43 protein-coding genes (1 of these 43 running past the window's edge) are annotated in these 57671 nt (G+C 41.5%); 28 read left to right on the forward strand and 15 right to left on the reverse strand.

Features of this window, described 5'->3' with window-relative positions:
- Positions 1 to 452 precede the first annotated feature (452 nt).
- Positions 453 to 2639 carry a carboxy terminal-processing peptidase gene (locus tag AC2SLT_RS03360; protein WP_486546137.1) on the reverse strand — a complete coding sequence of 729 codons (2187 nt, stop codon included), beginning with the start codon at positions 2637 to 2639 and terminating at the stop codon, positions 453 to 455.
- A gap of 591 nt (positions 2640 to 3230) precedes the next feature.
- On the opposite strand from AC2SLT_RS03360, the gene nagZ reads away from it, so the two are divergent.
- Complete coding sequence (gene nagZ / locus AC2SLT_RS03365; protein WP_486546138.1) at positions 3231 to 4301, forward strand: beta-N-acetylhexosaminidase; 1071 nt, start codon at positions 3231 to 3233, stop codon at positions 4299 to 4301.
- Positions 4302 to 4532: 231 nt separating this feature from the next.
- On the opposite strand, the gene AC2SLT_RS03370 is transcribed toward nagZ, so the two are convergent.
- Positions 4533 to 6335 (reverse strand): OmpA family protein, encoded by a 1803-nt coding sequence (locus AC2SLT_RS03370; protein WP_486546139.1) that lies wholly within the window; start codon positions 6333 to 6335, stop codon positions 4533 to 4535.
- An 888-nt stretch (positions 6336 to 7223) separates the two neighbouring features.
- Here AC2SLT_RS03370 and AC2SLT_RS03375 point away from each other — a divergent pair.
- Complete coding sequence (locus AC2SLT_RS03375) at positions 7224 to 7844, forward strand: rhomboid family intramembrane serine protease (RefSeq protein ID WP_486546140.1); 621 nt, start codon at positions 7224 to 7226, stop codon at positions 7842 to 7844.
- 103 nt (positions 7845 to 7947) lie between these two features.
- On the opposite strand, the gene hemA is transcribed toward AC2SLT_RS03375, so the two are convergent.
- A complete protein-coding gene (gene hemA / locus AC2SLT_RS03380) occupies positions 7948 to 9342 on the reverse strand; it encodes a glutamyl-tRNA reductase (protein WP_486546141.1) in 1395 nt (464 codons plus the stop codon).
- A 413-nt stretch (positions 9343 to 9755) separates the two neighbouring features.
- Between hemA and AC2SLT_RS03385 the strand changes: the two genes are divergently transcribed.
- On the forward strand, positions 9756 to 10604 hold the full coding sequence (locus AC2SLT_RS03385) for a DUF72 domain-containing protein (RefSeq protein WP_486546142.1): 849 nt from the start codon (positions 9756 to 9758) through the stop codon (positions 10602 to 10604).
- A gap of 156 nt (positions 10605 to 10760) precedes the next feature.
- Here the strand turns inward: AC2SLT_RS03385 and AC2SLT_RS03390 are convergent, their stop codons facing one another.
- Positions 10761 to 11390, reverse strand: coding sequence for a superoxide dismutase (locus AC2SLT_RS03390; RefSeq protein WP_486541609.1), 630 nt, complete (start codon positions 11388 to 11390; stop codon positions 10761 to 10763).
- 748 nt (positions 11391 to 12138) lie between these two features.
- Here AC2SLT_RS03390 and rdgB point away from each other — a divergent pair.
- From rdgB to mmsB, 14 genes are all read left to right on the forward strand, one after another.
- Positions 12139 to 12858 carry an RdgB/HAM1 family non-canonical purine NTP pyrophosphatase gene (rdgB, locus tag AC2SLT_RS03395; protein WP_486546143.1) on the forward strand — a complete coding sequence of 240 codons (720 nt, stop codon included), beginning with the start codon at positions 12139 to 12141 and terminating at the stop codon, positions 12856 to 12858.
- Positions 12859 to 13280: 422 nt separating this feature from the next.
- The gene (gene tig / locus AC2SLT_RS03400) at positions 13281 to 14618 is read left to right on the forward strand and encodes a trigger factor (RefSeq protein WP_486546144.1); all 1338 of its coding nucleotides are present in this window, start codon (positions 13281 to 13283) and stop codon (positions 14616 to 14618) included.
- A 783-nt stretch (positions 14619 to 15401) separates the two neighbouring features.
- Positions 15402 to 16028, forward strand: coding sequence for an ATP-dependent Clp endopeptidase proteolytic subunit ClpP (clpP, locus tag AC2SLT_RS03405; protein ID WP_486546331.1), 627 nt, complete (start codon positions 15402 to 15404; stop codon positions 16026 to 16028).
- A gap of 399 nt (positions 16029 to 16427) precedes the next feature.
- Positions 16428 to 17705: an ATP-dependent protease ATP-binding subunit ClpX gene (gene clpX, locus AC2SLT_RS03410; protein WP_486546145.1), complete on the forward strand. Its 1278-nt coding sequence runs from the start codon at positions 16428 to 16430 to the stop codon at positions 17703 to 17705.
- 318 nt (positions 17706 to 18023) lie between these two features.
- Positions 18024 to 18953 (forward strand): SDR family NAD(P)-dependent oxidoreductase, encoded by a 930-nt coding sequence (locus AC2SLT_RS03415; RefSeq protein ID WP_486546332.1) that lies wholly within the window; start codon positions 18024 to 18026, stop codon positions 18951 to 18953.
- Positions 18954 to 19279: 326 nt separating this feature from the next.
- Positions 19280 to 20494 (forward strand): MFS transporter, encoded by a 1215-nt coding sequence (locus AC2SLT_RS03420; protein ID WP_486546333.1) that lies wholly within the window; start codon positions 19280 to 19282, stop codon positions 20492 to 20494.
- Positions 20495 to 21079: 585 nt separating this feature from the next.
- Entirely contained in the window at positions 21080 to 23110 is a 2031-nt protein-coding gene (locus tag AC2SLT_RS03425; RefSeq protein WP_486546146.1) for a propionate--CoA ligase, read from the forward strand.
- Between the two features lie 215 nt (positions 23111 to 23325).
- The gene (locus AC2SLT_RS03430; RefSeq protein WP_486546147.1) at positions 23326 to 24714 is read left to right on the forward strand and encodes a GntP family permease; all 1389 of its coding nucleotides are present in this window, start codon (positions 23326 to 23328) and stop codon (positions 24712 to 24714) included.
- Between the two features lie 216 nt (positions 24715 to 24930).
- Positions 24931 to 26418, forward strand: coding sequence for a CoA-acylating methylmalonate-semialdehyde dehydrogenase (locus AC2SLT_RS03435; protein ID WP_486546148.1), 1488 nt, complete (start codon positions 24931 to 24933; stop codon positions 26416 to 26418).
- Between the two features lie 54 nt (positions 26419 to 26472).
- Positions 26473 to 27351: a DMT family transporter gene (locus AC2SLT_RS03440; protein WP_486546149.1), complete on the forward strand. Its 879-nt coding sequence runs from the start codon at positions 26473 to 26475 to the stop codon at positions 27349 to 27351.
- Between the two features lie 155 nt (positions 27352 to 27506).
- Positions 27507 to 28685: an acyl-CoA dehydrogenase family protein gene (locus AC2SLT_RS03445; RefSeq protein WP_486546150.1), complete on the forward strand. Its 1179-nt coding sequence runs from the start codon at positions 27507 to 27509 to the stop codon at positions 28683 to 28685.
- Between the two features lie 122 nt (positions 28686 to 28807).
- Positions 28808 to 29590, forward strand: coding sequence for an enoyl-CoA hydratase (locus AC2SLT_RS03450; RefSeq protein ID WP_486546152.1), 783 nt, complete (start codon positions 28808 to 28810; stop codon positions 29588 to 29590).
- Positions 29591 to 29677: 87 nt separating this feature from the next.
- Positions 29678 to 30922 (forward strand): enoyl-CoA hydratase/isomerase family protein, encoded by a 1245-nt coding sequence (locus AC2SLT_RS03455; RefSeq protein WP_486546154.1) that lies wholly within the window; start codon positions 29678 to 29680, stop codon positions 30920 to 30922.
- Between the two features lie 107 nt (positions 30923 to 31029).
- Complete coding sequence (gene mmsB, locus AC2SLT_RS03460; protein ID WP_486546156.1) at positions 31030 to 32010, forward strand: 3-hydroxyisobutyrate dehydrogenase; 981 nt, start codon at positions 31030 to 31032, stop codon at positions 32008 to 32010.
- Positions 32011 to 32387: 377 nt separating this feature from the next.
- Here mmsB and AC2SLT_RS03465 read toward each other — a convergent pair whose 3' ends face one another.
- The 3 genes from AC2SLT_RS03465 to argS form a co-directional block, all read right to left on the reverse strand.
- A complete protein-coding gene (locus AC2SLT_RS03465; protein ID WP_486546158.1) occupies positions 32388 to 33146 on the reverse strand; it encodes an IclR family transcriptional regulator in 759 nt (252 codons plus the stop codon).
- Between the two features lie 34 nt (positions 33147 to 33180).
- The gene (locus AC2SLT_RS03470) at positions 33181 to 34014 is read right to left on the reverse strand and encodes an SPOR domain-containing protein (RefSeq protein ID WP_486546159.1); all 834 of its coding nucleotides are present in this window, start codon (positions 34012 to 34014) and stop codon (positions 33181 to 33183) included.
- A 213-nt stretch (positions 34015 to 34227) separates the two neighbouring features.
- Positions 34228 to 36057, reverse strand: coding sequence for an arginine--tRNA ligase (argS, locus tag AC2SLT_RS03475; protein ID WP_486546161.1), 1830 nt, complete (start codon positions 36055 to 36057; stop codon positions 34228 to 34230).
- Between the two features lie 653 nt (positions 36058 to 36710).
- Between argS and AC2SLT_RS03480 the strand changes: the two genes are divergently transcribed.
- Positions 36711 to 36941: a DUF2788 domain-containing protein gene (locus tag AC2SLT_RS03480; RefSeq protein ID WP_486546163.1), complete on the forward strand. Its 231-nt coding sequence runs from the start codon at positions 36711 to 36713 to the stop codon at positions 36939 to 36941.
- 133 nt (positions 36942 to 37074) lie between these two features.
- Here AC2SLT_RS03480 and cmoB read toward each other — a convergent pair whose 3' ends face one another.
- The 3 genes from cmoB to cmoA form a co-directional block, all read right to left on the reverse strand.
- Positions 37075 to 38136, reverse strand: a complete 1062-nt coding sequence (gene cmoB, locus AC2SLT_RS03485) for a tRNA 5-methoxyuridine(34)/uridine 5-oxyacetic acid(34) synthase CmoB (protein ID WP_486546165.1) — start codon at positions 38134 to 38136, stop codon at positions 37075 to 37077.
- Positions 38137 to 38309: 173 nt separating this feature from the next.
- Positions 38310 to 40037 carry a DUF262 domain-containing protein gene (locus AC2SLT_RS03490; protein WP_486546167.1) on the reverse strand — a complete coding sequence of 576 codons (1728 nt, stop codon included), beginning with the start codon at positions 40035 to 40037 and terminating at the stop codon, positions 38310 to 38312.
- A gap of 110 nt (positions 40038 to 40147) precedes the next feature.
- Positions 40148 to 40978, reverse strand: a complete 831-nt coding sequence (gene cmoA, locus AC2SLT_RS03495; RefSeq protein ID WP_486546169.1) for a carboxy-S-adenosyl-L-methionine synthase CmoA — start codon at positions 40976 to 40978, stop codon at positions 40148 to 40150.
- A gap of 117 nt (positions 40979 to 41095) precedes the next feature.
- Between cmoA and msrA the strand changes: the two genes are divergently transcribed.
- From msrA to AC2SLT_RS03515, 4 genes are all read left to right on the forward strand, one after another.
- Positions 41096 to 41623 (forward strand): peptide-methionine (S)-S-oxide reductase MsrA, encoded by a 528-nt coding sequence (msrA, locus tag AC2SLT_RS03500; protein WP_486546170.1) that lies wholly within the window; start codon positions 41096 to 41098, stop codon positions 41621 to 41623.
- A gap of 189 nt (positions 41624 to 41812) precedes the next feature.
- A complete protein-coding gene (locus AC2SLT_RS03505; RefSeq protein WP_486546172.1) occupies positions 41813 to 42550 on the forward strand; it encodes a class I SAM-dependent methyltransferase in 738 nt (245 codons plus the stop codon).
- A 132-nt stretch (positions 42551 to 42682) separates the two neighbouring features.
- The gene (locus tag AC2SLT_RS03510; RefSeq protein WP_486546174.1) at positions 42683 to 43711 is read left to right on the forward strand and encodes a D-hexose-6-phosphate mutarotase; all 1029 of its coding nucleotides are present in this window, start codon (positions 42683 to 42685) and stop codon (positions 43709 to 43711) included.
- Between the two features lie 246 nt (positions 43712 to 43957).
- The gene (locus AC2SLT_RS03515; RefSeq protein ID WP_486546175.1) at positions 43958 to 45412 is read left to right on the forward strand and encodes a lytic murein transglycosylase; all 1455 of its coding nucleotides are present in this window, start codon (positions 43958 to 43960) and stop codon (positions 45410 to 45412) included.
- Between the two features lie 301 nt (positions 45413 to 45713).
- Here AC2SLT_RS03515 and AC2SLT_RS03520 read toward each other — a convergent pair whose 3' ends face one another.
- The 3 genes from AC2SLT_RS03520 to AC2SLT_RS03530 all read right to left on the reverse strand — a co-directional run bounded on the left by AC2SLT_RS03520 (position 45714) and on the right by AC2SLT_RS03530 (position 48036).
- Positions 45714 to 46013, reverse strand: coding sequence for a hypothetical protein (locus tag AC2SLT_RS03520; RefSeq protein WP_486546177.1), 300 nt, complete (start codon positions 46011 to 46013; stop codon positions 45714 to 45716).
- A gap of 214 nt (positions 46014 to 46227) precedes the next feature.
- Positions 46228 to 47295, reverse strand: coding sequence for a glutamate racemase (gene murI, locus AC2SLT_RS03525; protein ID WP_486546179.1), 1068 nt, complete (start codon positions 47293 to 47295; stop codon positions 46228 to 46230).
- A 114-nt stretch (positions 47296 to 47409) separates the two neighbouring features.
- On the reverse strand, positions 47410 to 48036 hold the full coding sequence (locus AC2SLT_RS03530; RefSeq protein ID WP_486546181.1) for a DUF1285 domain-containing protein: 627 nt from the start codon (positions 48034 to 48036) through the stop codon (positions 47410 to 47412).
- 492 nt (positions 48037 to 48528) lie between these two features.
- Here AC2SLT_RS03530 and AC2SLT_RS03535 point away from each other — a divergent pair, with 492 nt between their 5' ends.
- The 4 genes from AC2SLT_RS03535 (at position 48529) to AC2SLT_RS03550 (ending at position 53575) form a co-directional block, all read left to right on the forward strand.
- Positions 48529 to 50196 (forward strand): electron transfer flavoprotein-ubiquinone oxidoreductase, encoded by a 1668-nt coding sequence (locus AC2SLT_RS03535; protein ID WP_486546183.1) that lies wholly within the window; start codon positions 48529 to 48531, stop codon positions 50194 to 50196.
- Between the two features lie 500 nt (positions 50197 to 50696).
- Positions 50697 to 50957: a DUF4212 domain-containing protein gene (locus AC2SLT_RS03540; RefSeq protein WP_486546185.1), complete on the forward strand. Its 261-nt coding sequence runs from the start codon at positions 50697 to 50699 to the stop codon at positions 50955 to 50957.
- A 5-nt stretch (positions 50958 to 50962) separates the two neighbouring features.
- The gene (locus AC2SLT_RS03545; RefSeq protein WP_486546187.1) at positions 50963 to 52831 is read left to right on the forward strand and encodes a sodium:solute symporter family protein; all 1869 of its coding nucleotides are present in this window, start codon (positions 50963 to 50965) and stop codon (positions 52829 to 52831) included.
- A 174-nt stretch (positions 52832 to 53005) separates the two neighbouring features.
- Complete coding sequence (locus tag AC2SLT_RS03550) at positions 53006 to 53575, forward strand: hypothetical protein (RefSeq protein ID WP_486546189.1); 570 nt, start codon at positions 53006 to 53008, stop codon at positions 53573 to 53575.
- A 93-nt stretch (positions 53576 to 53668) separates the two neighbouring features.
- On the opposite strand, the gene AC2SLT_RS03555 is transcribed toward AC2SLT_RS03550, so the two are convergent.
- On the reverse strand, positions 53669 to 54046 hold the full coding sequence (locus AC2SLT_RS03555; protein ID WP_486546191.1) for a ComEA family DNA-binding protein: 378 nt from the start codon (positions 54044 to 54046) through the stop codon (positions 53669 to 53671).
- Positions 54047 to 54140: 94 nt separating this feature from the next.
- Positions 54141 to 54986: a nucleoside triphosphate pyrophosphohydrolase gene (gene mazG / locus AC2SLT_RS03560; RefSeq protein ID WP_486546193.1), complete on the reverse strand. Its 846-nt coding sequence runs from the start codon at positions 54984 to 54986 to the stop codon at positions 54141 to 54143.
- Positions 54987 to 55601: 615 nt separating this feature from the next.
- Here mazG and AC2SLT_RS03565 point away from each other — a divergent pair.
- Both AC2SLT_RS03565 and AC2SLT_RS03570 read left to right on the forward strand, forming a co-directional pair.
- Positions 55602 to 56849 (forward strand): nucleotide sugar dehydrogenase, encoded by a 1248-nt coding sequence (locus tag AC2SLT_RS03565; RefSeq protein ID WP_486546334.1) that lies wholly within the window; start codon positions 55602 to 55604, stop codon positions 56847 to 56849.
- Between the two features lie 112 nt (positions 56850 to 56961).
- Positions 56962 to 57671: the beginning of a phosphohexomutase domain-containing protein gene (locus AC2SLT_RS03570; protein ID WP_486546194.1), read on the forward strand. 754 nt of this gene lie beyond the right edge of the window; 710 of the gene's 1464 nt are visible here — the first part of the coding sequence; its start codon is at positions 56962 to 56964; the stop codon falls past the right edge of the window.

A 57671-nucleotide genomic window follows, 5' to 3' on the forward strand; every position in this document is an offset into this window, starting at 1 on the left:
GGCTACTGCGTACTACCCCATCCAAGAATAGTTAACAATAGTGAGCATCCCGCTCATTTAAAGCACCTGAAGAACCATTAATCCGATGCTAAATAATATTCCCTTTATCCTGACTTGATGACTTATGTTCTCATATCAGGCTAGATATTAGACGCATAATGACTATCTAAAGAACTTCAAATCCATTTAAAGCTCAGAAGTAGCTATCCCATCCTTGAACAACTCTTTATTATCGAACAAATGAATGTTGTCAACTAAAGCACTCAATCCTTTGAGTTATCATCCTTGATGTCGTAGTACTATAATCGCAAATTAATAAGGTGAATGAAAGTCGCTAAAGCGTCTAGTGACGTAAGCATATGCTTACATTTTTGGAAGTCATTAGCAGCTTTACATAAATAAACCTTCAATTTCATATACATATAGCTTACAGAACTACACTAGCTTAAGGTTTAAGGACTTTGTAATTTGTTAGCCTCTAACATAATTTTAGCTGCTTCGATCACATAAGCTTCATCTTCTGGTAGCTTAGGACGTGCATCATTTTTCATTCGACTACGTACCTCAAACTGAGCCTCTACCGCAGCTTGATACTCAGTCCAAGTAGCATAGGGCTTTTTACCAGACGCTACTCGTCGCGCATTTTCAGCTTCAAGCGTTCTTAGCTCAACTTGCTTTTGATGGTCACGGCGCTCCTCTATATTAAGCTTAACAGGCTTTTTATCATCTTCCATATTTCGAACTTTATTCAACGTATCTAAATAAATAAATTGCGGATTGGTATTTTGACGAATTTTAGACTGCTGATTTAAAGTCGCTAAGGTATTGCTAGTGAACTTACCTTCTGGCTTAAACGGAGAGGTCTTTATAGTATCCCATGCCATGGCATTTTTTTGATCACGTTCACTAAACTCAGCACCATCATAAATATTAACCATCTCAACATCAGGTACTACCCCTTTATTTTGGGTACTGCCGCCAGTCACGCGATAAAATTTGCGTTGGGTTAAGGTCGCTGAGCCTAGAGCTAAGTTATCCAGCTGAATTTGCGCAGACCCCTTACCCGTTGTGGTACTACCCACGACCAATCCACGACCATAATCTTGGATAGCGGCGGCAAAAATCTCAGAGGCAGAGGCTGATGCCTTGTTCACAACCACGACCATATCGCCAGAATACAGCTGTTTACCACCATCTTCATCTTGATAAATCTGTACGTTGCCTCGATTGTCCCGTATCTGAACCAATGGACCTTGTTTTATAAATAGACCTAACATCTTGGCGACTTCATCTAAAGATCCACCTGGATTGTTGCGAAGATCGACCACTAGCCCATCAATATTTTGTTCATTTAATTTTTTTAGCTCATTTTGGGTATCTATACTGACGCTACGGTAATTTTCTCCACTACGACGCGCGCGATAGTTTAAATAAAAACTCGGAATCTCTAATACCCCGATACGCTTCTCTTCATTGGTGCTTTCTGGATTGACCGTAATAACACGACTTCTAACTCCGGCATCTTCTTGCTCGATGACATCCCGAGTCAGTACGATAGTACGTGCCGCAGCATCTGGCGAATTAGGCTGCTTCACTTTGACAGTGACATCCGTACCTCGTTTACCACGGATTAACGCCACTACCTCTCGTGTAGACCAACCCACGACGTCCTGCAAGTTCTCACCATCTTTAGCGACTGCCATAATTAAGTCATTAGGCTGAATTTTACCCGATTTTGAGGCAGGGCCCCCATCAACCAGCGTGACAATCTGAGTGTAATCAGGATTTTTTCTATAGGGCCGAATAGATACCCCGATGCCTTCAAGTTGTAGATTTGACTGAACTTGCATTTCAACTGCTTGAACAGGCGCATAGTAGTTACTGTGAGGATCATAGGTCAACGTGGCGCTATTGAGGATTGACTCCATAATCTCATCGCTCTTAATACGATCTAACTGCTCTTGCTGACGCTTTATACGGTTTAAAAGAATCTCTTTAGGGCTTCTATCCTCTGCGAGAATAAGATCATTACCCTTGGTTAACTCAGGGTTTTGTCTATAGAGATCATCACGTGCTTTATCTTCTTCTTGTCCGAGCGTTAAATTAATAATTTGTAAGGTAAGTTGGCGTTCCCAATAAGTACGTTGATCTGCCTTACTCCTAAACCGCGGCTCATCTTCACGATCTAAAACCACATAATCATTACGATTTAAATTAATATCTTTGCTCAACAATTCACTGGCAAAGTTAAAGTATTCATTGGATCGCTGGGTATATCGCTTAAAGATATCTTGTGCCGCGCTTAAGTCCCCTTTTTTCAATCGAGAGGCTAACGAGTAACCATATTTCTTAGTAAATTCATCGATATCAGACTGCAAAAATAACGTATGATTTGGATCTAATCGGTCAAAATACATCTGTAGTATGTTGAGCCCCATTTGTTCATCAAGTCTTTTATTTGAATAATGAGCTCTATCTAATAGGGCAGCAACTTGACGGGTTGTTAATTGTTGCTCAGGGGTGGCGACAAATGCAGAATGATCTGCCGCAACCGCCTCTGTATAACTCTGTGAAAAAACGATTCCTGCAATACCTATGGCAACAGCACTTAAGGCTATTTGTGTTGGTTGAAATCTCATTTAGAATCTCACTTAACCTAATATGTTTACATAATGGATATAATGACCCGATATTAGCATAACAATCAATAATAAACAGTCTAAAACTGTATAAGCATTCTTACCTAATCATATTCATAACCAATGGCTAATAATTTAAATAGATAATTAAAATAAAGCTATCAAAATTTAAGAAAAACTTAAAGTACAGTCATAAGTAATTAAATGATATATAAGTCAAGCTAGCGGAAGTACTATCCTAGTAGGGCTAATGAGACTAACGCTGTAGCTCTTTAGTTTGCCTACGACTATATAACCAAGAAACTAAATCTAAAAGGTCACAATTATAAATAATACTAAATCTAGAAAATTTACCTCTTGAGGAAGGCCATTCAACGAATCAAATCAAATGTTTGCAATAGTAGGTTCTGGCATACTGACAAAGATAGGTTATTTTATAAAAGGTTTAACGTTTTCTCATATCCATATCTCATATCCATATCTCATACCCTTATATAATATCCTACTTACCTACAATGCAGAGTTGGTATTAAATAAGAATACTGTAATAATAACCAGCGAATGTTATTAATTTTTATAAGGAATCACCTTATGTATGGCCCATTAATGATAGATGTGGCAGGCACCGAACTGACTGAAGCGGATCGTTTAGTACTCAATAGAGAAGAAGTTGGCGGCATTATATTATTTGGACGTAATGTCGACACCCCTCTGCAAGTCCGGGAATTATGCGATAACATCCATAAGCTAAAACCTGAGCTTATTATTGGTGTTGATCAAGAAGGCGGTCGTGTTGCTCGATTACGTCAGGGCTTCACGCCATTACCTGCTATGGGAAAGTTGGGTAAGCTGTTCGATCATAACCCTTGCCACGCTCTCGCTTTAGCCTACGACTGCGGATATTTAATGGCAGCAGAGGTGATGGCGGTAGGCATCGATATCAGCTTTGCTCCGGTATTGGATATTGATGGGGTTAGTAAAGTCATTGGCGATCGTAGTTTTCATGCGCATACTGAGGCCATTGTTGCACTGTCTATGCAGTTTATGCGGGGTATGAAAACTGCCGGTATGGCCACCACAGGCAAACACTTCCCCGGTCACGGCTCAATAGCTCCAGACTCTCATGTGGCAGAAGCGATAGATGAGCGCAGCTTTGAGGAAATAATGAAGACTGATTTACAGCCCTTTATTCAGTGCCAGCCTTGGCTTGATGCTTTGATGCCAGCTCACGTTATATTTAAACAGATAGATGATAAGCCTGCTGGATTTTCAAAAATATGGCTACAGGAAATAGCCCGTCAACAACTGGGTTTTGAAGGTGTTTTATTTTCAGATGATTTGTCTATGAAAGCGGCTCATATTGCAGGGGACATCAAAGCGAGAGTCACTGCTGCTCTTGACGCAGGATGTGATATGGCACTGATTTGTAATAACCGCACTGCTGCTATACAAGCCATTGAAATGGCAGATCAATTACCTAAGCCTCATCAGCAGCGATTACATGCTATGCGCAGTACCATTCCAGAATGGCAGGGTAGTTTAGAAGCGACTTGTGCACAGTTTGATTACTGGACGCAAGCTAAGCAAAATATCATTGAGGCTTTTTTTAAGGAGTCAATAACGGCAAATTTAGATAAAGATCCGACCAATTATTTGAGTTAGTCGAATCTATACGCATATAAATACTATCACTCTAGGCAAATTAAAGAACGATAGCGATAACGTTAGTCTCATCAATCAAATTAGAATAGTGCTCTCGCTCGCTTACCTATAACTCTATTAATGAAGTGAATTTACACCTAATTTTTCTAAAAAAAATACCGCCCAATATGGACGGTATTTTATTTATTATGATTGCCTTAATCTAAACTGCTTTAGATTAATAAATAAGATTTACTGTGCTACATCAGACTCAGGAGCCAATAAATGATCATCACCATCTGGCAATAAATCATCATTATTATCATCTAATGGATTTAAGTCAGGATCTACTTCTATACCAGTGTTATTAGAAGCTTCAGGGGTAGAAGCCGCTGGAGCAGAAGTACCCTTATTTTTTACTTCAGTCTCACGAATTTCTGAATCTGGCGCTACCACGATACCATTGTCATCGGCTTTACCCATCGACTCATCATATACGACATATTCGATACGACGGTTACGGAAACGACCTTGATCCGTTTCATTGGTGGCAATTGGATCAGATTCACCCATACCTTTAATTTTCAAACGATTAGCATCAGCACCTTTAGAGACCATATAGTCTTTAATAGACTGAGCGCGACGCTGAGATAAAGGAATATTGTAATCATTAGAGCCAATTGCATCGGTATGGCCAACGATCATTAACTCCATATCAGGCGTTTTCTTCATAATTTCTACAGCGCGATCTAGAACAGGTTTATTAACCTCTGGTATAGCAGAGTCATCAAATTCGAAATTAACCACTTGGCGACTTAGCGCACGGGCAACGTCACGAGGATCTGGATTGTCACCTAATGCATCAAGTCCAGCATTCGCTTCGGTGATACTGCGATCAATTTCACCTTGCAAATCAAGTGGACCTTCAGCCATAACATTTAGGCCTGGCGCTGCCTCTTTCAAATCTGCAACTAATTGCTGAAGTTGTGCATCATCTGGTGAATTAACGATGATGTCCTCACCTTTAATGATAACGTTTGCATTAGGTGTATTCTTAATAAGCGGTAATATAGCGCCTAGGTACTGTGCTGCTGGCATATCAGTTGCAAAATTGTCATCAATATCAGCACGACATTTATCAGCTTCATCTGCAAACACTTCATTCATTGAAGACATGATTGTATCATTTAACGCATCATTACCTGCGCTGATACGGCATGCATATAATTGATTACCCTCACCACTCGATAAAGTTAATACAGCTGGCTCTACATCGACATTTCCAGCAACGACTGCATTTTCAGCAGGTTGTTGAACCGTTTCAACAGGTGCTGCTTCTGTCACTGGCTTTTCTTGGCAACCTTTTAACAATGCCCAAGCTAGTGCCGCTAAGATAATCAAGCCAATAATAGGCAATAATGCCTTTAAGAAACCACCACCCTCTTCTTTTTCATGATGATGTAAAGGTTCAGTACTAGTAGTATCTGAAATACGATGACCTACTTCAGGCTCAGTGACGACAGGCTCAGGAGTAACAGGCTCATTTACCACAGATTCAGTAGCAACGGGTGTTGCCGCTGCTGCTGATGTCGTAGCGGCAGTAGTCGGTTTAGCTGCGCTCGCTGCCATAAGACCAGCAGGAACTAATCCGCTGACTGTTGCCCAAGCAGGGATCTGGTCGCGGAATGATGATAGATTTTCACGTAAAAACTGTGGTATTGGCGTACTACCTGCTAAATCTTTAATTTCATTATAGGCTAATGGTGTCGCACTAACGAGCATATCGCGAGCATCAGACTCTTCAACATTATTGGTAACGGCCAATTCACGAGTAATATTGGCTTTCTTATTATCTAATGTCCAAGCGTGATCGAAAAAACCAGCATCATTTCCGCTGAAGTCTTTCCCTGTAATACGATTATATGAATCTTGATCGGCAAGTTGGCCTACGAATAAAGCATAAAACTGCTTTAAAAGACTTTCATTTTTTGGCGTGCGATTATCCCCTAATACGGCGGGAGTCACTGTACGCACCAGGTGAGCAATAATATCCATTGTATAAATCTCCTAAATATTTGAAAAAATTCAAAGGGTTAAATGAAAAAAGCGAAAAGTTAATGTGACTGATAAGTATTATACTTATGCCAATTTTATAACAACTTATAACTTTTATTAAATTATTTTGTTAAATTATTAATCTGATTATATACTATTTGAATAACCAAGAGACTACTTTTAAAGATTAACAAGTTTTATATGACTGAAGTTACTTCTTTAACCTTAGTGATCCAACCTTATATAACCTTTTACAACATAGCTCCATATAATAGAACCAAAACTATCTAACTTCCATTAGAAGTTAAATTATATTACCTTAAGTTATCTTATTTGTCTTTATATCTTACTATTAATAGCCTATACAATATTTATCAGCCTATATCACTGAGTTTATAAAACTTATTTTACAAAAGTCTTATACAAAAACAGGTTATAACAACTGGCTAAAAATGTGTATCGCTTTGACAAAAATCCAGTATTAATTTAAGTACTAATTAAGGTTAACGATATCAATGAGTGATCTATTGATACGTTACTCATTAATAACTTGAGCTAGCCTAATACATTGACTTTAGTGTTTTGGTCAACTTAAGTGTTTTGGTGTATGATATTTTGCTTTTACATTCTTGAATAATACAATACCTTATCTGAGATTAAACTACGTTATATTAAAGTAAAGTATCGGTTAGTCCATGTTACAGAAGTATGATATGGTGACAAACTTATAAAAATTATAACTAGAATGTATTAAGTAATATGATGTAAATAGGGATGTTAATAGGTAATTAGACAAAATTTTTAGCTTAATAGGTCAAAAGTATCCATTAAGTTTGCGAATATTTATTACCCTGTATACTTCTTAAATCATGATAAAAAGGATCTAAATTGAATAGTCTATTAAGCAGTCATACGACGATTATTATCATTATTACGGTTATCGTTAGCCTAATGGCTTGGCAAAATAACAGTTTGATGAATCGACTGATTTTTCACCCACCCTCTGTCAACAAGGGTGAATGGTATCGTTTTATTACCCATGGTTTTGTGCATGCTGATAGCACGCATCTTTTATTCAATATGTTCACCTTGTATTTCTTCGGTCGTGCGGTAGAAAGATTCTTTAATCAGTTTTTAGGCGGATTTGGCTTTGTTGTGGTGTATTTGGTGGCAATTATCGTCGCAATGCTACCCAGTTATTTTAAGCATAAAAATGACCCGAGATATCGAAGCTTAGGTGCTTCAGGTGGTGTTTCTGCTGTATTGTTCTCCTTTATCTTAATGGCACCATGGAGCATGATTTATCTATTTGCTGTGTTGCCGATTCCTGCTATTGTATTTGCGATTGCTTATGTCGCCTATAGCATTTATGCCAATAATAAAGGCGGATCTAATGTCAACCACTTAGCCCATTTATGGGGTGGGGCTTTTGGGGTATTAGCGACTATTTTTCTCTCGCCAAATATGATTCCTCATTTTATCAATGCGCTTATGCATCCCACCTTTTAAGTAAAGGTGAATTAAGGTAAATTAAGAGGCACACGTTATAAATAGCATTTTTTAAAGTCAAAAAGGAGCGCTAAGCGCTCCTCTTTCATACTAAGACTCAAAACTACTTAGAACGATAAGCCTCTTTCAAACCTGAAATCACCAAATCTAATACTTCTGGATTACCATCCCGCGCCGCTCGGCGCATTAAGGAGGAAGGCGCATGTGTCAACGTTTGAGTCAATCTACGGGTAAGCTCAATTAATAGCGCCTCTGGATCTGCCTCTTTATAATTTAACTGATGTAATGCCTGTGACAGTACACCGGCAGCTTTTTGTTCAGCCACTGTTCGATAATCATAGATATCTTGACCCACTTTTCGCACCTGATAACGACGCTCAATCTCAACCACTAAATGACTGACAAACAGCTCAGCTTCGACCGCTGCCTGACGACGTTTTTCAAGGTTTCCTGCAATCACGTGTTGTAAGTCATCCACTGAATATAAGTAGACATCATCAAGTTTACCCACATTAGGCTCAATGTCTCTGGGTACCGCTAGATCCACCATCAGCATTGGTTTAAAACGACGTTTTTTTAACGCGCTACGGGTCATCGTCATATTAATTAAAGTATCCATACTACCACTACAGCTACTGACGATATCTGCTTGCGGCAACAAAGCCCCCAACTTAGTTAATGGATATACGTCGACTTGCAACCCCGGGCGCGCCAACTCTTCGGCTAATAGCTGTGCTCGTTCTGGCGATCGGTTACAGATGAGGATACGTGTCATACCAAGCGCCGCTATATTTTGTGCCACTAGACGATTCATCTCGCCAGCTGCAATCAAAAGAAAAGTGGTTTGCTCCGGCTTATCAAAAATCTGAGTAACTAATTTAGCCGCAGCATACCCTAAAGATATGGCTTGTGTCCCAACATCTGTCTCATTTCGTACTCGTTTTGCGGCGGCAAAAATCTGCTCTACAACCCAATTTAATTGACTGGTCAAAAATCCATCTTCTTTAGAAGCATTGACCGCTCTCTTGATCTGACCAAAGATCTGAGGCTCGCCAAGTATCATAGAGTCCAATCCTGAGGCTACTCTCAGCAAATGGGTCAAGGCTTGTCCATTAATATAGTCGTATAAATAGGGTCGAATCTCTGCAACTGGTAATTGCTTGAATTCCGCTAACCAAGCGATCAGCTGTTCTGTCAATTCGACAGTGCTAACAGACTCAGAGGAAGTAGTATCTCCAGTTAGCGCATCGGCCGCAGAAGAAGATTGTGATAAATGATTCGATGACTGATACGATGATTGATGCGATAACAAAGACTGGGGGGTCGGCGCTAGTGCGTAGATTTCGGTACGGTTACAGGTAGAGATGATCAAGCTGCCCGCAGTCATTCGTTGTAGCTGTGCTTGTGCCTGTTTTGAGTCATCGCCCACAAATGCTAACCGTTCACGCAAGGCAACGGGGGCAGTTTTATGGTTCACACCGATGACAACAAGATTCATTTAAGATCTACCAATTAATAAGAAGTTAACCGTCAATATAAACAGTTTCCAAACAATAAACTCACAGACTCTATCTGCTTATCAGATAGCATTCTTTATGTATCATAAATGAGGCATTTGGCGGTCAATATCAAGAGTGCTCTGTATAACCACTCTTGAGACCAAAAATCTAAAATAGCATTAAAACCGTAGATTATATCATTGAATGCCCTTGCAATCACGGTTACTATATATATGTGACTTTAAGCCGCTTGAGCCTTATCCAATTTTAACGTTTATCGATAACTTAATTAACAGACACTATAGTCAAAGAAGTCTAAAATGGTTACAAGACAACCGAGAGCAAGTACTACTGGAGTAGGCTTAAAGAAGTTAACGCTGTAACCGTTTAGTACTTCGCCGACACTAAAATTATGACACGTCACTCTATAGCACAGCCTACCGTTTATTTGGGTACCGGTGGCTATAGCGATACCGATATGCTCGGTACGCTATATCCAATAGGCACCAAAAAGACAAATTTTTTAGCAGAATACGCCAAACATTATGGCGCGGTTGAAATTAATAGCACTTTTTATGCGCCAATAGGTCATAAAGCGTTTGAGGGGATGCTTAGAAAGTCCGACGGTCAAGTGAAATTTGCAGTAAAGCTGCATCAAGATTTTAGCCATACCCAGACGGCAACTGCGGAGCATGCCTCAGCATTTATAGAGGCTTTGCAGTCTATTATTGAGGCTGATTGTCTGGCACCTTTATTGATTCAGTTCCCACATGGGTTTGATAGAACGGTTTCCAATCGTCTGTATTTGGCTAAATTAACCGATTGGTTCAGTGATTATCCCCTAGCCATTGAATTTCGTCATGCCAGTTGGCATATCCCACAAGTTGAGCATAGCTTCCAAAAACATGGTCTTATTTGGTGTAGTGTCGACTATCCCAAAGTCAGTGGATTACCGCCGTCACGATTATTATTTACCCAAACCTCTCAGTGTAGAGCAGTCCAACAAGGTGCTACGCGCACTGGCTACTTGCGTATGCACGGTAATAATCTGAACTGGTGGGATTCAATGTCGGCCAGTGAGCGCCATGATTACCGTTATTCAGTAGAGGAGATGCAGGCTTGGGCGCAAGCGATCGCCAATCAGCGTCAACACTTTGATGAGCTTTATATCTTTTTTCAAAACTCTACCAATGCCCATGCCTATTACAACATTGCGATGCTAAGAGAAGCTTTAATGGCGCTCAATTTTAAGGTTTTATAAACCAAGAACAAAAAAAAACGATCGGGCCGCAAACATTGAATGCATAGTAATATCGAACGATAAAAAACAAAAAAGGATGCCGAAGCATCCTTTTTTAACGATTAAAAGACTGATATTTAAAAAATAAGTCTTTTAAACCATAAGCTTTATTTTAAATTACTCTTCAACGCCAGCGTCTTGACCTTTATATTTAGCATTGGCATAGTCCCAATTTACTAATTTATCAAGGAAGGTATCCACATAATCTGGACGACGGTTGCGATAATCGATGTAATAAGCATGTTCCCAGACATCACAGGTTAATACTGCTGTTTTGTCATGAGCAAGTGGCGTATCAGCGTTCGCCGTTTTCATAATTGACAGTTTACCACCGACTGAATCAGCTACTAACCATGCCCAGCCTGAACCAAACTGAGACGTTGCTGCATTTTTGAATTCTTCACGGAACTTATCGTAAGAACCAAAATCTTCTTCAATTTTAGCTTTTAGATCACCAGTAGGTTCACCGCCGCCATTGTTTGGAGTCATGCAGTTCCAGTAAAAAGTATGGTTCCAAACTTGAGCCGCTTGGTTAAACATACCTTGTTTGCTGTCATCTTTAGCCGTTGCTTTGATGATTTCATCTAATTCTTTACCTTCTAGGCCTGAACCAGGAAGCAAATCATTTAGTTTGTTAACGTAGGCAGCATGGTGCTTATCATGGTGAAATTCTAAAGTTTCAGCACTGATATGTGGCTCAAGTGCGTCTTTTGCATAAGGTAGTTCTGGTAGAGTGATATTTGACATATTATTGTATCCCTTGGCTGATTTAGCTAAATTCCATTAATGATAGTAAACAGTAAATAGAATAAACGCTACTGAAATAGTGTACGTTGTTAGCTAAAATGGCTTGTTATTATTTAAAATCCCGAACATGGTAATAGAGGAATAAACCAGAGGTATCAAGCCCAATTTTAAACGTTTCAATCTTAAAGCTATAAAACTTAAAGCTATAAAAATTGACTATTGGACTCTTTAATACGTGACTTACTCTCTGTCTATTACATGACTAGAGTACATGCAAACCTAAATTATAAATCAAAATTTATAAAATCAAACTTGCAACCCTGCAATCATATTAAAAACTTTAATAGCTATCGAAATAATGAAAATTTTCATTAAAAAGATAAGATATATGATTGCTAAGTCTTGTGGCTGAGTATAGCAATAAACGTTAATGAACTCAGTTACTGAATGTTATACCACGTAATTTAATTTTATTTAAGGTATAGGATGATAAATTTTAAAGTTATTGCCTTATAGTAAAGTTGTTTAGTGCCATAATAAATCTTAGCAACGTTTTAGTATTGTTAAAGTTATCAGTCTAAAAGACTGTCATAGCTTTAATTTTAATGGCCTGAATTTAAATAATTGGAACTTAGATAGTTTTAAAATTAATAGCTTCAATATTAATAGCTTCAATATTAACGGTTTCGATGTTTATAATGCGTAGAAAATAGTAGTAATAAAGGACAAAGTGTCCATAGAGGGTAATATGACAAACAACTCACGAAATCTTGCTAGTAACAATACCCCATTGCAACAAGGTGATGGCTTCTCTCCTAATTCTAATAGTACTAATAGCCTGACTAGCAGGCATGATAAATGGATATTAGCCAGCAATAATAAAGGCAAGCTGGCAGAATTTAAACGCTTATTCCACCAAGCGAACCTAAAGATTGAAATCGTGCCACAAGGTGAAATGGGCATTGAAGATGCGATTGAAGATGGGTTGAGCTTTGTGGAAAATGCGATCATCAAGGCCCGCCATGCTAGCCGTATCAGCGGGTTACCGGCTATAGCAGATGATTCCGGACTATGTGTGCCGGTTTTAGGCAATGCCCCTGGAATATACTCTGCGCGGTATGCAGGTGACCATGGTGATGATTCTAGTAACAATGCTAAGCTTGTTGCAGATCTAGAGCCTTTTAGACACGACTCCCCTATTTCAGGATACTTCGTGTGCGTGTTGGCATTGGTACAACATGCAGACGACCCACTGCCTACCATAGCTCAAGGATTATGGCATGGCGAGATACTATCTTCACCGCAAGGCGACAATGGCTTTGGTTATGATCCCCTGTTTTGGTTACCTGACTTACAACAGACTGCGGCGCAACTTGACCCTAAGCTAAAAAACCAAATGAGTCATCGGGGTCTAGCGATGAAGCACTTGTTACAACAGCTTTCTGCATCATCCCATGACACTGAGTAATTTTTACTTTATTTTTACTTTGGTAGGCTGATAGACTATACTGTTCTACTTTTATAATTTTATAGCCGTAATATCGGTGCCCTTGCTATTAAGTCAGGTGACTCGATTTTGCACAGCTAGATAATGAGTTAGTACCGCTATGATAGCCCCGCTCTCTTTATTTGATGGGGTTTAGCGGTATGCGCCAATGCCCTAAACCTTAAACTATGAATCGACTTTAGGGATTAGGCTTGACAAGCTGTCATTCAAAACAGACTGTGAATTAGGCGAACTCAGACGTTATATCACGTTTTTATTAAAACCAGTTTTAGCGATATTTTTTAGGGACTGTCTGTCACGATATCATTTCATTAATTTGATATCTGTAGCGTCAGACAGTTGTTTATCATTGACATTAAACGACATATACAGGGTTTATAACCATGGCAAAAGATCTTCAAGTCACGACGAGCAAAGTCAACGACAACCAAACTCAATTGACAGTCAAAGTACCTGTCGAACAAATCCAAAACAAAGTTGAAGGCCGCATCCGTAAGGTAGCTAAAACTGCTAAGATTGACGGTTTCCGTAAAGGTAAAGTGCCTGTTTCTCATATCCGCGCTCAGTATGGCGCTGGCATTCAACAAGAAGTGATCAACGATGTGATTCGTGACACTGTATTTGAAGCAATTAAAGCGGAAGACGTCCGTGCTGTTGGCATGCCAAACATTGATGATGTGAAACTTGAAGACGAGTTTTTGGTATATCAAGCAACCGTGGAAATCTTCCCAGAGATCAAAGTTGAAGGCATGAGCGACATCGAGGTTGAACGTCATAACGCCACTATCAGTGATGAAGATGTTGATACGATGATAGAAAACCTTCGCAAACAGCGTCAAGAGTTTGCTAAAAAAGAAGGGGCTGCTGATGAGGGCGATCAAGTTACCTTCGACTTTGAAGGCTCTATTGATGGTGAGACCTTTGAAGGCGGTTCAGCAGAAGACTTTAAATTGGTCTTAGGTAGCGGCCAAATGATCCCAGGCTTTGAAGACGGTATTAAAGGCTTAAGCGCTGGCGAAGAAAAAACCATCGATGTGACCTTCCCAGAAGACTATCAAGCTGAAAACTTAGCGGGTAAAGAAGCTCAGTTTAAGATCACTGTTAAAACAGTTGAAGAGTCTAAGCTTCCAGAAATCGATGACGAATTCTTAGCGTTATTTGGTGTGACAGAAGGCGGCGTTGAGCAACTTAAGAAAGACGTTCGCAAAAACATGACACGCGAAGTCAAAAATGCGGCCCGTAGCCAAGTCAAACAAGCAGCCTTTGATGCGCTACTTGAGAAAAATGAGTTTGACGTACCAAGTGCTATGGTGGATCAAGAAGTTGACCGTCAGCGCAACTTAATGATGCAGCGTTTCGCGCAGCAATTTGGTGGCAATACCAATGCCATTGATAAAGATATGTTGCCACGTGAGCTGTTTGAAGAGCAAGCTATCCGTGCCGCTCGCTTAGGGGTACTCGTTTCACGCGTTATCGAAGAAAACGAAATCAAGGTTGACCAAGATCGCGTTGAAACCTTCATCAAAGAAACTGCTGAAAACTATGAAGACCCTCAAGAAGTTATCGACTATTACACGAACGATGCTGAACAACGCGCCAATATTGAGTCAGTCGTACTAGAAGATCAAGTGGTTGACTTCCTATTAGAGCAAGGTAAAGTGACTGATAAAGAAGTAGGCTACCAAGAGCTTTTAGCCTCTCAGCAACAAGGTATGATGTAGAGCGCTAGAGAGGTTTATATCTAAGGGCTTCAATAGAAGCACTGATACCTTAGCTCAAAACTTAAGACGGTAAAATCAAATATATTAAAGTTCAAGATGTAAAATCAAAGTGCCCTGACCCAGTGTTGGGGCATTTTTGTCTAGGGCGGGTATGGCACTTATCTCTTATAACCCTTTTAGCGCTTATAACCTTTTAGCGCTTATAACCTTTTAGCCCTCATTACCCTTATAAAAAAAGCTAAACAGAAACTAAAACAAAGCTAAATATCTACAGCTATCGAATGAAATGGCTATGACTTAAACCACTCTAATGGCTATAATTGTGTATTAATGATTGCACATAAAGTAAGATAGTGTCGTTAATCACACTTAGTCGCTTGATTTATTACTTATTACCCCAAAATATAAAGAGATAAAATAGGCAAACTGGTAGCACGTCTCTAGTCGAAGAACTCTAAACTGGTGACAAGGGCACCAGCGTGACGCCTACTCAAAGTAGGCTTAGCGAGGTTAATAACCTAATCGTTTAGAAGTTCTTTTAGTCGTTCTGTGATTATATATAACCTCTAACTATGATTATCACTACTCGTTAATATATTGCTAATCCTGACAATACTGCTAATTAAAAGACTAATTACTAGAAGCTAAGCCCTATTTCACCTTATTACCTACATACAGGGATTATTTATGAACCAACAACACACACAACAAGACACCGATCGTATTATAAGCAACCCGCATTTTAAAACTCTCATCGAGGCTCATGATGCCGTGTTGAGAGGCATGCAGGATGCTACTGTCAATAGCCCACAAGCGGCATTAGTACCGATGGTTGTCGAACAATCTGCACGCGGTGAGCGCTCATTTGACATCTATTCACGACTATTACGCGAGCGTGTTATCTTCTTAACCGGTCAGGTTGAAGACAATATGGCCAACTTAATTGTGGCTCAAATGTTGTTCTTAGAAGCTGAAAACCCAGACAAAGATATTCACTTATATATTAACTCTCCAGGCGGATCAGTCAGTGCAGGCCTTGCCATGTTTGATACCATGAACTTTATCAAACCGGACGTCTCTACCATTTGTATGGGCGGCGCTTATAGCATGGGATCATTCCTACTTGCGGCAGGCGAAAAAGGCAAGCGCTACGCACTGGCAAACTCTCGAGTCATGATCCATCAGCCTTCTGGTGGCGCACAAGGTCAAGCGACCGATATCGAGATTAACGCCCGTGAAATCTTAAAAATCCGTGATCGTCTCAACCGTATCTTAGCGGAGCGTACCGGTCAGCCATTAGAAAAGATCGAAAAAGATGTTGAGCGTGACTATTGGCTTGATGCGTTCGAAGCTAAAGAATATGGATTGGTTGACGAAGTATTAGAGCGTCGTCCTGAAGAGATGAAATAAGCCACTATATATAGAATTTAAAGCTTGGTAGTGACTTATAAAGCTTCGAAGTGATAGAAAGCATGGAAATAAAAGGTTACTCATTAAAATAGGTTGCCACTAATAACTGTATTAATCTTGTTGACTATCAAGTAACTGCCAAGCTTGTTGCGTTATCAATTTTAAAGATATATACGCTGAAGACGACAATAGCACTTAATAATACCCAGATGCTGCAAATTTTAATGGAGCGTCAGTCTTATCATACTAGTAATTAAAAGATGGCTATTAAGAAATAGTTTTTTAGTAGAAGTTCATTTGGTAAAAGACCGTTTAGTGAGAGCTTATTGAATAACACTAGTTTATTAAGATAAATAAAATTGCCCCCGTCAGCATAAGAAATTTTAAGGAGCGCCAATTATGGCAAAGGACAAGACACCACAGTGTTCATTTTGTGGTAAAAAAAAGAACGAAGTCAAACAGCTCATCGCCGCTGATGATGCCAATATCTGTAACGAATGTGTGGCCTTATGCACTGATTTGATAGAAGAAGGTGCGCTCAGTGATGTTGAAGAGGGCGATAACGAAGCCAGTACTTGGCTAACCAAAAAACTGCCAACCCCTAAACAAATTCGCGAACACTTAGATGGCTATGTGATCGGTCAAGAGACGGCTAAAAAGGCCTTATCGGTTGCAGTATATAACCATTACAAACGTTTAAAAGTCGCGGCGCAACTGGCTGAAGATGTTAAACAAGCCAAACTTGGTGCCGATGATGCCATGGTTGAATTGTCTAAAAGTAACATTTTGCTGATCGGTCCTACCGGTTCTGGCAAGACTTTACTAGCGCAAACCTTAGCTCGTATGTTGGATGTTCCTTTTGCCATGGCTGATGCCACTACCCTAACCGAAGCCGGTTATGTGGGTGAAGACGTTGAAAACATTGTACAAAAGCTACTACAAGCGGCTGATTATGATGTTGAGAAAGCTGAGCAAGGTATCATCTATGTCGATGAGATCGATAAAATCAGTAAAAAAGGCGAGAACATGTCAATCACCCGAGACGTATCGGGTGAAGGCGTACAGCAAGCGCTGCTAAAACTGATTGAAGGTACGGTGGCGGCCATTCCACCTCATGGAGGTCGTAAGCATCCAAACCAAGAGCTTATCCAAGTCGATACCAGCAATATCTTAATTATCGTTGGCGGCGCCTTCTCAGGACTGGATAAAGTGATTCAGCAACGTACTGAAAAAACAGGCATTGGATTCAATGCTGAAGTAAAATCAAAAGATGAAGGCAAGCAGATCTCTGAGCTATTTAAGCAAGTAGAGCCAGAGGATTTGATTAAGTTTGGTCTGATACCAGAGCTGATCGGTCGACTACCCGTGATTGCGACACTTGAAGAGCTTGATGAAGATGCATTAATGCAAATCTTGACTGAGCCTAAAAACGCCATTGTTAAACAATATCAGTATCTGTTTGAGATGGAAGACGCTGAACTAACCTTTACCGAAGATGGTTTAAAAGCGATTGCTCATAAAGCGATGGAGCGTAAAACTGGTGCACGTGGCTTACGGTCGATCGTTGAGAACGCATTATTGGACACCATGTATGAATTGCCTTCTATGGAAAATGCGAAATCCGTGGTAGTCGATGAGACGGTCATCAATGATGGTGTCACACCTAAAATTGCTTAAGTAAAATAAGTTGTTTAAGCGTTAAACTGTTCTTACAGGTTTATCGCTATTGTCATTAAATTTTAAGATGCCTATCAGTAATGATGGGCATTTTTTATTGCTTACACGGTCACTGTGTCCTATTATAAAAATGTTTTTTCGCATTTATAGTTTTCAATTATTACCTTGCTAGCTTTTTGACTCCAATTTTAATACCACTCAAGGATGAGCCACCGAATGTCAATTTTATTCTCTGTAAATAATAAGTTAACTAAACAAGTTGCTCAGCAGCTTTCTTCTATTACCCCTTTTATGGCACCTCACATTGATGAGCAATTGATAAAAAACTTTTATCAAAATCATGTAGCTGCAATTACAGGTGCAGGTTCCGGTATTGGCAGAAGTCTGGCGTTAAGTTTGGCTTCTGCCGGATGCCATCTGGCTTTATCCGATATTAATAGCGAGAATTTAGCCGAAACCCAAGCTCTATTATCAGACTATGATGTGATAGTAACGGCGACCCAACTGGATGTGGCAAATAAAGAGGCTGTGTTTGCTTGGGCCGATCAAGTGCTCAAAGACCATGGCAAAGTCAACTTTATATTTAACAATGCTGGTGTAGCCTTAGCATCCACTGTCGAAGGTGAGTCGATAGAGGACATCGAATGGGTCATGAGTGTAAACTTCTGGGGCATGGTGTACGGTACTAAAGCCTTTTTACCCTTAATTAAACAAAGTGTCAGTGACGCTAATATTCAGCTACACGCTCACTCTAAACGGCAAACTCATCAACAAGCTCATGGCCATATTATTAATATATCCAGCTTGTTTGGTATTGTCGCCCTGCCCGCTCAGTCTGCTTATAACGCTAGCAAATTTGCCATTCGTGGATTTAATGAAAGCTTACGCCAAGAGCTGGATATTCAAAAGTGTGGCGTCTCATTGACATCTGTACATCCTGGCGGTATTAAAACCAATATTGCTAATAATGCCAGAGAACATGACAGTGTGAGTTCCCTTGGAATGACGACGGGAGCTAAAGGCCTAGAGAAAATCAATAGATTATTAAAATTTGACCCTGATATGGCTGCAAAAATAATTCTGATGGCAGCGGCAAACAATCAACCCCGTTGCCTCATCGGTGACGATGCAAAACTATTAGATCTGGTACAGCGTACTTTTCCCTCGCATTATGGTCAAGTTATGAACCGTGCTACTAAGACCATCTCCAAACTAAAAAGACACCCACTGATGCGTAAGCTGGGTTAATCAGCTAAATAAACGAACCAAATCGAATTTTATTGACCCTAAAGAGACATTAATAGGCTAGCCGATTTAAGTTAAGCCTTATAAAATAGTGAGTTTTAAAAGAAGACTTTAAACGCTTAAAGGCAATTGGGTATTGTTTACTAAACGTCTGGCGCCACCTTTAGACAGTGCAGATAAATAATGCCCAGTTGCTGTAGCTACTAATTCTGCGTCAGTCCTGTTCTTTTTAAGTTCTGTTCTTTTTAAACCGATAGTTAACGGTTATCAAATCGACTGCGCTCATGCCAGACGATTGTGTTTTTGCTTTGGATATCAGTGGTCACTTTATGCAAACACCCCCCTCACAAACCGAAACGAAAACCTCTTCTAAGACACCACCACCCACTTGGGTGCTCAAAGCCACGGTAATGCTAATTGCGGTATTCGCCTTTTTACAGGTGTACTCTATCCAGTCCATCTTACCGGTATTAATGGTCGACTTTGGGGCCAGTGAAGTACAAGTCGGTATGGCGGTTGGGGCGACTGTCATGGCAGTGGCGATCATGTCCCCTTTCTTAGGCATGTTGTCTGATACCATTGGGCGCAAGTCCATTATCGTGGCGGCATTACTCTTTTTAGCGGTACCTACTGCCTTAATTGCGCATAGCAGTAGCGTGGAGGTCTTGACCTTTTGGCGCTTTTTGCAAGGGCTATCTGTTCCCGGTATTACGGTGGTGACCATTGCTTATCTAGGAGAGGAGTTCAAAGGCGGAGCGATTGCTGAGCTCATGGCATATTACGTGTCAGGCACCGTGCTTGGCGGCTTTTCAGGACGTTTTATTTTAGGACATCTACATGAGTGGGTCGGTTGGCGAATCGCTTACTATATTATGGCGGCGTTAACCTTTGCCGGAGCACTGTGGGTAGCCAAGACCCTGCCCGCCTCCAAAAACTTTGTCCCCAGTCCTAAGTTTCGCACTGCACTGACAACGCTAGCTGGTCATCTAACCAATCGCTATGTCATCTCGGCAGGTTTACTTGGTTTTTGCGTACTTTTCTCACTGGTTGGCTGCTTTACCTTTATTAACCTACACCTTGCCGCTACACCTTACCATTTAGATACGGGACAACTGGCGAATATTTTTACCGTGTATTTAATTGGGGTCATTATCACACCGTTATCAACCAAGCTACTACAACGCTTTGGCGCAGCACGAACCATTGTTGTGGCCGTTATTATGTCGATGTTGGGCGTATTGTTGACCTTATCAGCCCCTTTATGGCTAATTATTATCGGTATCAGCGTCATGTCCTCAGGGGTATTTATTACTCAATCTGCCACGATCGGCTATATTGCCACCAATGTGCATGAAGGACGATCTCTGGCCTCAGGCTTATATTATATGTTTTACTATGCTGGTGGTACCGTTGGGGCATGGGCATGTGGACTGGCTTATGCCCATGGCGAGTGGACTTATACGGTTTGGACGTTATTGTTTATGCAACTGATGGCCCTATTAATTGCACGATTTGGCATGATTAAAACGCCCCTTAATTCCTAATTTACATTAAACAAAACTGATTCTTTTACCTCAATCTCAACTTATAGTGGTAGGAAGACTAAAGATCTACAGCCTTAAGCTTACTATTTAACCTTACTAAGCCAACTAGAGTAATATTTGCGCTCGGTTGCCTTGTAACCATTTTAGACTTCTTTAACTATATTTGCCTATGACTATATAACGAAGGACTATGACTATGACTATGACTATGACTATGACTATGGCTTTGGTTTAGCCCCGCATTTATGATTAATTGATAAAACGTACTAGACGAGAAGCACCAATCTATATGCTCATCAATGAATTGATTTGCATCTTTTGAACCATTACTTTGAATTATCTCAATTAAAATTATAATTTGTATTGACCTAACATAGATATCTTTGTTAAATTAAATTTCAATTAAAATGAGATATTTTGTATCGAATATACCATTTTTAAGAAAACATCATTAGCAAGGAATGCACATGATGCCATAAGGATGTAATGAGGTACGATTTGCAAAACCTGATCGACTCTATAAAAACATTCTAAATTATAAATCCCAATCAAACAGTCATAACATAGATAGCTAAGGATAGCGCCATGACTAATGCCAAAACCACAACCCAAACCCAAACCAATTATCAGCCTACTTCTACCGAATCATTCTCTCAGCTGTATTCAACGTCAATTAATAACCCCGAAGCATTTTGGGGCAAACAAGCCGAGCGCATCTATTGGCACAAATCACCTGAGCAAATTGTAGATAAGAGCAACTTACCTTTTGCAAAATGGTTTGTCGGTGGTGAGACCAATGTCTGCTATAACTGCGTTGATCGCCATTTAGAAGAGCGCGCCGAGCAAGATGCCTTTGTTTGGGTGTCCTCCGAGATTAATCAAGACCTTCTAGACAATCACCCCGGTGTTGCCGAAGCGTTTAAAGAGCTGGACAATCATGTAGAGTTTTACACCGACTATGCCAAGCGTCGCCTCACCTATAACCGCTTATATAAAGAAGTCAATTATTTCGCAGATGTGCTACAACGCTTAGGCGTTGGTAAAGGCGACCGCGTTATTATTTATATGCCGATGATCTTAGAAGCAGCCTACGCTATGTTAGCCTGTACCCGTATCGGCGCAGTACATTCAGTGGTATTTGGCGGCTTTGCGGCACATAATTTAGCGATTCGGATGGATGATGCCAAAGCTAAACTGGTTATCACTGTCGATGCAGGATTGCGTGGCGGTAAGGTCATCAATTACAAAAACTTGGTGAATCAAGGTGTCGAGCAAGCACAGGTGAAGCCTGAAAAAGTATTGGTAGTGAATCGCGGCATCATGCCGTACACCCCTCAACCTATCGATGTCGACTATGCTACTGAGCGCCGCATTAGTTGTGAGGCAAAAGCGGTCGTTGAGCCAGTTTGGCTTGAGTCAAACGAACCTTGCTACTTACTCTACACTTCAGGTACCACAGGCACCCCAAAAGGTGTACAGCGTGATACGGGTGGACATGCCGTCGCCTTAACCACATCGATTGACTACATTTATGATGGTAAGGCAGGAGAGACATTCTGGGCCATTTCGGATATTGGCTGGGCGGTCGGACACTCTTATACCATTTACGCCCCGCTGCTCGCTGGGATGACCAGTATTATGTACGAAGGTCTGCCCCATTACCCAAACCCAGGGATATGGTGGCGTATCGTCGAAGCCAATAAGGTCAACATTCTGTTTACTGCCCCAACAGGCATTCGAATGCTCAAAAAACAAGATGAATCGTGGTTAACCCGTTATAACACCAGCAGCGTGAAGTCCTTCTTTTTAGCGGGCGAGCCATTGGATGAACCGACCGGCGAATGGCTCTCGGATCATTTAGGGGTGCCAATTATCGATCACTATTGGCAAACTGAGACAGGCTGGCCCATCTTAAGCCATGTTCCTAAGTTTGATCATAAAGATCACAAAGCAGGGTCACCCGGTTACCCTATGTTTGGCTATGATGCCAAGGTGCTTAATGAAGAAACGGGAGAGCCTTGCTCGCCCGGTGAAAAAGGATTGTTAGCGATTTCAGCGCCCCTACCTCCGGGCTGTTTAACCACCGTTTGGGGCAATGATGCGCGTTTTATCAAAAGTTATTACAGCTTATTTGATGGCAAACAATACTCAAGCTCCGACTATGCAACGACGGATGAAGACGGTTATTTTTATATCCTTGGTCGTACCGATGATGTCATCAATGTGGCAGGACACCGCTTAGGTACGCAGGAGATTGAAGCGGCGATTAGCGAGCATCCTGAAGTGGCAGAAGTTGGGGTTGTCGGTATCAAGGATGACTTAAAAGGCGAATTACCGATTGCCTTTTGTATCTTGCGCGACCCGTCTATCATTGAGGTTACCGAAAATAGGTTTAGAGTGGAACAACAGATATTTGGTATCGTTGCAAAGTCTTTAGGGTCTCTGGCACGACCTGCTGCTGTTTATTTCCCATCTGCCTTACCAAAAACGCGCTCTGGAAAAATCCTACGCCGCGCCATTCGTGCCTTAGCTGAAGGTCATGAAACCGGTGATATGTCTACCCTTGATGACCCCTCTGCCATAGAAGCGGTTAAATCAGCTTTGAAAAATTATTAAGGTTTTTTGACATTAACAGTCAACACCAGATCTGTAAATCAACGTTGTGAATAAAATTAGCTTTTACACTACCCCTAATAAACAAGAATAAGGTGTCTAGAATTTCTGTTTATAAAGTTAGCAATCTTAATCTTTCAAACGTATATCTAGAAGGATCTAGATTAATAGGATGATTGAGAATGCTTTAATTCAATAACTTTGCAAGGAAGCAATAAATGACCATTCTCGCAATTGTTTTGTCTCTTGGATTATTGATGTACTTCGCTTACAAAGGCGTCAGTGTACTTATTTTAGCACCTATTTTGGCGTTACTTGCTGTCGTACTAAGCGGTCAAGCCTCTGAATCAATGGGAATCTATACACAAGTTTTTATGAAAGGTATGGGCGGTTTTGCAGTAAAATATTTTCCACTATTTATTCTTGGTGCTATTTTCGGTAAGCTCATGGAAGACTCTGGGTATGCCTATAGTATTGCAAAAAGTATCGTCGATAGGTTAGGCAGTCACCATGCGTTACTAGCGATTGTACTGGCGTGCGCCCTCTTAACCTATGGTGGCGTTTCCGTTTTCGTTGTCGCATTTGCCGTTTATCCTATTGCGGCAGCATTATTTAAACACGCTGATATTCCTAAACGTCTAATTCCTGGTGCCATTAGTATCGGTGCGTTTACTTTTACTATGACCGCACTACCGGGCACACCTGCCATTCATAATGCCATTCCCATGCCTTACTTCCAAACCGACGCCTTTGCCGCACCTGGTCTTGGAATTATTGCTGCTATCATCATGCTTGGCGGTGGTATGTTATGGATGAATTATCAACTTCGTAAAGCGAAAGCCGTAGATGAAGGCTATGGCAACCATATCCTAAATGAAAAGGAATTTGATGTCTCGGGTAAGGTGCAAAACTTTTGGCTTGCCTTAGTACCTATTGTCATTGTGGTCATAGGCAACTACTTGTTTTCAAAAATTATTATTCCTATGTGGGATAATAGCTATTTAGCAGGCGAGCAATTTGGCGGCGTGGAGATTAGCTCATTAATTGGTATATGGTCCATTATTATATCGCTTGCCATTGCTTGTCTTTTCGTTATTGCGCTCAACTTTTCTAGAATTAAAAGCTTATCTGAAACCTTAAATGAAGGGGCAATGGGTTCATTATTACCCATATTTAATACTGCTTCTGAGGTTGGTTATGGCTCAGTGATTGCAGGCTTAGCAGGGTTCGCGGTCATTCAGCATTTCTTAATGGGAATCGCTTCAAGCAATCCTCTTATCTCTGAAGCCATTATTATTAACGTACTTGCTGGTATCACAGGTTCTGCTTCTGGGGGGTTGGGAATCGCCTTAGAGGTCATGGGTGAAAACTATATGCTTTTGGCTGAGCAGTACAATATCAATCCTGAACTGATGCATCGTATCGCTTCATTGGCTTGTGGTGGCTTAGATGCCCTACCCCATAACGGAGCAGTTATCACTATGCTAACTATTTGTGGGTTGACCCATAAACAATCTTATGTCGACGTCTTTGTCACTGCCGTCGTTGTTCCAATTTTGGCAACGATAGCAATAATTGTATTAGGCACTATGTTTGGCTCTTTCTAATCGCATAAAACGAAGTTATAAAAATTGATTCAAAAATCCTAGTACGACAACATTTTTTGTAATTTTCACTTGTAAAATGAGAATAAATGTCTCATTATTTAGGCTAATAATTTACAATCACACTATTATTGACATTATTTATAAAAAATGAGCCATTAGTATTTAAAAGCTAACCGACACATTTAAAACTTAATACTTTTAAGATAAGGATATCCTATGCACCACGTTAAACAACTCATCAACGGACAATTTGTAGAGTCAAACACTCAAGAATGGATCGATTTGACCGATCCGGCCAGTCAAGAAGTTATCGCCAAAGTACCTCAAACCACAGATGATGAGATCAATGAAGCGGTAGCTGCTGCCAAAGAAGCATTTAAAACGTGGCGCAAGACACCCATCACTACCCGCTCTAGAATTTTCTTAACCTATCAAGCGCTTATTCGTGAGCATATGGATGAGCTCGCTGAATTACTCACCTCTGAGCAAGGTAAGACTATTGCGGATGCACGCGGTGATGTGTTTCGTGGTCTAGAAGTTGTCGAACATGCCTCAGGTATTGCCAACTTACAGATGGGTGAGTTTGTTGAAAATGTCGCCCGTGGCGTTGATACTTATAGTATTTGGCAACCGCTTGGTGTTTGTGCAGGTATTACTCCGTTTAACTTCCCTGCCATGATTCCACTTTGGATGTTCCCGATGGCGATTGCCACCGGCAATACCTTTATTCTGAAACCTTCTGAACAAGACCCTATGGTCACCATGCGCTTGGTAGAGTTAGCACTGGAAGCTGGCGTACCTAAGGGCGTTTTAAACGTCGTCCATGGCGGCAAACCAACAGTAGATGCCATTTGTAATCATCCTGATATTAAGGCGGTCTCATTCGTCGGCTCAACCCGTGTTGGTCATCATGTCTATGATCTAGCCAGTAAAGCCGGTAAACGTGTCCAGTGCATGATGGGTGCCAAAAACCACGCCGTTATCCTACCTGATGCCAACAAAGAGCAAACCCTTAATCAATTAGCCGGTGCAGCCTTTGGTGCGGCGGGTCAACGCTGTATGGCGTTATCGGTCGTTGTACTAGTGAGTGCTGCTGGCGACTGGATCGATGACATAAAAGCCAAAGCTGAAAGCCTAGTGGTATCAGCTGGTAAACATGATAAAGACTTAGGCCCACTTATCAGCCCGCAAGCTAAAGCACGCGTTGAGCATCTTATTCAGACCGGTGTCGATGAAGGTGCAGACTTGTTATTAGATGGCCGTGGTATCACCGTTGAAGGCTATGAAAATGGTAACTTCGTCGGCCCGACTATCTTTGATAATGTGACCACTGATATGCAGATTTACAGCCAAGAGATTTTCGGTCCTGTCCTATGTATCATGCGCGCAGATTCATTGGATGAGGCGATTGAGCTAATAAATGCCAATCCGAATGGCAATGGTACTGCTATCTTTACCCAGTCTGGCGCGGCGGCTCATAAGTTCCAACAAGACATCGATGTTGGTCAAGTTGGTATTAACCTACCTATCCCAGTGCCATTACCGATGTTCTCATTCTCAGGATCTCGTGCCAGCAAGTTGGGCGACTTAGGGCCGTATGGCAAACAAGCGGTACAATTTTATACCCAAACCAAAACGGTCACCGCACGATGGTTTGACGATGAGGCCAGTAAAGGTAAAGTGAATACTACCATTTCGATGTAGTCTAGCCTTAGATGTAGTCTAGCATTACGTATGAAACCGATATAGGACTACTGAGTGAAAACAATAACCCTATCCTTATTATTCGTTTTACTCTTTGGTTCGGGATTTGTCGCCACTCAGTACGGATTGCCCTACGCAGATCCAGTCTCATTTTTGGTGATTAGGTTTGCCATAACAGCAGCGCTATTAGGTCTGGTCTGTCTTATTATCAAACCGACACTACCTAGCTCGCTGCGTGAGATGGTTCACATAACGATAGCGGGTGTGCTGATAGTCGGTGTTTTCTCGCTCGGTGTCTTTTTAGCGATTGACTATGGTATTTCAGCGTCAACATCCGCGTTAATCATCTCTTTTCAGCCATTATTAGCAAGTTTGATTGCTTGGATGGTGTATAAAGCATCTGTATCCCCCTTTCAATGGATAGGGTTGGTCATTGGGCTGATAGGAGTTATGGTGATCGTGTTTGGAGGGCTGAATCCACCGAGCTTAATCGGGCTAGCTATGGCCTTATTAGGACTACTAGGTGCAACATGCGGCAGCATTTACCAGAAGTATTATTGTCAAAATATGCACTTGGTATTTGGCGGATTTTTACAGTCTGGCGCCTCCTTTGCTTTCTGCGCGATCGTTTGGTTGTTCTACCCTGTCCATCATATTGAATGGACTTCAGAATTTGTGTTTTCGCTATTGTGGATGGCAGTTATCGTATCGATTGGCGCGATAAGCCTTCTTTATTCACTGATTAGAGAGTTGCCCATTAGTCAGGTATCAACTTTGTTTTATCTCGTACCGATATCAGCGTTAGGCCTCTCCTTTGTCTTTTTAGAAGGCAGCATTTCGCTATTTCAAAGTGTAGGCATCGTGTTAGTCTCGCTATCCGTGTTTCTTGTGGCCATGTTAGGTCAGCAAGTTAGTGAAAAGTTAGTTAGTTAGTTAATGAATTAATCAGTTAGTAAATAAGTTGGTTAGTCACTTAATAAATAACCACTTAATAAATAGACGCTTAATAAGTCACCTAATAAATAGCCGCTTAAGAAATAGCGTGAAAAGGAATTTAAATACTATCAAGTAATCATCAAGGAATAGATATGGACTTTACATTATCCGACGACCAGTTGGCGTATCAACAAGCCGCCCATCAATTTGCACTAAAGGAATTGAAACCAAACGCTGCCACTTGGGACAGGGAAAGTCATTTCCCAGTTGACGTCATTAAGCGTACCGGCGATCTTGGTTTTTTGGGATTATATACCAATCCAGACTGTGGCGGCTTAGGTCTGCCACGTCTCGATGCGGCCCTCGTATTTGAACAACTCGCTTGGGGCGATACGTCAGTGTCCGCCTATATTAGTATCCATAATATGGTGACGTGGATGATTGGCGAATATGCCAAAGATGAGGTGCGACATGAGGTGGTACCGAAGCTGGTCAGTGGTGAGCTATTATCCAGCTATTGTTTGACTGAGCCAAATGCTGGCTCTGATGCTGGATCGTTATCGACCAAAGCGGTTAAGCAAATCGATGATACCAATGGAGAAAGCCATTATCTGCTAAATGGTGAGAAAACCTTCATATCAGGCGCTGGAGCTACCGACATCTTAGTGGTTATGGCACGTACAGGAGCTGCTGGTCCCAAAGGGGTCTCCGCCTTTGTAGTCGATGCGCACAGCGAGGGTATCAGCTATGGTAAAAATGAGCATAAAATGGGCTGGAAATCACAGCCTACCCGCACTATTCACTTTAAAGACGTCAAAGTTCCTGCCAGTCATCTGTTAGGTCAAGAAGGAGAAGGCTTTAAATTTGCCATGAAAGGCTTAGATGGTGGTCGTATTAATATCGGTATTTGTGCAGTTGGTACCGCACAGTCTGCGCTAGAGACGGCATTAGACTATGTGCAACAACGTAACCAATTTGGTAGTGCCATAGCAGATTTGCAATCGGTACAATTTAAGCTTGCTGATATGCTGACCCAAACCGTTGCCGCCCGTCAAATGATCTATTTAGCTGCCAATAAAGTTGACACGAAAGATACCAATGCAACTGCCTACTGTGCAATGGCAAAACGCATGTCTACCGACTTAAGTTTTGAGGTCGCTAATCAAGCGTTACAGCTACATGGGGGCTATGGTTATCTCAATGAATATCCGCTTGAGCGCCATGTGCGTGATTTGCGCGTGCATCAGATTTTAGAGGGCACGAATGAGATTATGCGAGTCATTGTGTCACGCAAAATGCTCGATGCGGACGGATTAGACGGCTTTCGCTAATGCCAAAAATGACACCATGAGCTTAATAAATACTTGTAGAGCAGTACCCTTATCAACACCAGTACCCTTATTAACATCAGTAATTTTTTAAAATCAGTAACATCAGACTAAAAGGCGATACTATGACCACTTATACCAATCTAAACGTATCCATTGACGGCCACGTTGCCACGTTAACCCTAAACAATCCGCCTGCTCATACCTGGACGGCGTCAAGCTTACAGTCACTCAAGCAACTGATCGATGACTTAAATAACAATGATTCAGTTTATGCGCTCGTCATCCATGGTGACGGCGAGAAGTTCTTCTCTGCAGGGGCTGATTTGAATACCTTTGCAGACGGCGATAAAGGCATTGCTATTTCAATGGCCATTGCCTTTGCTGAAGCCTTTGAGGCTTTATCAAACTATCGTGGCGTCAGTATTGCTGCGATTAATGGCTATGCCATGGGCGGCGGACTTGAATGTGCTCTTGCCTGCGATATCCGTATTGCTGAAGCACATGCTGTTATGGCGTTGCCTGAAGCCAGCGTTGGCTTATTGCCTTGTGCAGGTGGCACCCAAAACCTACCTTGGCTAGTGGGCGAAGGTTGGGCAAAGCGTATGATCTTATGCGGGGAACGCGTCGATGCTGAGACTGCATTGCGCATTGGCTTGGTCGAAGAAGTGACCGAGAAAGGGAACGGCTTAACAGTGGCATTAGAATTAGCCAACAAGGTTACCAAACAATCACCTGTTGCCGTCACCTTATCAAAACAATTGGTACAATCGGCCAGACATCAGCCGCCTGCTTATAACCTAATCAATGAGCGTGAAGCCTTTGTCAAACTATTCGACACGGCGGATCAAACGGAAGGGGTGAACGCCTTTTTAGAAAAGCGTAAACCATCATGGCAAAACAAATAATCATCTTATTGAGTTACCTCTGACTAGCCAATAACAATAATTGCCAGTGATAAGAAACGGAATTTAAAATATAAAAAGGGACTCCCTATGCAAAATGAAGCCTCACAAGCAACAGAAGCATCAGTACTGTTTACCGAACACCCTACCCACTCAGGTCATGTGATTGGCGAGATGATGCTAAATTCACCAAAGTCGCTCAATGCACTTAGTGTCGATATGTGCCAGCTAATGTCTGAGCAGTTATTGCATTGGCAGGACGATGAGCGTGTTGTGGCGGTTATATTACGGGGTGCCGGTGATAAGGCGTTTTGTGCAGGTGGTGATATTCGTAAGCTTTATGACAGCATGATAGACAATCCGCCGATGCCGAACCCTTACGCTACTCAGTTTTTTGGAGGTGAATACAAGCTATATCGTCAAATGCACTTTTATAATAAGCCGTTAATTTTGTGGGGTAACGGTATTATTATGGGCGGTGGTATGGGATTGACGGCTGCCTGTAGTCATCGTATTGTCACTGAAACGACTAAGTTTGCCATGCCTGAGATTAGCATTGGATTATTTCCCGACGCTTCAGGTAGTTGGTTTTTGCAGCGCATGCCTGCCAAAACGGGATTGTTTTTGGGTTTAACTGGCGCTTTATGCAATGCTAATGATGCGAAATTTGTCAGTCTTGCAGAATATGCCCTACCCAGCGATAGCTTCGCGAGAGTCATAGATACATTGGCAAAAGCTGACTGGCAGCAACCCAAAACTGTCGATTCACTTTATAGTCACGCCCATCGCACAGCCAGTCATACTTTGTCTCAGTTAGAGGTAGCCACTAAGGTTCAGCTTGAGTCTGAGTTGACGCCGAGCAAGCTGGCGCAACACTGGCAAGCGATTCAGACGTTGATGGTCAGTGGTGGTTTGCAGCAGATTGATGATATTTTGACTGATGACAATAAGCTTGCGCAACTAGATGCAAGCTTTGCAGAAGACAGTTGGACCAAGCGAGCGGTGACCACTTACCGTCGAGGTTGTCCCGTGACTGCCGCTTTGACTTATGAGTTATATCACCGAGTCAAAGACTTGTCTTTAGAGCAAATTTTAGTACTTGAGGCCAATGTTGCCGTGCACTGTGCCAACAATCCAGACTTTAAGGAAGGGGTGCGGGCGCTACTGATTGATAAGGATAAAAACCCTAACTGGTCACGCAGTTTAGAGGAATGTATAACGTCATCAGGTAAAGACTATATCGCCAGTCATTTTGCCAGCCCCTACCCTGAGGGCGTCCATATATTTCAGGATTGGTTAGGTAAGTCCTCATTTGGCTCACAACTAGTGACTTAACAAAACTAGAATTAAAAAAACTAGATACTTAACAAAGCTCGCGACTTAAATTAACCCCATTAGCTCAAGACTTTTTCTATCAAAATTGACTATCAAGGAAGGATATCATGACGGCACATTCAATAGATAACAATAGCAGCACTAGCACCCCCAACACTCATGACTCTCTTAACGTTGCTTTTATTGGACTGGGTAATATGGGTGGTCCAATGGCCAAAAATCTAATTAAAGGTGGCTTTAATGTCACCGTTTATGATTTGTCAGATAACGCCCAGCAACACCTTGCCCAAGTCGGCGCTCAGACTTCATCCTCACCAATTGAGGCAGTCAAAAATGCCGATGTTGTAATAACCATGTTACCCGCTGGCAAGCATGTCAAAACCGTCTATTTAGGCGATGCTAATGCCACCGAGTTAACAGATAACGGCATATTGGCGCATATCCCAAGCAGCACACTGGTTATTGACAGCAGTACCATAGCGCCCGCCGATGCCATCACGGTCGCCACTGTTGCAAGCGCTAAAGGAATAGATATTATCGATGCACCAGTATCTGGTGGCACAGCAGGTGCCGAAGCAGGAACATTGACCTTTATTGTCGGTGGTGGCGATGACGCCTTTAATCGTGCTAAGCCCTTATTACAAATTATGGGTAAAAATATTTTCCATGCCGGTGACAATGGGGCTGGGCAAGTGGCGAAAATTTGCAATAATATGCTGCTTGGTATTTTGATGACAGGTACTGCTGAAGCGATAAATCTTGGCGTTAAGAGTGGTCTCAATCCCAACACTTTATCTGAAATCATGCTACAAAGTTCAGGACGCAACTGGACACTTGAGGTCTATAACCCCTACCCTAATATTTTGGAAAATGTCCCATCGAGTAGAGGCTATACGGGTGGCTTTATGACCCAGCACATGCACAAAGATATAAACTTAGCATTACAAACCGCAGAAGAGATGGGCGCGAAAGTACCTATGGGTGCTCAGACGGCTAAGCTATATGAGGAGCACAATCAACAGTTTAACGATATGGACTTCTCAAGTATCATGGCCTATTTTGATAGCAGTGTATTAACTAAGTCTTAATAGACTGATTGGGCATAAATACTGGCGTTCTCTACTATTTAAATGAGCTATAAGCTTAAATGAGCTATAAGCTTCCTACCTAACCTTATTTTACAAAAGTTAGTGCGTACTTTTTTGAATATATATAATAGCTTAAATCGTTCATGGTGTATGGATAGGACTTATATAGATACGACTTTCACAAAGAAAAAATCCCAAGTCAGTGACTTGGGATTTTTACGTCTGGTATGAAAGACGTCACTCACCCAGTATAGTCATCGGCAACTATAGTCAAAGAAGACTAAAATGGTTACAAGGCAACCGAGCGCAAGTACTACTCTAGTAGGCTTAACGAGGTTAACGCTGTGGCTCTTTAGTTTGCCTACGACTATAATATTTTAACTTTGTAACTCATACACTAATGCCTGAATATCCAACGCGGCCTCACGCATCCGCGGTACATACTGCAGCAGGTCATCGAGTGAAATACGAACCGTGGGCGCATGCAGATAAAGCGACGCTAAATAGCGCTCTTGTTTATCTAAGATCGGTACAGACACGGCGACCATTTCAGAGATAAACTCTTCATTATCAACGCCAATCCCTGTTTCGGCAATACTCTCAAGCTCTGTACTTAAGGCATCATAATCCGTAATGGTATTTTTAGTGAACTTATCTAAGCTCAAGTTTTGCAGCATTCTATGGCGACGATCGGATGACAGTTGACTTAAATATAGCTTACCCGTGGCCGTACACCACATCGGTGACTTGGAGCCGATAGGAAGATAAATTTGTAACGGTAGCTCTGTGATTACACGGTTGGTATAGACCATGTTCATATTCTGCGGAACCGCAATACCACACGTCTCTTTGACATCGTTGACGAGACGCTGTAACACAACTTGGCGCTCACTATAAAACTGTCGCTGCTGCCATAGCTCAACGCTTAAATTTCGCACCCGCTTGCCCGCGATAACCCCTCCTGTGATATCTACCATGACAAAGCCCTCATCCACCAATTGCTGAATAAGACGATGAATGGTGGGTTTCGGAATATCCAACTCTTTTGAAAGCTCTAAAGGCGTAATGGGTTTTGCCGCGTAGGATACCGCTTCGATTATTTGCAGTACTCGAGTAATTGATGAGACTTTGGGCATTATCAGTGACACCTTACATTATAAGTGGTTGGTTCTAACGACGCTGCTCTACGATAAGCGAGTCAATACCATTGTTTTGCAGCTTCTGCTGAGCAGCTAACACAGCTTGTCGGTTGGTCATCGGCGCAGACACTACTTGATAAATGACCTGACCATTGGCGCGTTTATTTTTAACCACACGCACATCAACCCCTGCTAATAAAACTTGAGCTCGACGCTTATCCGCCTCGTCAGCAGTGTTATAGCTGTGAATTTGTAAAATATAGCTTGATTTTTTTGGTGCCGCTGTTGTGGAACCTGCACCTGCTTGATTGGCAACATTTCCCTGAGAAGTAGAAGGCGCATTTTGCCCACTTGCATCATTATTGGTAGGCTCATCATAAGTGCCTTCCTCTTCAACTATAACGATATCTTGATCATCATTGGTCGCTGAGGGCTGTTGTGATCCCATAGGGTTCATAACCGAATCCTCTGATATGCCATAGTTTCCAGAGTTTTGATTATTAGTAGCGCTGTTATCACTACTCTGTGCACTGGGATCAGTCACCACAACATCCGGTCTAAGCTCTGTATTGCCTGTTGAAAGCTCCGACTCTTCGATTACCGCTTCATCAGGCACACTGATCATCTCCTGACCAGGCAATAAGTCATAGAACTCGTAATCATCCGCCTTATTGGTAGTCTGATTAAGAGGCTCAACGGTACGCTCTTCAACTTTTTCTTCTGTGCCAATGTCAAATGGGTTCAACAAATACAATGCCAAACCAATCATTAACGTCAATATCGAACCAACGAATATCCATAGTAAGCTTGAAAGGCCACTGCTTGGACGTTTCTCGACAGCGCCCTTAGGTTTTTTTGCTAACATAGACTTCTCCATTTATGATTCTGTTAAGTCATCTCATTGGCAAAGCATTTTACGATATTTAAGCTTTAAACGACTTAGTATGAAGCTTGCTTCGCTTTTGAATACATCGCGTTGAACGGCGTATGTGTCATTAACATGAAGGGTAACGCTTAAAATAAGTATTTAGATAACGAGCACTCAAAACTGGGTACTCATTACACTAACCGAATCAATCTACATGCTAGTGGGCGCTGACAACCCTAGAAGGCTCAGTCCATTTGCCAAAACTTGACGAACCGCTTTTGATAAGCGCAAACGAGCCTGCATTAAGTCGAGCTCTTCGTTGCTTGGCGATTCATCCGCAATAATACTAACGGGTAAAATACGATTGTCGTTGTACCAGCTGTGGAATAATGAGGCCAAGTCTTTTAGATAGTTGGTCAAGACATGCGGATCATAGCCGGTAGCAGCACGCTTTAACGTCGCAGGATATGCGGCCAACAGTTTAAGCAGCTCACTTTCTGTCTCACCATCTAACAATTCTTGATGTGCTAAACCTAAAGCATCATCGACACTTAGCCCTTTAGCATCCAGCTTCTCAAGTACGCTACATACACGGGCATGTGCATATTGAATATAATACACCGCATTGTCTTTACTTTGAGATTTTGCTAATTCTAGATCGAAGTCAATGTGTACCTCAGGCTTACGCGCTACATAATAAAATCTTGCAGCATCGTTACCGACTTCATCGCGTAGCTCACGCAAGGTGACAAACTTACCTGAGCGCGAGGACATTTGTATTTTCTCCTCCCCACGCCATAACGCAACAAACTGCACTAATATCACTTCTAAACGCTTCTCATCGATACCTAAAGCGGTTAATGCTGCACGAACACGGGCGATATAACCATGATGATCCGCGCCCCAGACATTAATAACAGTATCAAAACCACGGTCAAATTTATTTTTGTGATAGGCAATATCTGACGCAAAGTAAGTGGTTAAACCATTGGCACGACGAACCACACGGTCTTTTTCATCGCCGAAATCTGTTGATCGGAACCACGTATTACCGTCCTTTTCATACAGATAGCCTTTTCTATCAAGTGCTTCTAGTACAGGCTCAATATCCTCTGCAATCGACTTTTCACTAAACCAGCGCTCAAAGCGAACGCCAAAATCGTTTAGATCGTCTTTTATATCTTCTAAAATCTCAGTCAATGCGGCATTTAAGAAAAGCTCATAGCCCTTACCAAGCAGTTGCTTACTGTTGGCTATTACACCATCAATATGGGCATTTTTATCGCCCGACACCAGTGTTTGCTCTCCGTCAGCGTTAGTCTGATAAACCGCATCTTCCACCACATCCGCACTAATTTGGCTGTAAGGATGGACATACGTATCGCCATGCTGGTCTTTAAGCGTCTGAGCAATATCAGTGACATAGTCGCCTTGGTAGCCACCAACAGGGAAGTGAATATCTTCGCCATTGATTTCCAAATACCTTAAATAGGTACTGACCGCCAAAATGTCCATTTGACGACCCGCATCATTGACATAATACTCACGGGTCACCTTGTAGCCTACGGCTTCTAGTAAGTTTGCGACACTCATACCAAAAGCGGCGCCACGGCCATGACCGACATGCAAGCTTGAGGTAGGGTTCGCGGACACAAACTCAACCTGCACCTTATTATCAGCAAACTCATCGGTTAAACCAAAGCGTTCATTTTGTTCAAAAATGGCATCAAGGACAGCAAACTTGGCTTCGCTGTTGAGAAATATATTGATAAATCCTGGTCCTGCGACCTCAAGCTTAGCAATACTCTTATTCTCAGGTAAAGCCGCTATCAATTGCTCTGCCAATGCACGCGGATTGGTTTTTGCGACTTTGGCTGCCGTTAATGCAATATTGCTTGCATAATCGCCATGCTCAGGGCTTTTACTTCGAGTAATCTGACTGTTATTTTCCCAGTTATTGGGTAAGATACCTTGAGCAATCAACGCCTTAGCTGCGCTATCTAATAATGTATAGATTTCATCAATTTGAGCTTGCGACATAATTTAATAAACTCTAAAGTTAGGTGAATACGTAATTTAAATGAATGATGTTTAACAGGGGTGTTCTACAATGATTGATATTTAATTGAGTTGGTATTTAATTAATAATAACGGGTATATCATTGAATATGCTTGACGAACCCTTTAATATATCAAGCTTTGCTCTTATTTTCCACATATTGTCAAAGGATCTATAGATTGACTATCTGTTAATCGTGATTTATCGGTTTAACCTAACCTTACTTACTGGACTTAACTTGACTAGTATTTTGTGACTGTTTGTTTTATGGCATGGCACTTTAGACTTTGATTACCCTATAATGACTTCAAAATAAGCTGTATGGGATAACTTAAGACAGATTTTATCATTCATTATCTAATAATACTCTAACTCTAGTTTAGCATTGAAAATTCATCTAAATGACAGAATCCTACAGCTCTATTTATGTCACATTATTCTACTTGAAAGTGACCATCACAACGTATTGGATGAATAATTTCATTGGTTTTTCACTCAAATCAAACAATCTACTATCTAATAAGTATTTTAGTTTTAACTATAACCGTTACTAAACAACCAAAAATTCGATAGACCCTAGTTTAATCAATCGCCGCTTATACAACTTTAAAAACACTCATATTAGGATTAACTTATGCTTGCTACTGTATTCGCTATTGCTGCTGAAACTGTTACCAGTTGGGGCTTGTACGTATTACTGCCTATCTTTATCGCTACTTTATTTTTTATTATGTGGGACATCTCTAAAAAGTCTGACGCAGGGCGCGCAGGTACCTTTTGGATTTTTGTCGCATTGGGGGCAGGTTTCGTGGGATTCTTACTTAAACTGGTGCTTGAGGTGGTATTTACCAGATGGGTCTTGTAGTTTCGAATCAACGTTAGCCCAAGCCCATTATCGGTATAATTGATTAACATAAAAGGCTAGAGTTTACTCGTATTCAGTGACTTATATTTAGTGATTTGTATTCAGCGACTTGTATTGTGTGACTCGTATTGAGCTATTTTGTGGCAATCAACGTCGCTCGCATCGGTGCAGGATAGCCTTCAATGGTCCTAGTTGAATCCTTCGGATCTAAAAAGTCTTTTAGCGATTGATAGGTCATCCAATCTGTCGCTCGCTGTTCCTCAGTCGAGGTGATATCAATATCCACACATTTGACATCTCTAAAGCCGACCTTTTCTAGCCAGCCGATCAATGCCGCCACAGACGGTATAAAATAGACATTATTCATTTTGGCATAGCGATCATGCGGTACTAATACCGTATTTTTATCCCCTTCTACCACTAAGGTCTCCAATATCAACAGACCGCCTTTGATAAGCTGATTTTTTAGCTGATTAAGATGCTCAAAGGGTGACTGTCTATGGTATAACACCCCCATACAAAACACGGTATCAAACAACTGATTGCCTTGGTCTATACTGGCAGGCAACGCCTCTAACCCTACCGGAATATAATGAGTGCGATAGCCTACGCCAGTCTTATCAATATCCTTATCCGCATCAAACCCACCGACAAAATGACGAATCGCCATAAATTGATGATAAAACAAACACGACGGGTCAATCACGATCACTTGCTTAGCACCCGCTCCCGCCATGCGCCATCCGTGATACCCTGAGCCACCCCCCACATCAAGTACATAGCGTCCTTCGAGTGTGCCGATATGAGGCGCAATACGCTGCCATTTCCAGTCACTATGCCATTCGGTGTCGATAACCACCTTATTCTCACCTAACCCAATTTGAAACGGCCCTTTTCGCCATGGCATCAATTGTTTCATTAATGCCTGTATCTGCTTACCTTGTCCGGTAGTTAACTCAGCATCAACGGTTAAGGTATCGCTGTTTAAATCAACATTTTTAACATCAAGTGTTGGTAGCTTTTCGACGGCAGCTAAATAAGCAGGGGCATGCGCATAGCGTCGTTTGTCTTTGATGTCGCTTAGCCAATGTGGCAGGTTAGCCAGCCATTCGGTGGCAATAGGTCGGTATTGGGCACGCTGAATCAATGCTAGGTAGAGTTCGCGTTCGGCGGTAGAGATGGTTTGGTTGGTCATAGACGGTTCGTTATGTAAGTGAATGTGGGGTAGTTATTGTAAGGGGGAAAGCGATATAAGCTCTCGCTTGTACAGTGATGAAAGAACTTAAAAGTCTAGATTTTTAAAATAACACACCCCTTTCATTAAACAAAAAGGAACTCAAAACCTATTTTATAACTGTCGTATTTACTTTAAATCTTCCATATTTCTAGCGCTTTATCCAACAGGTCATCAGCTCTTTTATCAATTTCAGATTCGTTCCATACCTCAAGTTCAAGATAAGGTGACAGTGTTTCAATACCACCAGAATAGTGTTTCAGACCCTCCTTATTTTTACTTCCTTCTTTTTTAGTAGTCCAATTGGCATCACGAATTGATGTGTTTAATGACTGAGTGATAATTGCTAAGTTACCTAAAGTTTTTAGTTTAAAGTTTCTTTCATCTTGTTCTTCAGTAGTTAGTTCATCATTCCAATTATTTTGCCATTTTTTAGGCATCAAATGCTCAAGGCTATACTTATTGATACCTAGAAGTTGAGTTGCATGTCTTGACTTGTCTCTAATCTTTGATTCAAGCAAATAGATAATACCTTTACTTTGTTTATTAATTAACACAGATTGATGAAACCCATTTTTTAATTCAGCATCGTTCGGGAAGTAGTTAACCTTATCCCCTTTTTTCTCAATATACTCAATAAGTTGTTTTTTCGATAAAACTTTATTTGATATTAGACTATCAGTAAAAAGTTGATTGTAATTCTTAGTGGTAGCTCTGACAATCATTCTGCGCATGATATAGCTTTCAATAAACCCAAATAGCTCATTCTGTTTATCGATATCATCAACATTTTTTAACACAAAAAGCGAATAAGGGATTAAAGTTGAAGTATCTAGCCCAAAAATAATTGCATTTATACGCTCAATACCACTTTTATAATTTAACTCTTTATTTACGATTTCATAATTAAAGTTTTGTCTAAATAACTGAGCATATACCTTAATTTCTTCTAAAATGTCATCTATATTTAACTCATAATCTCTAATAAAACGTTTATAAGACTCAAAAAGGTTATCTACCTTAGAGAATTCAATCTTATCCTCTGTTTTTACTTTAAGCTCAGGCTCTTGAATCTTAATCTGAAGGTAGGAATAGAAGAATAGATCAATAAAAGTTCTTTTTAATCGACCAGTAGTTACCTCTCTATCCCAATAAGATTTTGTTTCATCATTATTTTCAAATATATTTTTCCAATATTCATCATATTTTTCAATTTCATCACGATTAAAAAAGAAGTTTTTTAACAACTCAGCTGTGGTTAAACGAACACCGAGTGAGTTTATTGTGTCAAATATTTGTTGTTCGTCCTCTTCATAGCCAAGGTCAATACCGACAAATAGAATATTATCTAAAATATTAAAAAAGTCTAAATCCCCTGCCAAATCTTTTTCAGTAATATTATTTTTAAAAAAGTTATAAGCACCAATGATATTATCATTACTTTTAGCATCATTAATATCTTGTAACTCCTTAAGGTTAACAACTTTATTGAATGACTCTTCATCATTATGGTTATGCAGTAAAATAATAGTTTTATCGCGTTGCTTCTTAAATGTTTCAGTAAAAATAGCATTGTCTTTCTTTTTTAAGCTTAAGACTTTAAAAAAAATATTCAGTGTCGTTAATCTTTGCTGTCCATCAATAACCGTTAGTATTGAGTCTTTATTAGACGTTGTTTGCTGTTGTTTTAGAATAACTGAGCCTAGAAAATATGGCTTTCTATTCAATGAGACCATACGCATATCTTCTAAAAACCGTTGCCATTGTTCAGTATTCCAAACATACGCTCTTTGAAAAAATGGGATTTCTAAGTTTCTACCTCTGTTGAATATATCTCTAATTGTTCTTTTTCCAGCTTCCATAAGATTTCCTTAATTTTTCAAATGCACAATTAAATTTATCAGCTGATAGATATTAAACTACTACTAATAGTGACCATAATAAATTTTTAACAATACCACTATCTACCCCGCTATTTAAAAGCCACAATAGACGCGAAGTTTAAAAACTGAAACCACGTTAGACTGCGACTAAAGCCAACTTGTTGTAGACGCTGATGATGCTGGACTAAGGTATCGGTGATGAGCACGTTTTCTAAGGCATTGCGTTTGCCGCTAATCTCAAGCTCGCTATAACCATTGGCACGTTTGAAGTCGTAATAGCGCTCAACCAGCCAAGCATCGTCTTGCTCATCGCCAGTGTGATTTTTTTCGGTCAATATCAAAATACCGCCGTCATTAAGCGCGTTAAAAATGTTTTGTAATACTTGAGTGCGATCGGCAGGCGGTAAGAACTGCAAGGTAAGATTTAATATCACCATATCGCAAGGCTCAAACGTAAGCTCGCGGATGTCTGCGGTAATGACGTCGATGTCATGATTGGGATAATTGTCATGGAGAAGCGTTGCGGCTTTTTTGGTCATGGCAGGAGAGATGTCCACCGCTTTGATTTGCAATTCGTCTGGGGCAAATCCGCCAGTGTCATTGAGCAATGCCATCGTCGCACCGCCCAATGAACAGCCCAAATCATAAACACGGCTGACACGCTGACCGTCATGATTGGTCTGCCCAAACTGACAGTGACGTTTGGCAAATATGGGCAACATGGCGAGCATTTGCCCATAACCGGGTACACTACGGCGTATCATATCGGGAAAGCAGGCCACCACTTGTTCATCGAAAGAAAAGCGAGCGGCTTTGTCGAGCGGCGTGGTGAAGACGTTGTCGTAAATCACGTTATCTTTAGCTATATTTTCGCTATCAATGGCATGGCGCTTAACGTCGGCATCTACTGTATTAGACATATCGAGTCTCTTATTCAATGTTGAACACGCTGTATTATATCATTACCGTTTTTAACTTATAGGCTGTTTGTATTTTGATAGAATTAAGACCAAGCTAATCAATAATAAGGATGAATTATGCAAACATTAGTATTAGGCGGCGGTTGCTTTTGGTGCACCGAATCTGTCTTTCAATCAGTAAAAGGGGTCGAAAAAGTAACCTCAGGCTATATGGGTGGTGAGGAAGCTTCGGCAAATTATAAAGATGTGTGTACGGGAGAAACGGGTCATATCGAAGTGGTACGGGTCGATTTTGATGAGTCAGTGGTACCGTTAGAGGTGATATTGGACATCTTTTTTGCCACGCATGATCCTACAACGGTTGACCGTCAAGGCAATGATGTCGGCAGTCAATATCGATCTGTGGTGTTTTATACCGATGAAGAAAAACAAAAACCGACCATCGATCGAGTCATTGGTAAGCTTCGCGATGAGTTGGGTCTAAATGTGGTCACTGAGGTACATCCTGTACACGAATTTTATGCAGCAGAAGACTACCACCAAGACTATTTTAATAAGAACCCAATGCAGGGATACTGCCAAGCGGTTATTCCACCTAAGCTTGGCAAATTACGTAAAGAGTTTAAACAGTATATGGTCAAGTAGTCTCTAACTTAGCAGATTCTAACTTAGTAGATTGTGCCCATCGGCTCGCTAAGGCTGGCGTTATTGATAATAACGCCAGCCTTTTTTTGACTTATAATAAACCCTAATCTTTACGATATTCGGTACAATTAACTAAAGTGTATTTCAACCCATTAAAACTCAATTGATTAGAATAAGAAGAGCCCCAATATGACTCCCGAATTTTGGCAAGATAAATGGCAAAATAATCAAATAGGCTTTAATCAACAAAAGCCAAATCCGTTGATGGTTAAATATATGCCTACTTTAAATCTCGCTAAGGGCAGCTGTGTGTTTGTGCCATTATGTGGCAAAAGTATCGATATGATTTGGCTTGCCAGCCAAGGTTATGATGTTGTGGGCGTTGAGCTAATTGAAACGGCGGTAGTTGAGTTTTTCGAAGAAAATGCTATTGTTCCGTCCATTACTCAACATCCCAAACATTCTGATATCAAAATTTATGAAGGAAGCTATGGAGATCAAACCATTACTATTTGGGTGGCAGATATTTTCAAATTGACGGCTCAAGATATCGGTCAGGTCGATGCTATTTATGACCGAGCGGCGCTGGTCGCCTTACCTGATGACTATGATGACGAGCCAAAGCAATCAAACAAGACGTCCGCGACTGAAACTGACTCTCTGCGTGTACGATATTCACAGCACTTAATAGTGTTAACCCATTGTGCTCCGCAGCTGCTACTGAGCTTTGGGTTAGACGGCGTGGATGAATCAGAGTACAAAACCTACCCTGGCCCCCCTTTCTTAATCTCTTCAGCCGATATACATAGTTATTACGACAGCCGTTATGAGCTTGAAGTATTAGAGCGCTACCGAACCCAACGTGCCAATGACAACAACAACCCTTGGCTGAATATCGCGTGGCATTTGATACCGAAAACCTTGTAAACGTCACTCTCACTACTCTTAATAAAATGCGTTCAGACAGCTTTAACTATTTTAAGCTGTTAACGAAGCTAGCTGCGTTCCATTCATGCCCTTAGCACATTCTGACAAACAACCATAGACTAGGAATCGTTCATGCCGTCTCGTTTAATCCACAATCAAAAAACACAATTGCATCATCATACAATAGATGAGCTTGACACACTCACCATAACGGGTAAGGGCTATCGTGCTGTGGTGTTACTGCAAGGTGCTCAACTGATTTATTTTTCTACTAATAGCAATAAAGTTGATGAAGATATCTTAGAAGACGGCTTAAAAGATTGCGCTCATGTGAGGAATGCTAACTGGTCCATAAACGCTCCAGACAATTGGTTATGGGTTAGTGACAAAGCCGAATATAAATTGCGTGACTCAGTACGGGGCGGTATTCCAATATGCTGGCCCGTCTTTGGACAATTTGATGCCAATCCGCAAGCGGTCAAGGACAGCTTTGCCGATGTGGCTAATAGGAATGCTATACCACAACATGGCTATGCTCGCCTGCAACTCTTTGAACTGGACAGCTTTAGCATTGATGATACTGATGGAAGCGGAACGCAAACTAATACTTTAATATTGACGTTAGATAATAACAAGCTTGATGATAAGTTCGTCTCTGCACCAAATTTGGGGTTAAAAGTTGTGTTTACCTTTAATGAACATGGCTTTAGCATCAAGCTTATTACGAAAAACAACAATGATAAATCGGTGACATTCTCTCAAGCCTTGCATACTTATCTGCCGACTGATGACATTACTCAAACCACGGTTAATGGCTTTGATGGTATACATTACAGTGATACGCTAACCAAGGGTTGGCAAACTAAGACTCAGAAAGGCGATATTAGGTTTAACTCTGAAATTGACCGTATTTATCATGGCGCTCCAGATATTACTTTAAACACGCCAGCGCAAACTTTTCATCTTCACGCTAAGGGTAGTCACAGCACCGTGGTTTGGAATCCTTGGATTGAGAAAGCAAAACAGGTCTCACAATTTACCAATGATGACTATCAGCGTATGTTGTGCATTGAGACGGCCAATACCCATTTGGATGTGGTTGAGTTGGGAGCGGGTGAGAGTCATGAGCTTACTTTTGAGCTTTTTAGGATACCTTTGTGAGGGAGAAGGAAGAAGGATCTACCTCTCTAAAACCTCACACCTCGTGATTTTATCGTAACCAATCACCATCATACCTTTTATTTAATCATCATATTGGTTACCCTAAGCTAACCCTATTTTCAAGTATTAACTTTATTTATTCACGAATAGCGCACATTTCACTTTTTCAGTGATTGAACACTGGCTTGATTGCTCTAATTCTATTAAAAAACATTCATTAAACTAACGATAAGAAAGGATACACCCATGCGACTTTCTCAGATAACGACAGCCGTGACAACAGTGCTCGGCCTAGCCTTAGCTGCCACCTCTGCACACGCGGCTAAGCCCCCTGCCCCAAATTTATCCAACTATGAATTTCAACAATGCTTAGATGGGCTTAAAAACTCTAGCACCTTTCGCAGTGTAGATAGCTATACCTTTAATAACTATCGCCCCAGCGAGCCTGATCCTAGCGTGATCCAATCGTTAAATTATCAACCAGAGTTCCAAAAAGATGTCTGGGATTATCTATCGTCACTCGTTGATAAAGAGCGTGTTGAAGATGGTATCCAAGCTAAACGTGAAATGGCAGATACCTTGCGCCGTATTGAATCCCAATATGGTGTAAAAGCGGAGCACGTGTTAGGTGTGTGGGGCGTTGAGTCAAATTTCGGGCAAACTTTGGGTAAAAAAGACTTATTTCAGTCGCTTGCTACCCTATCTTGCTTTGATCGTCGTCAATCCTACTTCCGTGGTGAGTTTGCCAATGCTTTAAAAATTGTACAACGTGGTGATATTGCCCCAAGTGATATGAAAGGCTCATGGGCAGGTGCTTTTGGTCAAACTCAGTTTATGCCGGGTACCTTTTTAGACTTAGCGGTGGATTTTGATGGAGATGGCCGCCGTGATTTGGTAAACAGCAAGCCAGATGCTTTGGCGTCAACGGCAAACTTCCTCAAGAAACGTGGCTATCGCAGTGGTGAGCCTTGGGGTTATGAGGTTAAGATTCCAGCAGGATATTGGGGTTCAAGTGATCGCAAGAATAAAAAATCATTAAGCTACTGGCGGGATAAGGGCTTTACTTTAGCCGATGGTCGCCCGCTTCCTTACGATTTAAGCAGTGCGGGCTTGTTATTACCTGCAGGTCTGGATGGTCCTGCTTTCTTAGTGGGTAAAAACTTCGATACCTTCTATTCTTATAATGCCTCAGAAAATTATGCCCTTGCCATTGCTCACTTGTCAGATTTGATAGAAAGTGAAAACAGCAGTAAGACTGACTTTATCACCGCCTGGCCAACGGATGACCCCGGTATTAGTCGCCGTCAAGCCCGTGAAATTCAGCAGGCGCTACTTGATGCAGGCTACGACATTGGTGAAGTAGATGGCATTATCGGTGACAATACCCGTACCGCTATCAGACAGTATCAGACCAGTAAAGGCGTTTATCCAGCAGATGGCCGTGCAGGACAGAAGTTTTATCGTTTGATTATGGGTAGCCAAGGTCAGTTTGCTCCTGCAACCAATGCCTATCCTTATCAAAACCAATCCAATACTCAGTACCAATCAAATACTCAATATCAAAGTCCAAATCAGTATAACCAACGGCCTAGTGCTACCAATGATAGTATCTCGCAACTGATTGAGAAACAAGACGGCTATCGCCGTGCGGTAGGCCCCGATGGAACGACTCGTTTGGTTCGTATTGATACGGGTCAATAGATTTAAACAGATGAATAGGCTATCTTTTTAAAAATAGGATTATCCTAACGCAAAAAGACGCCCTACACATTGTATGGCGTCTTTTTTAATGGGACTGTTTTGAATGGGACTCTTTTGAATAGATCTAGGTTGTCAACTAATATAGCTATTGGTTTGGTCTATTTTATTGTCAATACTAGCATTCATTACTGATGATATTGAAAGCCATAAATATTATAGGACTTAGACAGCTTGAAAGTGTTAGCAATAGTGGAATATAAAAGTATACATAACGCTATTTATGCTCGTCTTAGTTTGGCTATTAAACAATAGGAGGCGGGTTCGGTTTGCCATTATCACCATCCCATTTATCTTTGGCTTTATCGTCCAAATCTGCTGGCGTTTTAGGCTCCCACTTGCCATTTTCTTTCCAAGTTTTATCGCCCCAGTCGTCCTCTTCATTGTCATCGTCCCACTTTTTATAAGCTTTACTTGGGTCGATTCCACGGCGCTTCATATCTGCAATTTGCTCTTCAAGAGTATGTGGCTTTTCAGCATTATGCATAGTATTTTCGAGCTCATTCAGCTCATTATTTAGATTATTGTCCTTCGGGTTACTCATTTTGAATCCTTAGACTTATGCAGTCGATGAAAATATTAAAATTAAAATTTATATCTGATTACTAACCTTTATTAAAAATCTATTCTCAAAACTATTTTTATGAGCTCTTTCTAAAGGCAGCGGTTTTAAATCTATAGCGATGTCACATTTAAATTATCGTTAGAATTCTACTTTACCCAATCATAGAGTACAAATAAAATGCGTATGTTTTATATTACAATGGTATGTTTTGACTATTAATAATGGCACTTGTATTAATAATATTTGGCTCGCCAGCAGGTTTATCAGTCAATGTCTGAGGATAAATAAGCCGTTTTACTAACGTTGATACCTCATCTAAGTCTGCATTGGAATCAGAGACAAAAAATGACAGTTGTGCTGGAATAACATCGTTATTATCTTTCTCAATAAGAGTATCGGTAGTAATCAACCTTTCACTTTTTGTCACGGTATAACCCACATGCAGTCCTGCATTGTTAAGCTTGAGACTTTCATGACTAAGACTTTCATGCTGGAGGCTGTCCTCTGTAAAGCATAAGTGACTTAACAACGAGTCGGCTTGTTGATCTAGCAATACCTTAACACGGTCTGCTATCGCTGCCCCTGAATCCACGACCGTTATACCTAGTTGCTGATGCGCAACTTCCTGTAGTACAAAATCTCTAAAAAAAGGATAATGGGTACAGCCTAACACCAGATGATCTACTCGCTGCTCAGCAAACGTATATAACTGATGCTTTAAGCGTCTAGCCGTATCACTATCTAAGGGCATACCCGCCTCAACCCAAGGCACCAAATCAGGGTTAAACCATTTAATGACATTGACATTGGCAGGTATTGCATAGTCTTTAATGACAGTATTTAAAAGCTCTCCATCGAGTGTGGCTTTAGTCGCTAACACAGCAACATTTTTGCTCATTGAGTTTAAAACAGCAGGCTTTAAGGCAGGCACTAACCCGACTATCGGTATATGAGGATATTTCTGTCGAGCCAACTTAAGCGCATACGCTGACGCACTATTACATGCGATCACTATTAGTTTACAACCGGCAGCCACTAGCCAATCTACCGCTGACATACTCAGCTGACTAATTTCGTCACTTGAGCGCGGGCCATAGGGTACATTGAGTGTATCTGCATAATAAATGTAGCGCTCATAAGGCAGCACTTCTTTTAAGTGCATATACACCGACAGGCCGCCCACACCGGAATCAAACAGCCCAATTGGCGCCGAAGACACATTCTTTAAGGAGGCATGTTCATTATTAACCATTGGGCTCATTAGTTACCATGTTGCTAACTGTGTTAATTGCTTTGGGTTTGCTGTCTTATTGATAGCCGGATTTGCTACGGTATTTATAATCTTAATGTCTGTCTTAATTATCGTATTCGGGTTCTAGTCAATAGTAGGCACAGAAACCGAATAGTGTTTACCCCCACTTTTTAAGGTTAAGCGGGTTTGACCATCTTGCTCAACCAACTCACCTAGTTTAATGAGGTGCATCAACACGCTACGGGCCAATAAACCTCGCATTCCAAAGCGAACGGGAATGTAAGGTCGCACTTCACCCTGATAATCTCGCATCTCAAGGGGGTGATCCTCATCAAGATTAACCACATCACCCGTACTGCTTGTGAATTCAATCGTCTGTACACCATCTTTTTCAATTAGATTAACATCAGTAATCAAAAATGGCACATCTTCAACGCGAATACGCAGCTTTTCTACCGGTGTCTTTAGAAAATATTCACGATCTTGTTCTGATCCCTTGCTATCTGAGCTTTCAGACCATAGCACGGTTGAAAATAAATCAACCAATGATTGACGGCTAATCCTACTGCCTTCATGCCACCATTCACCATTGGCTTTAATAACCAAATCCATCTCTCCAACATTTTCAGGGTGCCACTTCTCAAGAGGTGGGATAGAGCGCCCTCGTCGATCGCTAGTCTCTTGTTTAATATACTCTGACAGCGAGTCTAGACCTTGTGACGATACTGAATTTTTATTTGAATGTGACATTATAATGTTATCCTTAGCTCCAAGGCGAGCTCTTGAAATTAATAGGGGTGCTAAATTACCTCATTGACCACTGACTCATTTTCCCCTGACTAACGATATAATTCAATAACTTAGCAGTGCAACTCAATGGTTTATGGGTACTATTAATTAATGTGATTAATGGATTTTATTACTTTATCACGACTGAGTCACAAATCGTGTCGTCTTTAACTAACTTTTATTTTATAATAGGTAACTAACTGCAACCCTTTTTTTATATTTCCGCAAGCATAAGTTATCTAGCATGAGTTATTAAGTTTTTTATTCTATGTTTACGCTATGTTCCAGCTCTGTTTAAGTAAGCGACTCGCTTATCCTCGCAAAGTTGGGTATATTACGCTGGAGATATTGCAAGACTTATGCAAATGTTTGCTAGCGATCAAATCTAACATAATTCACTGCTATGACAACGGCATGGCAGGAGTATTATTGAGCCAGCTATAGGAGTTTTAAATGCAAGATGAACAAATAGAACGTGAGTCAATGGAGTTTGATGTCATTATCGTTGGGGGTGGTCCTTCAGGTCTAGCCGCTGCCATTCGTCTACGTCAACTTGCTCTTGAAGCTGGTAACGACGAGTTCATGGTTTGTGTGGTTGAAAAAGGCTCTGAGTTTGGTGCTCATACGCTATCAGGTGCTGTCATCGAACCTCGCGCCCTAAACGAGCTCATTCCTGACTGGAAAGAAAAAGGCGCACCGCTAAATGTGCCAGCGACTGAAGATAGAATCTATTATCTAAATTCAGCGACGCGTTCAACCAATGTACCAAATGCCCTTGTCCCTGCCCCAATGCACAACGAAGGAAACTATATTGTCTCGTTAGGCAATGTGGTGCGCTGGATGGCTGAGCAAGCAGAAGAGCTTGAGGTTATGATGTTCCCAGGCTTTGCGGCATCTGATATTTTATACAATGATGATGGCTCAGTACGTGGCATATTGACTGGAGACATGGGTGTGGCCGCTGATGGCTCTCATAAGCCAAGCTTCGAGCCTGGCTATGAGCTTGTCGCAAAATACACCATATTTGCTGAAGGCTCACGCGGTCATTTAGGGAAACGCTTAATCAGCCGCTTTGCTCTCGATAAAGACAGCGACCCGCAGCATTACGGCATTGGTCTTAAAGAGCTTTGGGAAGTGGATCCAAGCAAGCACGAACCCGGCGTGGTGATGCACGGTCTTGGTTGGCCATTGACCGAAACAGGCTCTACTGGTGGCTGGTGGTTATACCATGACGAAAATAACCAAGTCAGTTTTGGTCTTGTTGTCGACTTATCCTATAGCAATCCTTATATGTCACCTTTCGATGAAATGCAGCGTCTCAAAACACATCCTGTTATTAAACAAGTATTAGAGGGTGGTAAGCGCTTGTCTTATGGCGCACGCGCATTGACAAAAGGTGGCTTAAACTCTTTGCCTAAGTTTACTTTCCCAGGTGGGGTATTGGTCGGTGATGATGCTGGTTTCTTAAACCCTGCTAAAATCAAAGGCACTCACACCTCAATGAAGTCAGGTATGTTAGCCGCTGAAGCTATATTTGAAGCACTACAGGCAGGTCGTCAGCATGACGAAGTAGTCGGCTACGCTCAGCGTTATAAAGAGTCATGGTTATATGAGGACAATAAATCTGCCCGTAACTTCTCCCCTGCGATGCACCGTATGGGGCTATTGATGGGCGGGGCATTTACCTTTATCGAGCATAACTTGTTAGGTGGTAAGATGCCGCTTACTATTCGTGACATGACCCCTGACTTTGATAATCTTAATAAGGCGAGCCAATCTTATCAACCAGAGTATCCAAAACCAGATGGTAAGCTTACTTTTGATAAGCTGTCCTCCGTATTTATCTCTAATACCAACCATGCTGAAGACCAGCCTACGCACTTAAAGCTGACAGATCCTGCTGTACCGGTTGAAGTAAACCTACCTCTATATGCAGAGCCTGCTCAGCGCTATTGCCCTGCTGGCGTTTATGAGATTGTCAAAGACGCCGAAGGGGCTAAGTTTGTTATCAATGCACAAAACTGTGTCCACTGTAAGACGTGTGATATTAAAGACCCTGCTCAAAATATCACGTGGGTAACCCCTGAAGGCGGTGGTGGTCCAAACTATCCCAATATGTAGATTTTTATAAATTATTGAATTTATATAATTTTTTGAATTTTTTTCTTAAAATACCCTGCTCTTCATTGAGCGGGGTATTTTTTTATGCCTTACTATACTATATAAAGAATTAGCTTATATAAACTTAAGAAAAACTTTCAAATTAAATATAATATGCCAACTTAAAATATGAGAACTCATTAAATGCTACGATAATTAAGTCTTATACTCGACGTTGAGGGCTTTAACTTTAAGGCGTGACGGATTAATGATACGACTTCACTTAATTATTTTATTAAATTTATCGCAAAAATATTTTTATTTATTTTGAAGCAATAAATTTTAAACTCTAGTATTGCTATAAATAACATACATCTGTAAACTGAAATAGTTGTGTAACTTAATCCAAACAGTTTGTTTAATATAATTTATACATTCAATGAACTTATTTTATTGATTGCATGAAGCGATCGTTTAATTAGATAAGGTTCATCCCCTCTATGACAAAAGGAGCTTGTCACATGAATAATACTCATGATGCCTCCGGCTATTGGAAAGCCAACGTGCGTCTCATCTTAGGGTGCTTAGCGGTCTGGGCAATTGTCCCATACGGCTTTGCTATTTTATTAAGACCTCTCCTCGCAGGTATTCGATTCGGTGGTGCTGACTTGGGCTTTTGGTTTGCCCAACAAGGGTCTATTGCGACCTTTATCATCATCATTTTCTTTTACGCTTGGCGTATGAATAAGCTGGATAAACAATACGGTGTCGACGAGGAGTAAGCCTAATGAGTCAATTTTGGATTAATATTCTGTTCGTTGGTGCCTCCTTCTTACTCTACTTCGGTATTGCAATTTGGGCACGGGCAGGATCTACTAAAGAGTTTTACGTTGCAGGTGGCGGTGTCCATCCCGTAGTCAATGGCATGGCAACTGGTGCAGACTGGATGAGTGCTGCGTCATTTATTTCCATGGCGGGTCTTTTAGCCGCTGGAGGCTATGGCGCTTCGACCTATCTTATGGGCTGGACCGGTGGTTATGTGCTATTAGCCTTATTACTGGCGCCCTACTTACGCAAATTTGGTAAATTTACGGTACCCGACTTTATTGGCGACCGCTTCTATTCCAAAACTGCGGCTTTGGTAGCCGTTGTGTGTTTGATCATCGCCTCCACCACTTATGTCATCGGACAGATGACGGGTGCCGGCGTGGCCTTCTCACGCTTTTTGGAAGTTGATAACACCACCGGGCTTATTATTGCGGCGGTTGTGGTCTTTTTCTATGCTGTACTCGGTGGCATGAAAGGTATCACCTATACCCAAGTCGCTCAATATGTGGTACTTATTATCGCCTATACCGTACCGGCTGTCTTTATTTCGCTTGAGCTAACGGGCAATCCAATACCTGGTCTAGGGATGTTCTCCACTCATACCGAGTCGGGACTACCACTATTAACTAAGCTTGATCAAGTGGTGACAGACTTAGGCTTCGCCGCTTATACCGCGGATGTGCCGAACAAATTAAATATGGTGCTGTTTACCTTATCGTTAATGATCGGTACTGCCGGTTTACCTCACGTGATTATTCGCTTTTTCACAGTGCCAAAAGTCTCAGATGCCCGCTGGTCTGCTGGATGGGCACTGGTGTTTATTGCGCTGCTATATTTTACCGCACCCGCTGTCGGTTCAATGGCGCGTTTAAATCTAATCGATACCGTATATCCTCAAGGTACTGATGCACCTGCCCTACCCTATGAAGATCGTCCAAGTTGGATGCAAACTTGGGAAGACACAGGTCTCATTCAGTATTCAGATCTAAATGGTGACGGCCGTATCCAGATGTACAATGACGGTGGACTAGGCGCCGCAAAAATTGCCTTAGCAGATGCCGAAAAAAATGGCGGTGATGTAGCAGCCGCTACCGCCGCTGTTGAAGCGGCCCGTACTGCTCAAAGTGAAATTGCAGAGGGTAAATTTGACGCCGCTGGCTGGGAAGGTAATGAGCTAGACGTTAATAAAGATATTATGGTACTAGCGAACCCTGAAATTGCTAATCTACCGCCTTGGGTTATTGGCTTAATCGCTGCTGGTGGCCTTGCTGCTGCACTGTCAACGGCTGCTGGACTTTTGTTAGCGATTTCATCGGCCATTAGTCATGATCTGATCAAACGCAATATAAACCCAGATATTTCTGATAAAGGTGAGCTATTAGCAGCCCGTATCTCTATGGGTGTGGCGATTGTTATTGCGACCTATTTGGGCCTTAATCCACCAGGATTTGCCGCCCAAGTGGTTGCACTCGCCTTTGGTATTGCCGGGGCATCGCTGTTCCCTGCATTGATGATGGGTATTTTCTCTAAGCGTATCAATAGTATTGGTGCGATATCAGGTATGTTGGCAGGTTTGATAACCACACTGGTTTATATCTTTGTTTTCAAAGGCTGGTTCTTCGTAACAGGGACGGCCAACTTCCCTGATACGGCTGAGTATTGGTTATTTGGAGTATCGCCACTGTCATTTGGGGCAATTGGTGCTTTAATTAACTTTGCGGTGGCATTTGCTGTCTCGTCTATGACGGCTGCGCCACCTGCTCATATTCAAGAGCTTGTAGAAAGTGTGCGTTCACCTCGTGGTGCGGGTACAGCGATTGATCACTAAGTCTGGGTACTAAATTTTATAGCTCTTCTAGAAATTAACAGACTTTAAATCATACTCACTTTAAAGGGATAAGTCAGATAACTGGCTTATCCTTCTTTAATATTACCCTTATTTAGTCTTAACATTCATCAATAAGCACACCGCCTTTAATGACAACGCACTTGGATATGTTTAATGATTTATGAATTTATTGCGACCATTACCGCCGGTTTTGGGATGGCAGGCATTGCACTGATAGTTCGCCATTTGTCTAAACTTGTTGGTAAACAAGCGCCAAAATGGCTTATTCCAATATTTGCTGGTATAGGCATGCTTGGTTTTCAAATACATCAAGAGTACCATTGGCATGAACAGCAGATGAATCTCCTACCAGCCGATGTCAAAGTTATTAAAGTCATCGAAGGGACTTCTTGGTTCCGTCCTTGGAGTTATGTCAAGCCGCAAGTCATTCGATTTATGGCAGTTGACTCAGGTCAACCTATCGGCCCCACTATCCGTCAGAAACGATATGCCCCCACAGACACTATTAAGCGCATAAATATCTACCTATACGAAAGACGTATCAGCACCAAAGTTATCCCGCAGCTCATTAACTGCAGCGATCCTGCTATCGCCATTATACAAACCAACACGCCTGATAATAGCGCTGAAGATAGCACACGCACTGCTACAAAGCTTGAGTCGCCACAATGGCATAAGCTCCCGTCAGACGATCCCTTATTACAAGCGGTTTGTCAGGACTAAGCTGCGCCAAGCTATTAAACCTAGCTTTTTAACCCAACTGCTTAACCTAGTTGCTTAACCTAGCTGCTTAAACGCTGAAACCTAATACATCACCTATTTGACCGCCAGTCGTGCTCTATTGTTAGCGATGGTCATAGTGCCTATCCCCTTAACGTTTGCCAAATCATCAATACTGCGAAACGGCCCAAAGGCATCCCGGTATAAGATAATTTGCTTTGCTTTATTGCTACCAATACCATGCAAGGTGGTTAGCTCCGCTTCAGACGCATCATTAATATTGACTACTATACGTGATTTGGCTAGCTCTTGTGATTGTTGCTGTAGCCTTTGCTGATTGATCAGATAGGCATACGCCAGTTTGGCATCACCAAAACACTGAGGCTCATGTGGCTGTTCTTTTAAATAATCAGATGAGTGTTGTGGGACTTGCACTGACGTTTGTGCTGTCTGTGCCGCCTGTATATTGCTCATCCATACGAGCCCACTAAACAGGAGCAAACTGTTCTTAACTAAAACGGTTTTGAAGTCATTTAATAGCTTGGTTAATAACCGAAAACCCACCGTATTATTCATGCTGTTTGGCTTGCTCCCAGAGTGCATCCATCTCGGCAAGACTGCTACTTTCTGGGGTTTGACCTTGCTTCACTAACTCTTGTTCGATATAGGAAAACCGTGAACGAAACTTATGTACACAGGTTAGCGTCGCCGCTTCTGCATCGAGGTTTAGCTTACGTGCCACATTGACCAAGCCAAAGATACAGTCGCCAAGCTCCTTTGCCAGTTCCTCTTTTTCATTATCGGTGGCTTTCTGGCCAGCGCTGGGTAGGATTTGCTTTAGTTCGTCTATTTCCTCTTCAAGCTTGGCAATCGCGTCGTGTACCCCGTCCCAGTCAAAGCCAAGTTTACTGGCCGCTTTTTGTAAGCTTTGAGCCTGCATTAAAGCGCTACCTGCTTTGACATTGTCTAAGCGACGTTTGGGTTTACCCCGATGCTCCCGTTCCGCATTCTCAAGGGCTTTGATCTCATCCCAGCGTTTTTTAACGGCTTCCTCATTGGGTAATTTATCGGCTTCGAATACATGGGGATGACGGCGAATCAGCTTACTTTGCAAATTGTAGATGACATCGCCAATATCAAACTGCTGTTGCTCAGCGTATAATTGACAGTGAAAAACAACTTGTAATAACACATCGCCCAGCTCACCTTTAATGTCTTCTATATCACCTTCTTGAATGGCCTCTGCAAGCTCATATGCTTCCTCTATGGCATAAGGAATTAAGCTATGATTGGTTTGTTTGATATCCCACGGGCAGTCCGCGCGCAATCTTGCCATTAACGCCAATAGATCCTCTATATTTTTGGTGGGTTTAGGCGACCCTGCTACTGGGTTTGGTGCTTGTGTGTGTGCCATTTTTATTCCTAATTGGTGAGTTTGTTCTTAATTATTTTTGTTTATCTAAATTATTATAAATGGTTCTTGATTGCTGTTGCTTGTTGTTGACTTCTGTTGATTGGAATTAACGTAAAAGAGTGTCTTTAAACGCTTAAACGCTTAAAAAAGTAGGTCGATTGGGGATCGTCTATTACACTTCTTGAGTGACCATTTGATGCACACTTTCAGAGGATTTATTAACATTAAGGCATTAATAAAATCAGCGTGTTATTAGCCTGTCATATCCGCAGTGTATCATTTTTAAAATTGCATCTAGATTATGCGTATTTTACCTTTATCTAGAACGGTTATTTGGGTTTTTGCGCTCTTAATTTTTAACCTATCACTTGAACGGGTTAAAACAGGTATACTTGACTATGTCAAAATAATGTCATAAAAACCTATTATAAAAACGTTCTATAAAATAAATTCACAAAACCTATTTTATTTATTCAACATGTCACTTAGCTTTTCACTTACCGTTTCGCTTAACAATATCATTTAGTGACGCTATTTAACGACACCCTTTCATGTTGAATAATATATTAAGAGATTAAAAAGAATATGACGGATAGTAATAATAACGCTGCCCCAATGGCAACACAGCATCAAGACAGTCAATCTGGTCCAACTCTCAACAAAATTGTGGTCATTGGTGCAGGCTATGTCGGCCTGTCCAACGCCATATTGCTGGCACAACCGCACTTAAATACTCAGGTGATGTTATTTGACATTGACCGACACAAGATAGCACAGCTGCAGAAAAAACAATCCCCTTTGCAGGACACCGATATCTGTGATTATTTAGCCAACAAGCCACTAAACCTCAAAGCCACGCTGGATCTGTTTGCTAATATTGATGGCAGTGCCGAAGGTATTTATAAGCATTGCGACTTGGTCATTATTGCCACCCCTACCAACTACAATGTGGCCTCAGGATACTTTGATACCACTTCAGTAGAAGCCAGTATCAGTATCGTGCGTGAACAAAATAGTCAGGTACCTATCGTCATTAAATCGACTGTTCCTATCGGCTTTACTAACACAATGCATGAGCGTTTCGATGATAATATCCTATTTATGCCTGAGTTTTTGCGTGAAGGACAGGCCTTATACGACAACCTACATCCGTCACGTATTATCGTCGGTGCAATGTCATCTCAGCACAGCCTAGCCGATGCTTTAGTCGCGCTATATGAGCAGGCCAGCCAAGAGTCTGAAGTGCCTTCACTCATTATGCCCGCCACTGAAGCAGAAGCGGTCAAGCTTTTCGCCAACAGCTATTTGGCGACTCGTATTGCCTTCTTTAATGAACTAGACAGCTTTGCTGAAAAACATGAGCTCAATAGCCAGTCGATCATCACCGGTGTCGGCCTCGACCCCCGTATTGGACAACATTATAATAACCCATCATTTGGCTATGGTGGCTACTGCTTACCCAAAGATACCCAACAACTTAAAGCCAATTATGCCGGTATTCCAGCCAATCTGATTCACGCTGTGGTCGATGCCAATAACACCCGCAAACGCTTTATTGCCCGTCAAATTATCGATAAAAACCCCAAAAGCGTGGGTATTTGCCGTCTTAGTATGAAAAAAGACGCCGATAACTTTCGAGAGTCTGCGGTGCTTGATGTGATTGACATCCTAAAACAACATGGACTGAAAGTCACCATCTTTGAGCCTGCTCTCAAATTATCAACTTTTGAAGAGTGCGAGGTTATCAAAGACTTTGAACAGTTTAAACAACAAAACGATTTAATTGTTGCCAACCGTTGGCACGATGGACTAGAAGACGTCAAAGATAAGGTTTACTCACGAGACGTGTTTGGCTATAGTTAAGCCTCTATGATCGTTTTCACCCTCAAAAACTGATTTTAAAAAGCTAAACTTTAAAAGTTATTAACTTTAATATAATTTTGATGTCCCAATCTATTTTGTTTTAAGGCCAAACATGACAACACAATCGACCCCTGCACATGATAACTTTCCACAAAGAGAAATTACCTCTTTTAAAGCCTATGACATCCGTGGCGAATTAGGCGTCAATTTGGACGATGATATTGCTTATCGTATCGGCCGTGCTTTTGCGCAAATTTTAGCCGACCAGCGCACTCAAAATAATGTTGCCGAATCGGTCAACAATTGCATCGTTATTGGTTGTGACATCAGAGACTCTAGTGAAGCGCTTAAACAGGCGACTATCCGAGGGATCGTGGATGCAGGGGTCGATGTGATTGACTTGGGCATGACTGGTACCGAAGAGGTGTATTTTGCCACCAGTCATTATCAAGCATTAGGCGGTATTGAAGTAACGGCCAGCCATAATCCTATTAATTACAATGGTTTAAAACTGGTACGTGATGGCTCAAGACCTATTAGCGCTGATACAGGGTTGGGCGACATTCAAGCCCTTGCACAGCAAGGCACGTTTAACCCAGCCTCACAGCAAGGCTCTGTCATTAGCAAGCCCGACAAAACCGCTTACGTGGATCATTTAATCAGCTTTATTGATACCGACAACCTTAAGCCCTTGAAGATTGTCATTAACTCGGGCAATGGTAGTGCCGGCCCTACAGTTGACTTATTAGAACAGCGCTTACAACAAGCGGACGCCCCTATCGAGATTATCAAAGTTCATCACACTCCAGATGGCAGCTTCCC

Source organism: Psychrobacter sp. CX18 (genome assembly GCF_057396215.1).

Excerpts from the sequence above, each read along its gene's own strand:
- AC2SLT_RS03360 (WP_486546137.1), bottom strand. The coding sequence starts at position 2,639 with ATGAGATTTCAACCAACACAAATAGCCTTAAGTGCTGTTGCCATAGGT.
- nagZ (WP_486546138.1), top strand. The coding sequence starts at position 3,231 with ATGTATGGCCCATTAATGATAGATGTGGCAGGCACCGAACTGACTGAA.
- AC2SLT_RS03370 (WP_486546139.1), bottom strand. The coding sequence starts at position 6,335 with ATGGATATTATTGCTCACCTGGTGCGTACAGTGACTCCCGCCGTATTA.
- hemA (WP_486546141.1), bottom strand. The coding sequence starts at position 9,342 with ATGAATCTTGTTGTCATCGGTGTGAACCATAAAACTGCCCCCGTTGCC.
- AC2SLT_RS03385 (WP_486546142.1), top strand. The coding sequence starts at position 9,756 with ATGACACGTCACTCTATAGCACAGCCTACCGTTTATTTGGGTACCGGT.
- AC2SLT_RS03390 (WP_486541609.1), bottom strand. The coding sequence starts at position 11,390 with ATGTCAAATATCACTCTACCAGAACTACCTTATGCAAAAGACGCACTT.
- rdgB (WP_486546143.1), top strand. The coding sequence starts at position 12,139 with ATGACAAACAACTCACGAAATCTTGCTAGTAACAATACCCCATTGCAA.
- tig (WP_486546144.1), top strand. The coding sequence starts at position 13,281 with ATGGCAAAAGATCTTCAAGTCACGACGAGCAAAGTCAACGACAACCAA.
- clpP (WP_486546331.1), top strand. The coding sequence starts at position 15,402 with ATGCAGGATGCTACTGTCAATAGCCCACAAGCGGCATTAGTACCGATG.
- clpX (WP_486546145.1), top strand. The coding sequence starts at position 16,428 with ATGGCAAAGGACAAGACACCACAGTGTTCATTTTGTGGTAAAAAAAAG.
- AC2SLT_RS03420 (WP_486546333.1), top strand. The coding sequence starts at position 19,280 with ATGCAAACACCCCCCTCACAAACCGAAACGAAAACCTCTTCTAAGACA.
- AC2SLT_RS03425 (WP_486546146.1), top strand. The coding sequence starts at position 21,080 with ATGACTAATGCCAAAACCACAACCCAAACCCAAACCAATTATCAGCCT.
- AC2SLT_RS03430 (WP_486546147.1), top strand. The coding sequence starts at position 23,326 with ATGACCATTCTCGCAATTGTTTTGTCTCTTGGATTATTGATGTACTTC.
- AC2SLT_RS03435 (WP_486546148.1), top strand. The coding sequence starts at position 24,931 with ATGCACCACGTTAAACAACTCATCAACGGACAATTTGTAGAGTCAAAC.
- AC2SLT_RS03445 (WP_486546150.1), top strand. The coding sequence starts at position 27,507 with ATGGACTTTACATTATCCGACGACCAGTTGGCGTATCAACAAGCCGCC.
- AC2SLT_RS03450 (WP_486546152.1), top strand. The coding sequence starts at position 28,808 with ATGACCACTTATACCAATCTAAACGTATCCATTGACGGCCACGTTGCC.
- AC2SLT_RS03455 (WP_486546154.1), top strand. The coding sequence starts at position 29,678 with ATGCAAAATGAAGCCTCACAAGCAACAGAAGCATCAGTACTGTTTACC.
- mmsB (WP_486546156.1), top strand. The coding sequence starts at position 31,030 with ATGACGGCACATTCAATAGATAACAATAGCAGCACTAGCACCCCCAAC.
- AC2SLT_RS03465 (WP_486546158.1), bottom strand. The coding sequence starts at position 33,146 with ATGCCCAAAGTCTCATCAATTACTCGAGTACTGCAAATAATCGAAGCG.
- AC2SLT_RS03470 (WP_486546159.1), bottom strand. The coding sequence starts at position 34,014 with ATGTTAGCAAAAAAACCTAAGGGCGCTGTCGAGAAACGTCCAAGCAGT.
- argS (WP_486546161.1), bottom strand. The coding sequence starts at position 36,057 with ATGTCGCAAGCTCAAATTGATGAAATCTATACATTATTAGATAGCGCA.
- AC2SLT_RS03480 (WP_486546163.1), top strand. The coding sequence starts at position 36,711 with ATGCTTGCTACTGTATTCGCTATTGCTGCTGAAACTGTTACCAGTTGG.
- cmoB (WP_486546165.1), bottom strand. The coding sequence starts at position 38,136 with ATGACCAACCAAACCATCTCTACCGCCGAACGCGAACTCTACCTAGCA.
- AC2SLT_RS03490 (WP_486546167.1), bottom strand. The coding sequence starts at position 40,037 with ATGGAAGCTGGAAAAAGAACAATTAGAGATATATTCAACAGAGGTAGA.
- cmoA (WP_486546169.1), bottom strand. The coding sequence starts at position 40,978 with ATGTCTAATACAGTAGATGCCGACGTTAAGCGCCATGCCATTGATAGC.
- msrA (WP_486546170.1), top strand. The coding sequence starts at position 41,096 with ATGCAAACATTAGTATTAGGCGGCGGTTGCTTTTGGTGCACCGAATCT.
- AC2SLT_RS03505 (WP_486546172.1), top strand. The coding sequence starts at position 41,813 with ATGACTCCCGAATTTTGGCAAGATAAATGGCAAAATAATCAAATAGGC.
- AC2SLT_RS03510 (WP_486546174.1), top strand. The coding sequence starts at position 42,683 with ATGCCGTCTCGTTTAATCCACAATCAAAAAACACAATTGCATCATCAT.
- AC2SLT_RS03515 (WP_486546175.1), top strand. The coding sequence starts at position 43,958 with ATGCGACTTTCTCAGATAACGACAGCCGTGACAACAGTGCTCGGCCTA.
- AC2SLT_RS03520 (WP_486546177.1), bottom strand. The coding sequence starts at position 46,013 with ATGAGTAACCCGAAGGACAATAATCTAAATAATGAGCTGAATGAGCTC.
- murI (WP_486546179.1), bottom strand. The coding sequence starts at position 47,295 with ATGAGCCCAATGGTTAATAATGAACATGCCTCCTTAAAGAATGTGTCT.
- AC2SLT_RS03530 (WP_486546181.1), bottom strand. The coding sequence starts at position 48,036 with ATGTCACATTCAAATAAAAATTCAGTATCGTCACAAGGTCTAGACTCG.
- AC2SLT_RS03535 (WP_486546183.1), top strand. The coding sequence starts at position 48,529 with ATGCAAGATGAACAAATAGAACGTGAGTCAATGGAGTTTGATGTCATT.
- AC2SLT_RS03540 (WP_486546185.1), top strand. The coding sequence starts at position 50,697 with ATGAATAATACTCATGATGCCTCCGGCTATTGGAAAGCCAACGTGCGT.
- AC2SLT_RS03545 (WP_486546187.1), top strand. The coding sequence starts at position 50,963 with ATGAGTCAATTTTGGATTAATATTCTGTTCGTTGGTGCCTCCTTCTTA.
- AC2SLT_RS03550 (WP_486546189.1), top strand. The coding sequence starts at position 53,006 with ATGATTTATGAATTTATTGCGACCATTACCGCCGGTTTTGGGATGGCA.
- AC2SLT_RS03555 (WP_486546191.1), bottom strand. The coding sequence starts at position 54,046 with ATGAGCAATATACAGGCGGCACAGACAGCACAAACGTCAGTGCAAGTC.
- mazG (WP_486546193.1), bottom strand. The coding sequence starts at position 54,986 with ATGGCACACACACAAGCACCAAACCCAGTAGCAGGGTCGCCTAAACCC.
- AC2SLT_RS03565 (WP_486546334.1), top strand. The coding sequence starts at position 55,602 with ATGGCAACACAGCATCAAGACAGTCAATCTGGTCCAACTCTCAACAAA.